We start from the raw sequence: 47,965 nt of genomic DNA, 5'->3' as shown, positions 1-47,965 counted from the left end.
GCCCGGCACATCCACAAGAACCGGACCCGCCACCAGGAGGGCTTCCGCGCGCATGCCGCGTTCGAGCCCGAGGCGGGACTGTTCACCGAGGTCGCTCTCACCGCCGGCAGCGGAGCCGACAACCACGAGGCCGCCGTCGCCCAAGACCTCCTCGCCGACGAGGACCAGGACCTGACCGTCCTCGGCGACACCGCCTACGGAACCGGTGAACTCCGCGAAGCCCTCGAAGCCGACGGCCACACCCTCGTGATCAAGCCCCCGCCCCTGCGGCAGGCCATCCCCGGCGGATTCACCACGGACGATTTCCAGGTGGATACCCAGGCCGGGACCGTCACCTGCCCGGCCGGCCACACCAAAGCCCTCGGCCGCCCCCTCGCGGGCGGCAACCGCCAGGCCCAGTTCAATAAACTCTGCCTCGACTGCCCTTTGCGCGAGCGCTGCACCAGGTCCAAGACCGGACGCGTCTTCAGCGTCCATCCCCAGTACGACCTCCTCAAAACCGCCCGGGACCAGGCCGCCACCAGCCAGGAATGGCAGGACGAATACCGTCGCTGGCGACCACCCGTCGAACGCGCCATCGCCTGGCTCGTCGCCAAAGGCAACCGCCGCGTCCCCTACCGAGGCGTCCTCAAGAACAACACCTGGCTCCACAACCGGGCAGCCGCCCTCAACCTCCGCCGCCTCATCAACCTCGGACTCACCCACACCGGCACCACCTGGACCCTCACCCCCACCACCACATAGACCAAAAGGCCGCCCGGCCTACGGCCGGACAGCCCCCCAACAAGATCTTCATCAGCCTTCTAGCGCCCAACTTCCGGACGGCTGCGATGGCCTCGGAGATGAGTGGGGCGGCGCCCCTGGCCGAGCCGGCCGATCCCTTGCGCAGCCGCGTGGCCACGACGATCGGAGCCGCCAGTGGAGTGGATGCGGTGACGATCTGGAAGTGCAGGCCGCGGACCTTGGTGTAGCCGTGCTCGGCGCCCTGCTTCGCAGCCCCGTAGACCTGCTTCACCTTGGAGTCGATGTCCAGGCAGACGATCTCGTCACTGCCGGGAAGGAGATTGCAGTGCGAGGCGAGGTTGGCGGTGAACACCCGGCCGGCGGACTCCAGTTGTCGTACATGGCCCCAGGTGAAGGCGCGCAGGAAGGTGCCCAGCGTGGACGACGCCCGCACTCCGCCGAACGCCGTGGCCATCGCACCGTGCCGCAGCACGTCCATGTCGTCGATGCTGTCCGCACCCGCGAGCATGCCCGCCACCAGCGACATCACCTTCGCGCCCGGAGCCGTCCCGGCCCCGTTCAACGCCCCGGTCAGGCGGACCTTCTCACTGACAAGCGCGGGTAGGCCGCACCGCTCGGCCAACCGCACCGCCGGAGCCAGTCCACCGTGGGCCAGGAGATTCCGGTCGTCGAACGCGGCGAACGCCGCCGCCGAGGTATGGGAGGATTTCACTTCTGAAGTGCCTTGCTGATCGTGCCTGATGTGAGCGTAGAGAACTCTCATCATCGCAGGTCACAAGGCACTTCTTCGTTCCCGGCCCTCACCCCGGACGACGACTGCACGGTGGATCCAGGCTCAGTGTCCACCGCCAGGATGGACGCACCAATATCGCCGCTGCCCTACGCGAAACCGCCCGCGACTGGGACCGGCCCCTGACGGCCCTCGAACTCACCGGATAAACACGGACAGAACCTGGTCACGCAACGGACCCTGCACCCCACCCCTTCAACCTCAGCGTCGGCCACTTCCATCCAAACGCGTGACGCTCCGCCGGACCAAATTCCGGCGGAGCGTCACACATAATTACGGAAGGGCACTCGAGAGGCAAGGGGTACCGAAATTCCGATGTCGAATATCAGTCCTTATATTCGCGAGCGGCCACCAGGGAGTCGGCCAGGCCGACCAAGGCGCGTTCCAAATCTCCCGAAATCCCCAGATAACCCATTGCACCCATTGCGCATTTTTGCCGAATCCCCTCAGAACCCGATGAGCTCTGCGCGGTCTTCCCTGCGCCCCCATTGCAAGATTCCAGGCAGCCCAGAAAAGAATTCTGAAATAGCCAGGGGGGATCCCGCAAGGGAGGCTCTGATTTCCTCTGGGAGACCCAGAAGTGAAGACGCCGCTGGCGAGATGACCAGGTGAATCAGGTTCCCTTCCCTCCGGGCGCGAAGAACTCCCCCGTAGTGAGATTTCCCGCCACTGACAAGGCAGTACGTGTCCATACCCATTGACACGTCTTGATCGTCCGGCTCGTATGTAGTTCGCTGCATCGACAACACGAATCCAGTCCCATCAAGGGATTCCGAGAGGGCCGCCTCGACGACCTCATCGTCGTCGTCCTCTTCATACCCGAAGTATCGGGCAGTAATTTCCAACATCATCTCCTCCTCCGGCCGCCGGTCGCGGTCCAATCTCCAGCACCGACTGGACTCGCCCAAGAGTAGACCACCGTGACGCCGAGTTCCTTCACCATTCGATTCATTGCCCCTTTACAGCGGGGGCATGGCGGAAGCTGCCCAAAGAGCCGAACCGTCTCACCCTTATCAACCGGCACAATTCCAGCGTACGGATCGCCTACTATGGGATTTCGGCCCGCAGAAGCGCCAGACATTCGGCCTACCCGATTCTCCGTGTGCGTGGCCGCCTCGGTGTTGTAGCCCCCACCCAGGGCCTTCTCCGGATCGGAGGCGTTGCCACTGCGCACCGAGTATGACAACCGAACGTTACCGTTCACATCCTCGATAGAAACATCAGCGGTATGCCCGGGAGGGCCGGGGGCGGCACCACCACAGTTATGGACGAGGACCGGCGTGGCACCCGCCAGCACATAGTACGTGTGCAGGTCTGCGACGGTGAGGTTATGGACGGCCGTTTGCTTGGTCGTCCACTTCTTGACCGATGCGACCTGGACGTACGTGCCACTACTCGTGCGGAGCCACTGGCCTGGCTGAAGCTCAGCGGCATCCGTCCACTCTTCGAGGTCGACAACCCAGAACGGGTGCTTGTCTGTGGCCGTGATCAGGTCTGGTGCAGTGTCAGGGTCACGGTCCGTGTCGACCTTGATCTCGACGAGGTCCTTGGAGCCGGTACCAAGAATGGTGGCCGTCACGTCTTTCGCGACTGTTTCACCCGTCTCGGGGTCGGTGGCCAGAACCTGTTCGCCGATTTCGAGCTCTTCGATCGGCTTGCTCGTGCCATCAGCCATGAGGACGAACGTTCCAGTGGCGAAGCTATTGGCAATCGGGCATGAGCCTCCACCGGGGCGGATCTTGCTTGCTGCAGCTCTCAAGGCGCCGCCCGCAGCTTTGAGGACGGGTGCTGCGGCTGCTCCTGCTGCGCCTCCCGCTGCGCCCCAGAGGGCGCCTTCGGCCATGTCGGAGAGGACGCCTAGGGTGCTGTGGTCGGCTTTGTCGTCCATCATGTTCGCCACGGCGGCGCCTGCGGCTCCGGCGAGGGCGCCGCAGCCGGCTGCGAGGGCGAATCCTGCTCCGCCGGTTGCGACGCCTGTGGCGGCTGCTGTGGCCACGCATGCGGTGCCGACTACGATTTCGGTGGTGATCGAGACGATCATCACCTTGTTCTCGTTCCAGAACTTGTTGACGCTCTTGACCGTCTTCTTCAAGTTGCACTTGGAGAAGATGCCGCAGTCTTTACCCTTGTTCTTGGGGCCTCCGCCGTTGCCCTTGGTGCTGCCGTATCCGCGGACGTACCTTTCCGCGGCTTGGACGACGTTCTGCGGGGAGGACTGGAAGCCCGGGTCGTTGTGGCCTGCGAAGTACTTGAGGCCGCTCGGGTCGGCGTTGGAGATCGGGTTGCCGTTGGAGTAGGTGTACCCGTTCATCTGGAGCGGGTCGGTGATGTCGATGACCGGGTCGACGGACATGAACCGACCCGTGGCCGGTTCGTACTCGCGGGCGCCTATGTGGGTCAGGGCCGTGGTGTTGTCGTCGTTTCCGGTTCCGAGGAAGGTTCGGCTGCCGGGCCAGTTGCCTGGCTGGGTGCCGCGGGGGTTTCCGTAGGGGTCGGACTTGCGGCGGGTGACCGTTTGGCCGGTTGCCTGTTCGACGCTGGTGGTCGCGGTGTTGTGGTGGTCGGTGAGTTGGGCGGAGAGGCTGTGGCCGGTGGTCTTGCCGTTGGTGCGGCGGACGGTGGTCGGGGCGCCGGGGCTGTTGTAGTAGCGGACGGCGTCGATGGCCTGGCCGGCCTTGTTGACGGTGATTTCGGCTTCGCCGAGGTAGAGGGTGCGGGAGCTGCCCGTTTCCTCGACGAGGCGGTTGCCGGATGCGTCGTAGAGGTACTGGGTGCCGGTGTTGGCGAAGGTCCACTGCTGGGCTACGGCACCGGCGACGCAGGTGTAGATATCGAGGTCGTTGCCCTCGGCGGGATTGTCGTTGGGGACGGTGACGCAGGCCTTGGCCTTGGTGCTGTAGAGGGTCTTGTCGGCCCGGTGGGTGAACTCCTGGGCGTCGTTGGTGGGGTCGCAGGGCTTCAGGACGGCTTCGCCGCCCTCGGCGGTGAGGCACTTTCCGAGGGCCTGGACGGTGCCGCCGGTCAGGCGCCACTGCTGGGCCTTGGATTCGTTGCAGGTCAGCAGCTGGACGGGGAGGGCGCCTGCCGCGTTGGGGGTGGCGGTGCTGTCGACGTCGAGGCACTTGCCGGCGAGGCCGGTGACGGCGACGGCTCCGATGCCCGGGCTGCTGGCTGAGGTGAGTTTGCTGCGGGTGTCCCAGGTCAGGTTCTGGGTGTCGCCGTCGATGCGGCGGGTCGTGGTGTTTCCGAGGGTGTCGTAGGCGTAGGTCGTGAGCGAGTTGACCGTCGAGCCTGGCTTGGTGGTGGTGGTCTTCGCGGCCTGCGCGAGCGCGTGGGGCTGCTTCTTGTTGCCGCCGCCGATGTCTATGCCGTAGGTGTAGGTCGTCTTCTCGCGGGTGGAGCCGTTGGAGGGGTCCTTGTCCAGGAGCTGGGTTCGGTTGCCGATCGCATCGAACTGGTATTCCTGCCAGTAACCGTCACCATCGGGGCCCGCGGTGGCGTGTGTCGGGTCCAGATCGGTGGGCTCGGTGCAGCTGTCCGTGTTGCCGGTCCAGGCCTTGACCAGCTGGCCCAGGGCGTCGTAGGTGAAGCACTGGCGGTCGGCGGTCGGCGGCATCTGCGCGTCCGCGCCAGGACGGGTGTCGGTGATGGAGGTGGGATTGCCGACGGCGTCGTAGGTGTACGTCGTCGCCGACAGGAGGTTCGGTGCGGTCTCGCGGTGGTTCTCGGTACTGCTGAGCCGGCCGGTGTTCGGGTTGAACGAGTTGGTCGTCCACACCCGGTGCGGGGCGCTACCCGATGCCGTGCGCAGGACCTCGCCGAAGGGGCTGTAGATGGTTTCGGCGGTGTACCAGGCCAGGCCCGACATGGTCTGGGGCATGCCGTCGGCGTTGTACCGGGTGATCAGTTTCTCGGCGGCGAGCCCGCCGGGCGTTGCCGGGAGGGTCGTCGACTGCACCTTGCCCGTGGGGGTGTAGGTGGTGCTGTAGGTGTAGGTGCCGGCAAGCCCCTTGGTTCCGGGGAAGTCTGAGGTGCCGGTGATTTCCGGGATGGTGATCTTCGAACCGGTGGGCCGGTACTCGCTGTCGTAGCCGGTGACCTCGCTGGTGAAGGCGGTGGCGCCTACCCAGCGGATGGAGGCGACCGGCTGACCCTTTGCGTTGGGCAGGGTGTCGTAGGTCCAGGTGGCGACCTTGGGTCCAGCGGCGGACTTGTCGCGCAGCTCGGTCTTGCGGCCGAGGACGTCATAGGTCGTGAACTGCGCCTGGCCGGCGGAGTTCGTGACGGAGGTCTGCTGGTCGAGGTCGTTGTAGGTGAAGGTCGTCCGGCCGGTGTCGGGGTCGTCGGACGCGGTCATGCGGCCGCGTGCGTCGTAGGTGTAGGACCAGGTGTTGGTGGCTGTGTCGGTGACCTTGGTCAGCTTGTTGCGCAGGTCGTAGGTGTAGCTGGTCCTGTTCGACGCGCCGCCGACATTGGTGGTCGTGTAGTGCTCGACCTGCGTGGTACGGCCGAGCGCGTCGGTGGTGGTCTTGACCGCCCGGCTGCCCTTGAGGGGGGTCGTGCCGTCAGCCGACATGCCAGTGCGGGATCTGGTCCATTCGCCGCCGTGCTCGACGGTGCTGGAGTCCTTCGCGTCGCCTGCGTGGAAGGTGGTGGTGCGCACCGTCCGGCCTACGCCGTCGTAGGAGATCTTCGTGGAGTTGGGGACGGCGGTGTCGGACTCCGGGATGAAGATCTTCTTCTCGGGCTTGTTGTCCGCGAGGTAGCTGTTGTTCGTCCGACGGACGGCACCGCTGGCGTTGTAGAGAGTGTCCGTGATCAGACGTCCGCCGCCGAGGGCATCGGTCTGTGTCTGCCGGGGGCGCAGCAGGCCGTCGTAGATCTGGATCGACTGCTTGTAGGTGCCGTCGTCCTGCAGCGTGGCGCTGGTGACGGTGGGCGGTGCGTGCTCCTTGATCTCGTAGGCGAAGGTGTGGGCGGCCTTGTCGGTGCCCGGCTTCTGTGACGGAGTCCAGACGTCCGTGGCCCGGCCGAGGGCGTCGTAGGCGGTCGTGACCTTCCGACCGTTGGCGTCGGTCTCCTCCACCGGCACGCCGCGGCCGGGATCGTTCTTCGTAGTGCTCGTGTGCCCCAGCGCGTTGGTGCTGGTCACGGTGAACGTGGGACCAGTGGGCGGGCTGTACACCGTCGTGATGGCATTGTTCGCCGCGTCGGTGGCCTTGGTGGGGCGGCCGAGCGGGTCGTACTCGGTGCGCGCGGTGGTGATCCAGCCGGGGCCGGCCGCGTCGTTGGTTTCAGCCTGGAAGACGAGTCCCTTGCTGGGGGCGGCACCGAACGCGTTGAGGGCGTCGTAGGAGTTCCGGGTGCTTGAGATCAGCGCCCCGGTGGCCTTCTGGGAGCAGTCACCCGCCGTGGTGCGGACGCCGGCGGCCAGGCCGATCAGGTGCGCGGCGGTGTTGTGAACGTAGTCGGTGCTGGCGCAGGTCTGGTCGCTGAGCTGCTCGCCGCCCGTGCCGTTGGGTGTCGCGACTTCGGACTGGACGGTCTGGACAAGTCCGTAGGACGCGTCGAAGGTGTTGGTCTTGCGGACGGTGCGGGTGGAGCCGTTGCTGAGCCACTGGATCTCGTCCGTGCGCGCGGTACCGGACCGGTACGCGTACAGGGTGGTGTTCTGGGGCCTGGCCCGTTCACCGCTCTTCGCGTGCCAGGGGTAGGTGACGGTGCGTGAGAGGGGGCTGCCGCCCGCCTTCGTGTACGTCGTGGTCTCGGCCGCGATCCCCTGGTACTGGGGTAGGTCCTCGGCGATGTCGGCGCCGTTGGAGTCTTTGACCGTGATCTTGTCGCGGCCGGCGTCGCCGGACATGCCGCGGAAGTACCGGGCACGGCTTTCCGACTGCTGGGTTGCTTCGTACCCCGTGGTGGTGACGCCTCGCGTGGTGACCACCGAGGCGTAGCCGCGCCACTGGCTGTAGGTCCGCATCGTGGGCTTGGAGAACTCGTCGGTGTCCTTGGCCCAGGCGCCGCCGCCTTGGTAGTCGTACTTGGTGGTGACGTCGGGCTGGAGGGCGACGCGGTCCTTTTCGGTGACCTCGGTGACGACGTACTTGTTGAACCAGGCCAGCGGCGGGTTCTCCAGGCTGCTGTCCGGTGACCAGCGGACGGGGAAGCAGCGGCTGGTGTTGGCCTCGGGCTGCGGGCGCGGCTCCGAAACCGAGCAGGGCTCGGAGTAGGAGACGTGGATGTCCCCGCCGGTCTCCGTGGCGATGTTCTCGATGCGCAGGCGGTCGAAGTCCGGCCGGGGGTCCTGTGCTCCGTCCTTGACCCGGTTGGGCATGTCCTTGCTGTTGGGGCGGAAGGAGACCAGAGGCAGCGACTCGCTCAGTTGCGCGCCTCTGTCGTCCAGCTTGGTGCTGAAGCCCGTTCGCCGGACGGAGTCCAGCCACAGCGGCGGGGAGGTGTCCGTGCGCTGCTCGGGAAAGTAGTGGGACAGGCTCCACCTGTCGACGAGGAGGAGGTCCGTGGAACCTTCGGTGCGCTGGGCCTTGGTGGTGACGGCGCTCAGGCGCTTGCGGGTCCAGAACGTCGGTGAGCCGACGTAGCAGGCGCTACCGGCCTTGCAGTGGAGTGTGGAGGGGGTGTCCCACCAGTACTGCTTGTCCCCGTAGTTCTTCGACTCGAACTTGTCCGGGGCGCAGAAGCCCTCCTTGAGGCACCTTTCGTCGACCGTGAACTCGATCTTTGCGGCGGGTGCGGCGGAGAGGTCGGTGTTGCGGAGGCCGTAGCTGATCTGGGTGGGGTAGCCCGCTCGGTGGTAGGTGACCGGTGTCTTGAACTTCTCGTTCTTGGCGTACCGGCCGTCTTCCCTCGCCCAGTCGATGATCATGGCGTTGCCGTGGACGTCCTCGACGTAGTCGAGGTTCCACCGCCAGGCCGTCTGCTTGCTGCAGGAGGAATCGGCGAACGCCTGCTTGTAGCAGGGCTCGCCGGGGTGGTTGCCGTAAACGGGGACGGTCAGGACCGAGTTGGTGCCCGGACGGCTGCCTCCGGATCCGTCGACATCGTGGCGTCCGAAGAAGTAGCGGGTGCCGTCGCGCGTGGTGACGACCCAGTGCTCGCCGCCTCTGGCTCCGTTGGTCTCGCCGGCGTCGGTCTTCAGTTCGACGCGGGAGCCGTCGTCGTTGGCCGGGACCCACTTGCCGGTCTCGGCATCGTGGACGAGCTCTGTGGTGGCGCCGCCGAGTGACATCACGACGTTGTCACCGGCCCAGCACAGGTCGCCCTTCTTCTTGTCCGTGGCGTTGTTGTTGTTCGCGCCGGTGGGGTTGGCCGCGACGTCGTCGGAGCAGGAGCGGTAGCGGCGCTCGACGTAGCCCGGTTCGTAGTCCCAACCGTCACCGATCCAGGAGGCCTGGCTGTTGGCCACGGACGTCTTGCCGTCAACCGCCTGGGACGAATACGAGAAAGCGATCTTGGGTGAGGGCCCGGCCGGGGGCGCCGGCACGGTCAGGGGGTACGTCCAGGAGAATCCGCCGCCGCTGTTCCCTGCAGTCCAGGAACCGGAGGGCGAGAGCGAGCTCGCCTTGTAGCTGCCCGCCATCCCGGAGCCGCCGTCGGAGGCCGCCAGCACCACAGGGCCGCCACCACCGGTGACGGCCATGGTGCGCAGCCCCTGGCCGAAGGAGCTTCCCGGATCCACGGTCGCCTTGACGGTTCCCGTGGAGGGGTCGTTGGTGCTCGGTACGTCCCTGGCGTCGGCGGGTGAACATCCTTCTTGCACCGGCTTTTGCAGGAAGCACGTCGGCAGCTGCCGGAACTTCAGGCGCGACGCCCAGCCCGTGCCGTAGATGTCCTTGAACTTGGCGTAGTCCAGCTGAACGTCGACCGGCGTGACAGCGGTGCCGTCGGCCGGCGGCGTGACCACGATGAGTGCACCGTCGATGTCAGCGGCCTCGCTGGCTTCACGCGAGTCGAGCGTCACCGTCCAGTTGCCCGACGGGTCAGATGATGCCCCGGCGCCCTTGCCGATCTTCACGGGCATGTTGGGGACCTGAACGAGCCCGCTTCCGCTGAGTGGTACGGCTTCGGAGGCTGGAGTGGGTAGCGTCACCGAGTTGGGCTCGTACTTGGGCGGGAGAGCGACCGGCGTTGGCGCCCAGTCGTCCATCTGCGCCGCGGCCACCTGATTGAGTTTGACCTTGAGGTCCTTCTGGAGGCCCGGCAAGGTGACCCCACTACGGTCGCCCGGTGGTGCCGCCCAGGCCTGAGATGGCAAAAGAGTCGCCACCAGCACCACGGACAGCGTGATGCCGGCGCGCCCGGCCAGGCGCGCGCGTGCTGCGCGCGCCTTTCTGTTTCCGGGCAGGCGGAAATTGTTCGCCGAGAACGGCGACATGTAGACCCCCCACGCTCTGCCGCCGCGGCAATGGCACACGACCGGCAGGAAACTGACAATTAGCCAGTTGATTCTCAGCTGCGCTGGTCGAAAAAGCCATGGTTCCGATATTCGGTGTGCCGTTTATCACTTTGCCACCCGTGCACCTATGGGCAATTGACATAAATCACCCTGAAGCCCAGGCCGGCCCCTAGACGGAGTGGTGACGATGTCGGACGGATGGTTCATGCTCGGCACGCGAGTCATCTGCCTGGAGGACAGCCGAGCGGCCGGCATAGGAGCCCCTTCGCTGTCGGCTCGGTGACCGGAGTCATGTGTGAGTACCGAGGGCCGCGTAAGTCTGCCCGAGGGGGGAGAAGGTACAGCTGTGTCTGTCAGTGAATCCGTGGACGAAAGACCGCCAACGGCGACTGAGAAAGCAGGCGCTGACGCGCCAGGCCGTCCGTGGTTCAGACGCCGTCGAGCCCTGGGCGGCCTCGCCGCCCTGTTGGCCGCAGCGGTCGCGATACCCGTCGGCGTCCACGTCACCGGGAATGGAGAGGCGTCTTCCCGACCCGACAAGGACACACCCGTCGCCGCGAACGAGGCCAGGCGGATGGCTCAGGAGACGGGCCAGGAGGTGGAAGCCACCGCGGAACGCAGTGCGAACACCACGACCTTCGCCCGGCCTGACGGCACGTTCCGCGCGCAGATATTCAGCTCTGCCGTGCGCGCCAAGGTCGATGGTGAGTGGAAGCCGATCGACACCACCTTGCAGCGTGTGAAAGACGGGTACGCGGCCAAGGCTGTCAACGGCCGCGTCGTCTTCAGCGCGGGTTCCCAGCAGGCAAACACCGGCGAACGTGCTTCACGCGCCGTGACCCGGGTTTCCCTGCGACAGGACACCCCTGCCGAAGTCTGGACGGACCTGGTCAGGTTGAACACCGATGGTCACGACCTGGTCGTCAGCTGGCCCGGCGCACTTCCCCAGCCCGTCATCGACGGGCCGCGCGCACTCTACGAGAACGTCCGCCCCGGCATCGACCTGCTGATGACCGCACAGGACGGCGGCTACTCGCACCTCCTCGTCGTCAAGGACAAGCAGGCGGCGGCCGATCCCCTCCTTGGGCAGCTGAAGTACCGGCTCGCCTCGCCCGACCTCACCTTCCATCTGGACGCCCAGTCCAGTGCGGTCAGCGCCCGGGACGGTGAGGGCGAGGAGATCGCCGGTTCGCCGACCCCGATGATGTGGGACTCCAGCGGCAAGGTCACCACTACCGACAACGAGCCGGCCTGGAAGCCGACCGACACCGCAAAGCAGCACCCGACCCTCGCGCTGCCCGGCCTCGCCGGCGCCGAAGGCGCACGGCTGAAGCCCGGCACAGCGGCTCTCACCGACAACACCCTGTCCGTCACCCCTGATGCGTCCCTGCTGAACGCCGCGGAGACGGTGTACCCGGTGTTCATCGACCCTTCGTTCAAGGGGCGCAAGCACGCCTGGAGCCTGCTCTACAAGACGGCGGGCAATTCGAGCTTCTACAACGGGCAGAACTACAACGCCAGCGGCACCAACGAAGCCCGCGTCGGCTACGAGTCCACCACCGGCGGCACCTCTCGCTCCATCTTCAACTTCGACTTCGGCAGCCGGCTGCACGGCGTCGGGATCGACTCGGCCGTCGTCCGGGCCCTGCAGACCTACTCGTGGTCCTGCAGCCAGAAGCAGATGGACATCTACTCCACTCCGTACGTCACCTCCTCCAGCACGTGGAACAACACCACGGGCTGGTGGACGTGGAAGGTCGCCACCGAGATGGCGGGCTACGGCTACAACAGCTCCTGCCCCGACAACTGGATCGCACCCGACATCAAGGGCCTCGTCACCCACGCCGCCAAGAGTGGCTGGGGTGCGCTGTCCCTCGGGTTCGCGGCCCCGAACGAGTCGGACTCGTACTACTGGAAGAAGTTCATCGCCAACGGCGAGACCGCCCCGTACATCGAAGTCTTCTACCACACGCCGCCGGACGTCCCGCTCGCGACGAACATGCAGACCTTCCCCGGCGGCCCGTGCCTGACCAGCGGCGCCGGCACCGGTATCGGCAAGACGGACGTGACCTTCCAGGTCAAGGGCGTCGACCGTGACGACCTGCCCCAGCAGCAGAACCTCGCCCAGGTCCAGATCGAGGTGTGGAACGCCGGCACCGGAGCACAGGTCTACAACAAGTGGCTGGACGTCAACAGCGAAGGCGTCGTCACCGCGACCGTCCCCATGGGCAAGTTCGATGACGGCCAGAAGTATTATTGGCTCGCCCGGGCCAAGGACGTTGACAACTGGTATTCGCCCGGCAGCGGACCTCTGGACTCCGGAGGCGGCGGCTGGTGCACTCTCACCGTCAGCCACACCATCCCGCCGAACCCCGCCGTCAGCTCCGCCGCGTTCCCTCCGCACGGTGACAACTACACCGAGTGGAGCGTCCACACGGCCGGCACTCCGGGGCAGAAGATCGCCTTCAAGGCCAACGGGGCGAAGCCCGAGGACATCCGCGAGTACCAGTGGAGCCTGAACCGGCCGCTCTTCGACAAGAAGGCCACCCCGAATGCGGCGGGGGATGCCGAAGCCTCCCTCCAGGTCGACACCGCCGGCCCGAACGTCCTCTACGTCCGCACCGTCAGCAAATTCGGCAACATCTCCAACGCCACCCAGTACAAGTTCCTCGTCCGGCCCCAGCCGGGCCAGGACAAGCCGGGCGACGTCACCGGCGACGGACACCCCGACATCCTCGCCATCAACGGGGACGGGGACCTGCTGATGTACGCCGGCGACCAGATGGGCGACACCGACCACTACATGCTCGGCGCCGTCCAGAACGGTCTGCCCGTCAACGGATACTGGAAGGCCCAGAACGGCGTGCCCGCACTCATCGGACACTCCACCGACTGGTTCCCCGGCGACGGACTGACCGACCTCATCGCCCGCATGCCCGACGGCAAGCTGTACGTCTACCCCGGCCTCGGCAACAGCGCCGGCCAGTTCGACGTCGACCGCCGCATGGAAATTCTGCTACCGGCGAGCGCGCCCAGCCCGGCCACCTTCCGACAGATCGTCGTCAGCGAAGACGTCGACGGCGACGGATTCGCAGACCTGTTCGCCATTGACACTGCGGGCGGATTCTGGATCTTCTCCGGATACACCGGCGGCAGCCTCACCTCATACAAGAAGCTGGCCGACAAGGTCTGGACGCCACGCGACCTCATCGGTGTCCGCGACGTCACCGGCGACAAGGTCCCCGACCTCCTCTTCCGGGACGACGCCAACGCCAGCCGCGGCCTCCTCCTCCGCAAGGGCAAGCCCGGTGCCAACGGCGGCGTCGACCTCGCGTCCATCGCCGCCTCCGCCAACGCCGTCGGTGGCCAGGACTACACCTACGCCACCACCGGCTGGGGACGGAACACCTTCCCCAAAATCCTCGGCACTGCCGACGCCACCGGCGACGGCATCCCCGACATCTGGGCCGTGGACGCGGGCGGTAAGCAGTGGCTCTACCAGGGGCGGGCAGGATCGATCGGCCCAGCCTCCGGTGTCGACGAGGACGGCTGGAACACCTTCCTCACCATCGGCTGACGATCACGTTCGCACAGCACGTGCTGACTCACCGGGCGTCCTGTCAGGGCATGCTCCTGACAGGACGTCGCCGTGTCCAAGCTCCGCCCCCGGGAAACTCACCGGCGCCCGGGTGACGTACGGGGGGCTGGTGCTCGGCGAGGGTGCCCGGGGCAGCCGGCACTACGCCTGGATCCGGGACAGCGCCGCACTCGTCGAGCGGGTACGGGCCTTCGTGGACGGTTCCTGAACCGCCCCTGCCCGGCCCGTCAGCCCAGGCGGGCCGGGGAAGTGGCCGCGGAGGTCAGCAGCCGGGGGGTGCCGGTGCCGTCCGCGGGCACGGTCCACAGGTCCGTGCGGTCGGCGGCGCCGTCGGAGGGCAGGGCGTAGGCCAGCGTGCGGTCGTCGAGCCAGGTGGCCTGATCGTCCACGCTGCGCTTCTCCGCGAGCGGGTGGTCCCGCAACGTCCTCAGGTCCATGACGTGCTCCCGCCACAGCGAGGCACCGGTGCGCACCCGCTTCTTGTACGCGATGCGCGTCTCGTCCGGGGACAGGGACGGACATTCGACGTTCTTGACGAGGGTGGTGACGGAGCGTCGCGAGATCGAGCCCTTGACCAGGTGGGTCTCGCCGGCGGTGGCCAGGGTGGCGTAGAAGGTGTCGTCGTCCTCCGCGAAGGTGACGCCCCAGAAGTTCACGTCCTGGGCACGGTGGTCCCGCCCGTCCATGGTGATCGCGAACTCCTCCAGGTTGGCTTCGAGTTTCCAGGTCCTGGTGTCCAGGATCGCGGTGCGCGTGGAGAAGAACGCGGCGCCGTAGGACTCCCCGGAGACGAACACCGTCCAGGCGGCGAACCGGCCGCTGGGCGAGACGCGGGCCCGGCTGGGCGTGCCGGCCAGGGGGAAGCTGCGTACCTGGCGCAGCTCCGCGTCGACGATGACCGCCTTGTTGTCCTGGGCGAGCGCGCCCGGGGTCGAGCGCAGGCAGACGCCGGTCCCCGCGGCGGCGTGGAAGCGCTGGCAGGTGAGGTCGGAGACGGTTCGGGTGCCGTCGGGCGCGTCGGCCGGCACGGAGGCCAGCGCCCCGCGCTGCGGGCCCTGCCCGCTGCCCAGGAAGGCCAGCGTGTCCTGTCCGGCCGTCAGCGTGACGGCGCCCGCGGTCGTCGCGGGGCCGCCCGTGCGCGGCTGGTCGGCGCGGGAGGCGGCGCGCACCACCAGGGTGGCGCCGACGCCCCCGAGCAGGAGCACCGCCACCGTGAGGACGAGCAGGCGGCGTGAGCGTGTCATCGGGTTCCTCACGGGCGTCGGGCCGGGTCGGGTGCGGAGGGCGCGGGCGGCGCAGGCGACGTGGGCGGCGCAGAGGGCGCGGGCGACGTGGGCGGCGCAGAGGGCGCGGGCGACGTGGGCGGCACGGGCGGCGCGGAGGGCGCGGGCGGCGCGGGCCGTAGGACGAAGCCGGCGACGGCCGCGCAGCAGAGCAGGCCGGCCGCGGCGGCGGCGAGCGCCGGGCCGGTGCCCCAGAGGGTCCACGCCCCGCCGAAGGCCAGCGAGCAGCCGAAGCGGGCCAGCGCCTGGCCGGTGCCGACCAGGGCCAGTCCGGTGCCGCGCAGCGACTCGGGAACGGTGGCGGCGACGGCGGCGGGCAGCACCCCGTCGGTGGCGGCGTAGAACATGCCGTGCAGGGCGAGGACGAGGTAGGGCAGCGCCGGCCAGTCGGGGGCCCGGAGCAGCAGCCCGTAGGCGGCGAGCAGGAGGGCGTGCCCGGCCAGGAAGACGGTGCGGCGCCCGATCCGGTCGGCGAGGGCGCCGACCGGGACCGCCAGCAGCAGGAACACGGCGGCGGTTCCCAGCGGCAGCAGCGGGAACCACTGGTCGTCCATGCCGGTCCGGCGCTGGAGCAGCAGGTAGACGAAGGCGTCGCTGACGGTGGTGAGGCCCAGCAGGACCGCGCAGAGGGCCAGGGCGCGCAGCCGGGGCAGGCGTAGCAGGCCCACCGCGTCGCGCAGCCGTACGGGGTTCGGGCGGGCGGCGGCGGGGCGTGCGCCGGGAGTGGCGGCCGGCCGGGGAGCGGTGTCGCCGACGCCGGAGCCGGAGCCGACGCCGGAGCCGGAGCCGGAGCCGACGCCGGAGCCGACGCCGACGCCGACGCCGGCGGGGACGAACAGCATGAGCACGACGACGCCGAGTGCGGCGACGCAGGCGCTGACCCCGAAGACGGCGTCGTAGCCGTCGACGGCCACGCCGAGGATGAGGAAGGCGGCGAGTGGGCCGAGCAGCGCGCCGGTGGTGTCCATGGCCCGGTGCACGCCGAAGGCCCGGCCCTGTAACTCGTCCGGTGTGGACAGGGAGATCAGCGCGTCGCGCGGGGCGGTGCGCAGTCCCTTGCCGGTGCGTTCCAGGGCGAGGATGACGCTGATCGGGCCCAGGCTGTGGGCGAGCAGCAACAGGGGCTTGCACAGGGCCGACAGGCCGTATCCGATGCCGGCGATCAGCTTGTGGTTGCGGACCCGGTCGGCGAGGTGGCCGCCGGTGAGCTGCACCAGGGCGCTGACCCCGTTGTAGAGGCCGTCGAGGGCCCCGAAGCCGAGCGGGCTGAGACCCAGCCCGGCGATCAGGTAGAGCGGCAGGACGGCGGTGACCATCTCGGAGGAGACGTCGGTGATCAGACTGACCGTGCCCAGGGCGAGGACGGTCGAGGCGACGGCCGGTGCCCTGCCGGATCCCCGGTCCGGCGCGGCCTTCGCGCCCGCGGGCGCGGAGCGGTCCGCGAGGTACATGCTCTGGAGCTCCCCCGTGCAGTCGAACTGAGTCACTCGAACGTGCGAGTCGAACCCGAACCCTAGTCCTTGTACGGGCCAACTGTGGTGCGTACGACGGGATTCGGCCGTACGCACCGTTTCACCCCTGTCGGCTGCTCTCGTCCCGCAGCCAGGTGGAGAAGTCCTGGTCCCGGATGGCCCTGCGGGCGCCCCGGCGGGCGGCGAGCGCGGCCGCCGCGAACACCGCCACCTCGGGTACCAGCGTCGGCCGGGCGCGGAGCAGGGCGCGTAGGTCGGCCGTACCGGTGCGTGCGGACGGCGCGGCCCCTGCCTCTGCCCCAGCCCCTGCCCCAGCCCCAGCCCCAGCCCCAGCCCCTGCCCCAGCCCCACGTTCCCGCGTGGCCTGGAAGCGCTCCAGCTCTACGGAGGAGGTCGCCGCGCGGACCTTGCGGCGGATCAGGTCGGCCCAGGTGCGCGGGGGGCGCACGACGACCCGGGCTGCTTCGACCACGCGCCGCTCCCCCGGCCCGAAGGCGAGGGACGCGGCCAGGTCGTCGGCCATCAGCGGCGGCAGCGCCGCGATCCGCTTGTGCCCCTCCTCGGTGACGGCGATGACGCCCCGGCCGAACAGGCCCTCGCGGACGGCCGGCAGCAGCTGCCACACCCGGTAGTGGGCGCGGACCGGCCAGGCGCAGCCGGTCAGCGGGATGTCCCTGCCGGGGGCGGCGGCGAGCAGGCCCGGGTCCTGGGCGAGCGCGCCCGTGAGGGCCCGTACGTCGGCGGACCCGACGACGACGTCGGCGTCCACGTACAGCCGGGGGAAGCCGCGGGCGTGCTCGTCCCCGACCCGAAGTGCCATGTGTTTGGAGGGGGTCGGGATCTCCACGACGCGTACGCGCTCGCCGCGGGCGCCCGCCACCCGGGCGGTGTCGTCCGTACAGCCGTTGCAGACCACGACGATGTCGGGCCCGGACGACGAGGTGTCGGCCAGGAGCGCGTCGAGGAGCCGGCCGATGACCCGGCCCTCGTTGTGGGCCGGTATCACGATGCTGGTCACCCGGGCAGTATGCACGCTCGAACACCAGCTCCCGGCGATTCCGCCAACTCTGCCCGGGGGTACGCCCGGTGGACTAGATTGAGCGGCGCCGACCGGATTCGGCGCGCTTCGGCACCGCCGGCGCCGATCCGGAACCGGCAAGGGTGGTACGGGTTCGGCGGCTTGTGGGGAACAGGCCGTCCGGCCGGGGGGCGGCATACGCGATTCACGCGGAACATCGGTTGTGGGGGGCCATCACCGTTGAGCAGGGCACGCACGGCACGCGCAGGCGTCCGGCGTGCCCCTCGGCGACGGCTTTCCCCTCCACCGCACGCGTCCCGGCCATTGGGTTGTCGACACGCCGGTCGGCGTGCGCGGAAGAAAGGGGAACGCTGTGAAGGACACCTCGAAGGACGGCGCGCAGAGCGCCGAGCGGACCGGCGGGCAGAGCGCCGAGCGGACCGTCGGGCAGAGTGCCCCCGTCGCCGGCCGGGGGTCCGCGGCGCCCTTAGGCATCGCGGTGGTCGGTGCGGGCTACTGGGGCCCCAATCTCGTCCGCAACTTCCAGTCCAGCTCGCAGTTCAGACTGCGGTGGCTGTGCGACCTGGACATCGAGCGGGCCCGGCAGGCGCTCGGCAGGTACTCCACGGTGCAGCCGACCGCGGACTACGCGGCCGTCCTGGCCGACCCGTCGGTCCACGCGGTCGCCGTGGCCACTCCGGCCGGAACGCACCTGGACGTCGCGCTCGCCGCCCTGCGGGCAGGGAAGCACGTCCTCGTGGAGAAGCCGCTCGCCGCCACGTACGAGGACGGCAAGCGGCTGGTGGCGGAGGCCGAGAAGCGCGGCCTGACCCTGATGTGCGACCACACCTACTGCTACACCCCGGCGGCGCGCCGGATCCGGAAGATGGTCCGCTCCGGTGAAATGGGCGAGATCCACTTCGTCGACTCGGTACGGATCAACCTGGGGCTCGTCCAGAAGGACGTCGACGTCCTGTGGGACCTGGCTCCCCACGACCTGTCCGTCCTCGACTTCATCCTCCCCGACCACGTGCAGCCGGTGGCCGTCGCCGCGACCGGCGCCGATCCGATCGGGGCCGGCCAGTCCTGCGTGGCCTATCTGACCCTCCAGCTGAGCACCGGTGCCATCGCGCACGTGCACGTCAACTGGCTTTCCCCGACGAAGGTGCGCACCACCATGGTCGGCGGGTCCAAGCGCACCCTGGTCTGGGACGACCTCAACCCGACGCAGCGCGTCTCGGTGTTCGACCGGGGCGTGGAGCTGAGCACCCCGCAGGAGATCGGCGCCGACGAGCGTCGCGACATGCTCGTCTCCTACCGGAGCGGCGACATGGTGGCGCCCGCGATCGGCGAGAGGGAAGCGCTGCGCAGCATGGTCGAGGAGTTCGGCGAGGCCATCCGGACGGGGCGGCGGCCGCTGACCGACGGCCGGGCAGGCCTGAAGGTGCTGGACATCCTCGAAGCGGCCTCCCGGAGTCTGGAGTTCCGGGGCGCGGTCGTCGGGCTGCGCACCGGGCTCTGACCGCTCACGGTCCTCATCCGGACCCTTGGCATTCCGTCACACGCAAGACCACGACCGATTCGCTGGGAGCAGGGCGTTGAGCAGCAGCGTACGAGGCAAGAGGATTCTGGTCACCGGAGGAGCGGGCACCATCGGCTCGCACGTGGTGGACCAGCTGGTGGACAACGGGGCACGCGAGATCGTGGTGCTCGACAACTTCGTGCGGGGGCGGACCGCCAACCTGGCCCGCGCCCTGCCGAGCGGCGTCGTCGAGGTCGTCGAAGGCGACATCCGCGACGTGGCGGCCGTGCGCAAGGTGACGGAGGGCGCCGACCTGGTCTTCCACCTGGCCGCCATCCGCATCACCCAGTGCGCGGAGGAACCGCGGCTGGCGAACGAGGTCATGGTGGACGGCACGTTCAACGTGCTGGAGGCGGCGGCCGCCGCCGGGGTGGGCAAGGTGATCGCCTCGTCCTCGGCCTCGGTCTACGGGCTGGCGGAGCGGTTCCCGACCACCGAGCGCCACCACCCGTACAACAACGACACCTTCTACGGTGCGGCGAAGGCCTTCAACGAGGGGATGCTGCGCAGCTTCCACTCGATGTACGGGCTGGACTACGTCGCGCTGCGCTACTTCAACGTGTACGGGCCCCGGATGGACATCCACGGGCTCTACACCGAGGTGCTGATCCGCTGGATGGAACGCATCGCCTCGGGCGAACCGCCGCTGATCCTCGGTGACGGCCTGCAGACCATGGACTTCGTCGACGTGCGCGACATCGCCCGCGCCAACCTGCTGGCCGCCGAATCGGACCTGACCGACGAGGTGTTCAACGTCGCGAGCGGGACGGAGACCAGCCTGCTGGAGCTGGCGAACGGCCTGCTGGAGGCGATGGGCGCGGACGGCCTGGTGCCGGAGCACGGTCCGGCCCGGGCCGTGAACGGCGTGACCCGGCGCCTCGCGGACACCGCGCGGGCCCGCGAGCGCCTCGGCTTCACGGCCGGGATCGACCTGCGCACCGGTCTGCGGGACCTGGTGGACTGGTGGCGGGCCGAACGCGCCGCCGACGCGGCGGCGGAGGCGGGCCGGTGAACGCCCAGGACCCGACCGCCCGGATCCCCGTGATGGTGCCCTGGCTGGGCGAGGAGGAGGCGAAGGCCGCGGCGGACGCGGTGCTCTCCGGCTGGGTCGCCCAGGGCCCCCGGGTCGCCGAGTTCGAACGGGCCTTCGCGGAGCGGGTGGGCGCCGGGCACGGCATCGCCGTGAGCTCGTGCACCACCGCCCTGCACCTGACCCTCGTCGCGCTGGACCTCGGGCCGGGCGACGAGGTGATCGTCCCCTCCCTGTCGTTCATCGCCACCGCCAACGCGGTGCGCTACGTGGGCGCGCGGCCGGTGTTCGCCGACGTCGAGGAGGCCACCGGCAACCTGACCCCGGTCACCGTGGACGCCGTCCGCACCCCCCGTACGAAGGCGGTCCTCGCCGTCCACCAGGGCGGGGTGCCCGCGGACGTGCACGCGCTGCGCGCGGCGTGCGCCGAGTGGGACGTCGCGCTCGTGGAGGACGCGGCCTGCGGCATCGGCGCGACGGTCGGCGGGAAATCCGTCGGGCAGGGTGCGCTGCTCGCCGCCTGGTCCTTCCACCCCCGCAAGGTGATCACCACCGGTGAGGGCGGCATGGTGACCACGGACGACGCGCAGTGGGCGGAGCGGCTGCGCCGGCTGCGCGAGCACGGCATGAACGTGTCCGCCGCGCAGCGTCACGCCAGCAGCAAGCCGATCGTCGAGAGTTACCTGGAGACCGGCTACAACTACCGGATGACCGACATTCAGGCCGCGGTCGGCCTGGTGCAGCTCGGCCGGCTGGACGAGATCGTGGCGCGGCGGCGCGCGCTCGCCGCCCGGTACGCGGAGCTGCTGCGCGAGGTCCCGGGGGTGCGCCCGGTGCGCGATCCCGCCCACGGGCAGGGCAACTTCCAGTCGTACTGGGTGCTGCTGGCCGAGGACTTCCCCGTGGGCCGGGACGAGCTGCTGGGCGTGCTCTCCGAGGCCGGGATCTCGGCCCGGCGCGGGATCATGGCCTCGCACCTGGAGCCCGCGTACGAGGGCCACGGCGCGGCCCCGCTGCCGGTGACCGAGCGGATCAGCCGCGACTCCCTGATCCTGCCGCTGTTCCACACCATGACCGCGGCCCAGCAGGACCGGGTGGTGGCGGTGCTGCGGGAACAGGCGGGCGGATGAGCGCTCCGGTGACCGAGGACCTGCTGATCGTCGGCGCGGGCGGGTTCGCGCGGGAGACCGCGCAGGCGGTACGGGACGTGGCCGCGGCCGACGTGGCGGGCGGCCGTCCGCCCCGGTGGCGGCTGGCCGGGCACCTCGACGACGATCCGGCCCTGCACAGCCGGGAGGTCGACGGGGTGCCGGTGCGGGGCGGCTGCGAGCTGGTCCACGAGCTGCCGGCCGCCCGGGTGGTGGTCTGCGTGGGCAGTCCGCGCGACTACGCCGTGCGGGCGCGCCTGGTGCGGCGCCTGGGGCTGCCGCCGGACCGGTACGCGACGGTGGTCCACCCCACGGCGGCGGTGTCGGGTTCCTCGGCCGTGGGGCCGGGCTCGGTGCTGCTCGCGCACTGCGTGCTGACGGCCGGCGTCCGGGTCGGGTCCCACGTGGCGGTAATGCCGCAGGTGGTGCTGACCCACGAGGACGAGGTCTCGGACTTCGCGACCCTCGCCTCGGGCGTCCGCCTGGGCGGCGGGGTGCGGGTGGGCCGCGGGGCGTACGTGGGGGCGGGGGCGCTGGTCCGGGAGTACGCCGCGGTCGGCGCCTGGTCGCTGACCGGCATGGGCAGCACCGTCCTCGCGGACGTCCCGGCCGGGGAGGTGTGGGCCGGCGGTCCGGCCCGCCTGCTGCGGCCGGCGGGGGCCACCGCCCTCGCCGAACTGGCCCGTGACGCGGGCGTCCCGGGCGGGGCCGGGTGCGGGCCCGCCGGGGGCGCGCCGGTGCCCGCCGGGGCGTCGGCGCACGGCACGGAAGACGGCACCGGCCCGGACGGCCGGCGGCCGCAGACACGGATGGGGAGTCCAGTCGCATGAACCAGATACCGCTCGTGGACCTGAAGGCGGCGCACGCCGAGGTCGCCGAGGAGTTACAGGCCGGATTCGACCGTGTGCTGGCCGGCACGGCCTTCATCGGGGGCGCCGAGGTCCAGGCCTTCGAGCGCGAGTACGCCGAGTTCGCCGGGGTCCGGCACTGCGTGGGTGTCGCCAACGGCACCGACGCCCTCGAACTGGCCCTGCGGGCGAGCGGGGTCGGTGTCGGGGACGAGGTGGTGCTGCCCGCGAACACCTTCATCGCCACCGCGGGCGCCGTCGCCCGGATCGGCGCCCGGCCGGTGCTCGTCGACTGCCTTCCCGACACCCTGCTGATGGACCCGCAGGCCGCGCTGGACGCGGTCGGGAAGGCCACCCGCGCGGTGGTGCCCGTCCACCTGTACGGGCAGTGCGCGGCCGCCGCGGAGCTGGCGGAGCGGCTACCGGCGCATGTGAAAGTCGTCGAGGACGCCGCGCAGAGCCAGGGCGCGAGCCGTGCGGGCCGCTCCCCGGGCAGCGGGACCATCGCGGCCACCAGTTTCTACCCGGGCAAGAACCTGGGCGCCTACGGGGACGCCGGCGCGGTGGTGACCGACGACCAGGAGCGCGCCGACCTGGTGCGGGCCATCGCCAACCACGGCGGCGTCGCCAAGTACCGGCACGACGTGGCCGGGTTCAACAGCAGGCTGGACGGTCTGCAGGCGGTGGTGCTGCGGGCGAAGCTGGCACGGCTGGCGGAGGGGAACGCGGCCCGCCGTGCCGCCGCCGCCCGCTACGACGAGCTGCTGGGCGGCCTGGCCGCCGCCGGCCGCGTCACGCTGCCGGTGACCGGCGAGGGCAACGTCCACGTCTGGCACCTGTACGTGGTGCGGATCTCCGGTGCGGACCGCGACACCGTCGTCGGCAAGCTCAACGCGGAGGGGATCGGCGCGGGCGTGCACTATCCGGCCCCGGTCCACCTCACCGGCGCCTTCGGCCACCTCGGTCACGGTCGCGGGGACTTCCCGCACGCGGAGCAGGCAGCGGACCGCATGCTCTCCCTCCCCCTCTTCCCGCAGATCACCGCCGCCCAGCAGCAGCGGGTCGTGGAAGCGTTCTCCGACGCCCTGCGCTGATGCGCGCGGGCGTGAAACCAATGAGGTCCACATGAAAAGACGGACGAGGTCGCTGCGCTACGGTCTGTTCACCGTGGCGGCGACCCTGATGGCCACGGTCCTTCCCCCGGCCGCGGTCGCCGGCGCGGCCGATCCCTGCGGCCCGACGACGAACGCGGTCGTCTGCGAGAACTCCAAGCCGGGCACCCCCACGGAGGAGTGGTTCGCGCCCAGCGCGTACGGCGACATCAAGGGCTTCCCGACCCAGGAGAGCGTCCAGGCCGGCGACACCCTGCAGTTCAAGGTCCAGTCGCCGACGCCGTACAAGGTCTCGGTGTACCGCCTCGGCCACTACGGGGGTGCCGGGGCCCGCCTGATGTCGACCGCGGCCCAGGCCGCCCAGACCTACCCGGCGAACTTCGCGCCGGGCGGGAACCCGGCCGCCTGCGCCACCAAGGCGTCGACCGGCCTGGTCGACTGCGGGAACTGGCCCACCACCGCGTCGTGGACCGTGCCGGCCGATGCCGTGTCGGGCCTCTACGTCGCCAACTTCGACCAGGCGGACGGCAACGGCGTGATGCCCTACCCGTTCGTGGTCCGCAAGGACTCCAGCCACTCCGACATCGTCGTGCAGACCAGCGACCAGACCTGGCAGGCGTACAACAACTACGGCGGCCAGGACCTCTACGACGGTGGCGGGCCCGCGCCCGACGGGCGGGCCTACGAGGTCAGCTACAACCGGCCCATGGACATCGGCGGGGACAACGGGATCTACGGTTCCGAGTTCCAGATGGTCGCGTGGCTGGAGCGCAACGGCTACGACGTGAGCTACATGTCCGGGATCGACATGTCGGTGCGCGGTGCGTCGCTGCTGCAGAACCACAAGGTGTTCATGTCCTCGGGGCACGACGAGTACTGGACCCAGGACCAGTTCACCAACGCCCTGAACGCGCGCCGCGCCGGGCAGCACCAGACGTACTTCGCCGGTAACGAGATCTTCTGGAAGACCCGGCTCGCCCCGAGCATCGACGGGACGAACACCGCCAACCGGACACTGGTCTCGTACAAGGAGACCAAGCTGTCCTTCCCGCAGCCGAACGGCATCCCCGACCCGAGCGGGATCTGGACGGGCACCTTCATGGACCCGGCCAGTGCCACGAACGGGCGGCCCTTCCAGCCGCAGAACCAGCTGACCGGTTCGATGTTCAGCGTCAACGGCTACCGCAGCGACGCGATCACCGTGCCGGGCACCTTCGCCAAGCAGCGCCTGTGGCGCAACACCTCCATCGCGAACCTGACCCCCTCGCAGACCGCCACGTTCCCGCAGGGCACGCTCGGCTACGAGTGGGACAGCGACGTGGAGAACGCCAGCCGCCCGGCCGGGCAGATCCAGATGTCGTCCACGACGGTCGACATCGAGGACGGCAAACTGCTGAAGGACTACGGCAACGTCTACGGCAACGGCACCGCGACGCACAGCCTGGTGGCCTTCCGCGACCAGACCTCCAACGCGCTGGTGTTCGGCGCGGGCACGGTGCAGTGGTCCTGGGGCCTGACCAACATGCCCACCTCCAACCCGGACGACACCGTGGTCACCGCCGACAAGCGGATGCAGCAGGCCACCGTGAACGTGTTCGCCGACATGGGCGTCCAGCCCAAGTCCCTGCAGAGCGACCTGATCGCCTCGGCCGCCTCCACGGACACCGTGGGCCCCGGCATCACCGTGACCAGCCCGGCGGCGGGCGCCACCGTGCCGGCCCTGCGGCCGGTGACCGTCACCGGTACGGCGACCGACACCGGCGGCGGCGTGGTGGCCCGCGTCGAGGTGTCCACCGACGGCGGGACCACCTGGAAGGCGACCACGGGCCTGGCCACCTGGAGCTACACGTGGACCCCGACCGCCCCCGGCCCCGTGCAGATCAAGGTGCGCGCGGTCGACGACAGCGTCAACATCGGCGCGACCACCACGGTCCCGCTGACCGTCGGACCCCAGCAGTGCCCGTGCACCGTGTGGCCCGCCGCGGCCGTCCCGACCAAGGTCAACGCCGGTGACGGCAGCGCCGTCGAACTCGGTGTGAAGATCCGTTCCTCGGTGGCCGGCTCCATCACCGGCGTCCGGTTCTACAAGTCGCCCGCCAACACCGGGACCCACACCGGCAGCCTGTGGAGCAGCACCGGCCAGCGCCTGGCCACGGGCACCTTCACCAACGAGACCGCATCCGGCTGGCAGCAGCTGAACTTCTCCAGCCCGATCCCGGTCAAGCCCAACACGACCTACATCGCCTCCTACTTCGCGCCGAACGGCGGCTACTCCTTCGACAGCACCTTCGCCGCCGGTGACGCGGGCCTGGCCCCGCTCACGGCCCTCAAGAGCGGCACCGACGGCGGCAACGGCGTCTACCGCTACAGCGGCACGGGCGGCTTCCCGAACAAGGCCTCGTCCGGCAGCAACTACTGGGTGGACGCGGTCCTGGACACCTCCGGCGCCAGTACGACCCCGCCCACCGTCACCGGGACCTCGCCGCAGTCCGCCGCGACCGGTACCCAGATCACGGCGGCGGTGACGGCCACCTTCAGCACGGCCGTCGACGCGGAGACGCTCACCTTCACCGTGAAGGACGCGGGCGGTGCCACCGTCCCGGGCGCCAAGGTCCTCGGTGCCTCGAACAGCGCCACTTTCACCCCGTCCTCCGAACTGGCCCTGAACACCACGTACACGGCGTCGGTGCAGGCGTCCGACCTGTGGGGCAACGCCATGACCGCCCCGGTCACGTGGAACTTCACGACCAGCGCGAGCCCTCCGGCGGTGAACTGCCCCTGCACCCTGTGGAACGGCGCCGCGACGCCGAGCACCGCCAACGTGGGGGACGACGTCAACTCGGTGGAGCTGGGCACCCGCTTCCAGTCGGCGGTGAACGGCTACGTCACCGGTGTCACCTTCTACAAGGGCCCCGGCAACACCGGCACCCACACGGGCAGCCTGTGGTCCGCCACCGGCACGCTCCTGGCCACCGGTACCTTCGGCAGTGAGACCCTGACCGGCTGGCAGGAGCTGCAGTTCGCGACGCCCGTTCCCATCACGGCCGGCGCCACCTACGTGGCCTCCTACCACGCACCGAACGGCAACTACTCGGTGGACGGCGCGTACTTCACCGGCGCCCACCGCTCCTACCCGCTGGTGGCCCCGGCCGACGCGCCCGGCAGCGGCAACGGGCTCTACAAGTACGGCTCCGCGACGGCCTTCCCGTCGAACACCTACGGTTCGGTGAACTACTGGGTCGGCCCGATCTTCACCACGACCCCGCCGGACGCGCTGGGGTCCTCCGACGGATCCACGGAGGTGGCCGGCCAGTGAGCACGGTCAGCGTGGTGATCCCCTGCTACAAGTACGGCCACTTCCTGGCCGACTGCGTCAAGAGCGTCCTGGACGAGCAGGAGGGCGTGGACGTCCGGGTCCTGATCATCGACGACGCCTCGCCCGACGACTCCGCGGACGTGGCGCGGGCGCTGGCGGCGGCCGACCCCCGGATCGAGGTCCGGGTCCACGAGCGCAACCAGGGGCACATCGCGACCTACAACGAGGGGCTGCTGGAGTGGGCCGACGGGGACTACGTCGCCCTGCTCTCGGCCGACGACCGGCTGGTGCCGGGCGCCCTGGTGCGTGCGGCGGCCCTGCTGGACGCCCACCCGGAGGCGGGTTTCGCGTACGGCAGGCCGCTGCGGTTCCAGCACGGCGGGCCCCTGCCCGAGGCCCGTACCCGGTCCACCGGGTCGGTGGTCTACCCCGGGCGGTGGTGGCTGGACCGGCGCTTCCGGGAGGGGACCGGCTGCATCACCTCGCCCGAGGTGGTCGTCCGTACCAGCCTGCAGCGCAAGGTCGGCGGCTACGATCCGGAGCTGCCGCACGCCGGTGACATCGAGATGTGGATGCGGCTCGCGGCGCACGCCGACGTGGGCTACGTCCAGGGGGCCGACCAGGCCTTCTACCGCGTCCACGGTGACAACATGTCCACCACGGACTTCGGCGGGCAGCTCGACGACCTGCGCCAGCGCCTCGTCGCCTTCGACTCGGTGCTCGTCAAGTGCGGCGACCTGCTCCCGGAGTCCGACCGGCTGGCCCGGGCGGCGCGCACCCGGCTCGCCCGGTACGCGCTGCGGCGCGCCTACCGGGCGTACGACCGGGGGCGGACCGCTGTGGTGCCGGTCGGCGAACTCGTGGAGTTCGCGGCCGAGTGCCTGCCCGACGGCTACACCTCGCTCGCCGAGTACCGGGCGCTGCGATGGCGCCGGCGGATCGGTCCGCGGCTGATGCCCTACCTTCAGCCGCTCGTGCTGTCGGCCGTCGCCGACCGGGGGCGCGAGTGGCTGTGGTGGCGGTCCTGGAAGCGCCGAGGGATCTGATGCCCCGTCTCCACCGGTTCCCCCGGCGGGTCCTCGGGACCGGCGTCGGCGCTCTCGCGCCGGCGCCGGTCCCGGCGTGTGAGGAGCCGGTCGGTCCACAGGGCCGCGGCCACTGCGGTGACCGCGGTCAGCAGGGCCACTCCGGCGAGGCCCCGCACCCGGTCACCGGTCCGCGCAACGGCGTGCGGCTGGACCAGCAGGTCCACGCTCATCCGCGCCGCGTCCGGGATGCCCTGCTGCGTCTGGAGGTCCGCGAGGTGCCGGGTGTAGACCTCGATGATCTTCCGGACGGATGCGTCGGCCACGTCGGGGTCGGCGTGCTCGACCTGGATCTGGAGCGAGGGGATCAGGTGCCGGGGGGTGACGCTGGTGCCGCTGTTGCGCGGTGTCATCCGGTACGTGCCCGCGACACCCTCCGCCCTGAGCTCGGCCGCCCCCGCGGTCGAGTCCAGCTGCTGCACCACCGAGTACGAGACGGCGGCGAGCGGCGGCTGCAGGTTCGCGAGCTGGTTCGGCTGCCGGCTGGTCACCGGTGGTTTGAGGACGACGATCGCGGAGCTGAGGTGCACCGGTTCGGGCCGCAGCACCGCCGCCGCTCCGGCGGCCGCGAGCAGCACCGCCACGACCAGGACGTACCAGCGGCGACGCAGCGCACGGACCAACTCACCAGGCGACACGGGGATCCTTTCCTTCATGTCCGATCTTTGCAGGACCCGGGTAGGTCCGCCATCAAATCCGTTACCCGGCAGGGGTGTTCGTGAGCATTCGTGAAATGGGCGCGGTGCTGTGCCGGCGCTGGTACGTGATCGTGCCGGCGATCCTGCTCAGCCTGCTGGCGGCACTGCACCTGTACCGGTCGGTGCCGGTGGCGTACCAGTCGCAGAGTTCGGTGGCCCTGCTGGACTCCTCGGCGGCCTCCAAGCTGCCGCCCGCCTTCGGCAATCCCCTCTCCAACGCGGGCGGCGCCCTCGTGGTGACCGCGGACGTGCTGATCAGGACGCTGTCGGGGGCCGACGCCGCCCGCGATCTGCACAGCCTGGGCGTGACCGACCCGTACACCGTCGGGTTCGCCGCGAACACCTCGGGCCCGCTGCTGACGCTCACGGTCACGGGCACCGACCGGGCGAAGGTGCTCAAGGAGACGAACACCCTGACGGCCTTCGCCGGGGAGCAGCTCAACGCGCTCCAGGCCGCCGCCAAGGTGCAGCCCGCGTACATGGTGCAGACCGCGCCGGTGGTGCTGCCGCAGACCCCGGTGCCTCAGCTCAAGAGCCGCTACCAGCAGGTGCTGGGGGTCCTCATCCTCGGCGCCGGCGGCGGGTTCGTCCTCTCCTTCGTGGTGGACGCGCTGCTGTCCGCCCGGCGGCGCAGGCGCGAGCGTTGCGCGGCGGACTCCGGTGGGCCGGGCGGGGCCGGCCGCCGCAGGTCCCGGGGCCGTCATGTGGACGCCACCGCACTGCTCACCGGGTATCTGGCGCTGGCCTTCTTCATCCCGTCGAACCTGACGCTGCCGGGGCTGGGCGGGGTGGGGACACCGGCCAACGTGTTCGCCCTGCTGGCCCTGTTCTGGTATCTGGCGACCTGGCTGACGGGCCGGATCCGTCCGGCGCCCGGGACGCGGCTGCCCCGGGTGGCGATGTGGCTGCTGGCGGTTTCGGTGCTGGCCTCCTACGTCGCGAACGCGGGCCGCGGGAGCGTGCGCAAGGAGCTGCTGGGTGCGGACCGCGGCCTGATCGCCCTGCTGGTGTGGGTGTCGCTGGTGGTGCTGGTCTCCGCCGGGATCCAGGACCGGGCGCGCCTGGATGTACTGCTGCGCCGGGCCGTGGTGATGGGGAGCGTCGTGGCGGCCGTCGGCTTCTACGACTTCTTCACCGCGACCAACATCGCCGACAGCATCAGCATCCCGGGGCTGTCCTCCAGCGTCCCCCAGATCACGACCCTGGACCGCGGGGCGTTCACCCGGCCCCGCTCGACGACGGCGCAGCCGCTGGAGTTCGGCGGGATGCTGGCCCTGCTGCTGCCCTTCGCCGTGCAGCAGGCCTTCGATCCGGTACGGCGGCGCCTGCCCGCCTGGCGCCGCTGGGGGCCGGTGGCGCTGATGGGCGGGGCGCTGCCGCTGACGGTGTCGCGCACCTCGATCATCGGGGCGCTGATCGTGATCCTGGTGATGGTGCCGCGCTGGAAGCCGCAGCGGCGGTGGACCGCGATCGGTGTGCTGGTGGGTGCGGTCGCCTGTTTCAAGGTCATCATCCCCGGGCTGATCGGCACCATCACCGCCCTGTTCGCGTCCTTCCTGTCGAACTCCGACAGCAGCACCCAGGCCCGTACGGTCAAGTACAGCGCGATCCTCCCCTACCTGGACGAGCGCCCCGTGGCCGGGCGCGGCCTGGGCACCTTCATTCCCGAGCTCTACTTCTTCACCGACAACCAGTACATGCTGACCCTCGCCGAGACGGGGCTCCTGGGGCTGGTCGCGCTCCTGTTCCTCTTCCTCACCGGGATCCACCAGGGCGGGGCGATCCGCCGGCTGGCGGGCGGCGAGTCCGACCGGGAGCTGGGGCAGGCGTTCTTCGCCTCCGCCCTCGTCGCCCTGGTCGTCAGCGCCACGTTCGACGCACTCAGCTTCCCGATGTTCGCCGGGATGTTCTTCCTGACGATCGCCGCGGGAGGCAGTTACCTCGGCTTCATCCGGCGCGCGGCGCCGAAGCCCCGATCCGTGGAGTTCCCATGTCTTCCCGCAGTTCAGCAACCCCCGAGTCCCTCCCCGCGCCCCTCGCCGGCTCCGGCTCCGGTCCGGTAGCGGTCCTCGTCGTCACCTGGAACAGCGCGCAGGTCCTGCCGGATTTCCTCGCCTCCCTGCCGGAGGGGATGGCCGGGCTCGACTGGCGTCTCGTCGTCGCCGACAACGACTCCGCGGACGACACGGTGGAGGTGGTCCGTTCCCTGGCCCCGGAGGCGACGGTCGTCCAGACCGGCCGCAACGCCGGTTATGCGGCCGGGGTGAACGCGGCGCTGGCGGCGGCCGCCGGGTGGGAAGGCGGCTTCCGGGCCGCTCTGGTGTGCAATCCGGACATCCGGATGCGGCGGGGCTGCGCCGCACGGCTGGTGGACGCGCTCGGCGCCCCGCAGCCCGGCGGCGGCCGGGTCGGGATCAGCGTCCCGCTGCTGTTCGAGGAGGACGGGCGGACGCTCCTGCACTCGCTGCGCCGCGAGTCCAGCGTCACCCGGGCGCTGGGCGAGGCGGTGATCGGCAACCGTCGGGCGGGGCGCTTCCCGCGCTGGAGCGAGCTGGTCACCGACCCGGCCGCGTACGAGCGGGACACGGTGGCGGACTGGGCGACGGGGGCGCTGATGGCCCTGTCCGGGGAGTGCCTGGCCGCGTGCGGGCCCTGGGACGAGTCGTTCTTCCTGTACTCGGAGGAGACCGAGTACTGTCTGCGGGCCCGGGACCTCGGCTTCGTGACGCGGCTGGAGCCCTCGGCCTCGGCCACGCATCTCGGTGGGGACTCCCAGGTGTCGCCGCGGCTGTGGACCCTGCTGACGCTCAACCGGGTCCGGCTGTACCGGCGTCGTCACGGTCTGGCGGCGACCACCGCCTTCCGGGCGGCCGTGCTGCTGCGGGAGTCCTCCCGCGCCGCCCTCGGCCGCCCGGCGAGCCTGGCGGCCGCCCGTGCCCTGGCGGGCCCGTCGGCGCCGCACGGTGCCCCGTAGAGCGCGGGAACGAGCGGACCGACCCGCGCGTGGTGTCACGGACGCGGATCGGCCGGTGTCCTGTGGCCGCACCCTGGAACCGGAGGGGGGACCCTGACCGAGGACGGTCCTGGTCGTCCTGCTGGGCGGGGAGTTCGACGGGGTGATGGCGGTCCGGGTCGAGGACTCCCGCATCAGCGGCCTCTCCTCCGTCCGCGACCCGGAGAAGCTGTCCCGCCTCGCGTCGCAGACCCCGCCGGCCGTGCGCCGACCCCCCGGCCCCTGTCCTGCCCCGGCCTATCCCTCCCACGCGGTGTAGAAGCTGCCGGGGTTGACCAGGTAGCGGACGGTGGGGCGGGGCAGGTGGCGCACCTCGTGGTGGCGGGCGTAGCGGCGGATGAGCTCCCAGTCCTCGCGGGGCAGTACCTCGGGGGTGCGGCGCAGCCGGCTGAAGTGCAGGGCCGGGCTGCGGCGGGCCACGAAGGCGTTGGTGTCCAGGAAGGCCTCGTGCGCGGAGCGGCGGCGGTCGAAGGGCACCGACAGGACGTCGCGTTCGGTGCCGTCGGGCAGCACCCTGCGCAGTGCCGTGTAGACGGCGTCGGGTCCTTCGGCGGCGTCGAGGGCCGCGAGGGCCTGTTGCAGGTGGTCGGGCTCCCACAGGTTGTCGTCGTCGAGGAAGGCCACGTACCGGGAGCGGGTGAGCCGTATGCCGACGTTGCGCACGACTCCGGCGGTTGCGGTGTTGCGGGCGAGGGAGACCGCGAACAGGCGTGGGTCCGAGGGCAGTTCGGGCAGTCCTGCCCCGTCGTCGACGACGATGACCACCTGGTCGGTGACGGTCTGCGCGAGGGCGGAGCGGACCGCCTCGCGCAGGGCGTCGGGGCGCCGGTGGGTGGCGATCACGGTGGCGACCCGGGCGGCCGGGGGCCGGCCCAGGAGGGTGGCGAGGCGGGTGGTCTCGGCGTCCTCGAAGCGTTTCAGCCGTACGGCCGAGGGCAGGAGCAGGAGCTTGTTGCGGGCTTCGAAGAGCACGAGCCAGCCGAAGGCCCGCTTGAGCAGTTCCCAGGGGGCCCGGGCGATACGGCGCATGTCGCTGCCTCCGTGGTGGGGCGGTTGTCAGGGGGCGGGTTCCACCGGTCGGCCGTCGGACATGCGGTTGTTCTTCCACACGTTCCCGGCGCCGCCCGCGTTCCAGGCGGTGACCGGGCCGTAGGCGCCACCGGCCGGGTGGTACTGGGTGGAGAAGACGTTGCCGGTGACCTGGATGCCGGTGGCGCCCGGGCCGCCGGCGTAGAGCGCGTACGCACCACCGGCGAGCCAGTTGTCCTCGACGACGACGGAGGAGACGACCCCGGTGTCGGCGAAGAGGCCCACGGCGGCGGTGGCGCCCTTGTCCACGGGGGTGGGGTTGAGCAGGGTGTTGTGCCGGACGGTCAGCCTGCCCTTGTTGCCGCCGCCGCTGATGACGGCGTCGGTGTGCTGCCATTCGCCGCCCTGGTTGCGGAAGGCGACCAGGTCGTGGACGTAGTTGTCGTGCAGGTCGCCCTGGCCCATGGACAGGGCGTTGCCGAACACCGAGATGTCGCACCAGCCGACCTCGATGGAGCTGCCGCCCATGTTGGAGACGGCGTAGTTGACCCCTCCGTTGTCGGGGCCCTTGCCCGGGACGGCGGTGATGGTGGTGTGCAGGACCCGCAGGCCGCTGTAGCCGGGGCGCAGGTTGATCCCCCACCAGTTGGTGGAGGTGATCCTGCTGTCGATGACCGTGACGTCGTTGGCGTAGATGTCGAGGGAGCCGCGGATGTCCCAGCCCTTGATGACCGTGCCGTCCTTCCTGACCGACATGTTGCCGGTGTCGTGCCGTTCGAGGGCGATCCGCGGGCCGGTGCTGTTCGCGTCGGGGTATCCGCAGGCCCCGGGCGAGGTGCAGGCGGTGGCGGTGGCGGTGGCGGTGGGGGACGGTTCGCCGGTGCCCGGCGGGGCCGGCGGGGAGGGGGTGGCCGACGGGCTCTGCGTGGCGGTGGAGGCGGGCGTCGCCGGGCCGGGCAGGGCGGCCGAAGGGGTCGCGGAGGGCGCGGCCTTCGGATCGCCGACCCCGGTGCGGTCGGCGTCGTACAGGACGAGGGCGACGACGAGCACCACTGCGGCGAGCAGCCACGCCCCCAGGCGCCTTCGGTTCCGTACCATGGCCGGTCGCCTATCCTCGGAGCGTTTTTCGGGCGGGCAGGAGGCACACGGCGTAGCACAGGGTGCCGGCGGTCGCGGTCGCCAGCAGCGCGGGCACGGAGTCGCCGAGGTGGCGCTCCAGTACGAGGAGCACCGCGGTCATCACGGCTCCGCCGAGCAGCGGCCAGGCGCAGGCCCTGGCGACCGTGCCCAGGGGGATGCCGCCGCGGTGCAGGGCGAGGAGGAAGACCGGGACCACGATCGCAGCGGCGACCACGACGTGTCCCTGGGCCACGCCGACGATCCCGCCGCCGCGGGCTCCGATGACGAGGGCGGGGATCAGCAGGACGAGCCACAGGGCCTGGACGCCGATGAGCGAGCGGCGCCGGCCGATGGCCACCAGGCAGTCGTAGGCGAGTTCGCAGCCGATGCGAACCAGGCCGAGGGCCATCAGCCAGGGCAGGGCGCCGGCCGCGGGCAGCCAGCGTTCGCCGTAGACGAGTCCGATGACGGGTGCGGCGAGGGCGGCCAGCAGGACGCAGAGCGGCACGGTGGCCGCCGTCACCACGCCGAGTGCGCGGGCGAATCCGGTGGCCAGTGCCTGCGGCGAGTCGGCCAGTCGGGAGAAGCCGGCGAAGGAGACGCGGCGCGCCGCTTCGGAGATGATGCGGACGGGCCAGCCGGAGATGTTGAAGGCGAGGACGTAGAAGCCGAGGGCGAGGGGGTCCAGGGTGGAGCCCACGACCATGGTGTCCACGTTGACCACGCCGAGGGCGAGCATGCTCGCTCCGGCGAGCGGGAGCCCGAACTTCAGCAGGGCGCGGGCCTGTTCGCGGTCCCAGCCGAACCTCAGGGTGCCGGGTGCGGCGAGGCAGCAGCCGATGAGGGCGGCGACGTTGCCGACGACGGATCCCCAGGCGAAGCTCATCGCACCCCAGCCCTGGACGGCCAGCAGCAGGGTGACGGCGGTGCTGAGGACGAAGTTGAGCGCGTCGACGGCCATCCGCCGGCCCTGGGCGAACTCCCGGGTGAGGAAGCCGGCGGGCACCTGGGACAGCCCGTCGAGGACCACGCACAGGCACATGACGCGCAGGACCCCGGAGGCCTCGGGCGAGCCGAGCACGTCGGCGACGGCCGGGGCGGTCGCGAACAGCACGGCGTACAGCAGGCAACTGGAGACCGCGCTCAGGGTGAGGACGGTGGGGGCGAAGCGGCGCGGGTCGCCCTCCCAGCGGACGATGGCGAGGGAGACGCCGAGTTCGTTCGCGGAGAGCAGGACGAGCAGGACGGTCTGGGCGATGCCGTACACGCCCCAGGCCTCGGGCCCGAGGAAGTAGCGGGCGAGGATGATGCCGGTCGCGAAGTTGCCGAGGCGCATGACGACCGTGTTGATCAGGCTCCATTTGGCCGCGGAGCCGACCTTGCGCCCGAGGGAGGGCGCCGCCGGGGTGGTCTGCGTGCTCGTACCGGTGTCGGTCACGGTGATCCCGCCCCGCTCGGGCCGACGGTGCGCAGGGCCATGGTCTCGTCGGTCGCGACGGGCGTCGCGGAGGCGGGTGCGGGGGTGTCCGCGGCGGGTGTCCCGGCGGGGGCCGGGCGGTTCTTCCCGCGCGGGGTGCGCCTGCGGGCCTCCACGAAGAAGACGGCGACCAGGCTGAGGACGAAGCCCAGCGCGCCCACCATCACGATGTACTGGATCCGGGTCTTGGTCTGGGCCTCCGGCTTCTGCGGGGGCACGATCGTCGCCATCCGGATCATGGCGGCGGGGGCCACGGACTGCTGGGTCTGGAACTCCTTGAGGCGCTTGTCGGCGTAGCCGGCGAGGAGTTCGGCGGAGGTGAGGACCGCGGCCGGGTCGGTGCCGGTGACCGTCAGCCACATGAAGGGGCCCTGGGCGTTGTCGGCGATCTTGACTTCGTGCTTGCCCGTGACGCCGAGGGCCTTGAGGTCGGCTTTGGCCCCGTCCGAGTTGAGGTTGCGGGCGAGGCCGTCGGCCATTCCGGTCAGCGAGGCCTGTGTGCTGAGGAAGGGGTTTCCGTCGAAGGCCTCGGTGGCCTTCGACGAGTTGAGCAGCGTCACGGTGCTCTGCGACTGGTACTCCACCGGGATCAGCAGGTGCACGGCGGTGGTGAGTGCCGCCGTCAGCAGCAGTCCGGGCAGCAGCACGTACCAGCGCCTGCGCATGACCCGCCATATCTCGGCGAGATCCATGGTCTTCCCCCTTGTTGCGGATGGTTCGGTTACTGCGGTCCGGGTCCGGCGGCCGGCACGAGGTCGGTGGGTCTGGGCCGGGTGCGGGCGGTCCCGCCGTCGAGGAGGACGGCGGCGATGCGCTCGCCGGCGCGGCCGTCCCACAGGGCGGGGCAGCGCGGCGCCGGCGGGGCGCCGAGGACCTGGTCGACGGTGGCGACGATCCGGTCCGGGTCGGTGCCGGCCAGGACGTTGGTGCCCTCCTCGACGGTGATGGGGCGCTCGGTGTTCTCCCGCAGGGTCACGCAGGGCACGCCCAGCGCGGTGGTCTCCTCCTGGACGCCTCCGGAGTCGGTGAGCACCAGGCGGGCGGAGTCCTGCAGGGCGATGAAGTCGAGGTACCCGGCGGCGGGTACGAGCCGGATGCCGTCGGGGACGCCGAGTTCGGCGAGCCGGTCGGCGGCCCGCGGGTGCACGGGCAGCAGCAGGGGGCAGCGGCCGGCGATCTCGCCGAGTGCCTTGAGCAGGCCGCGCAGCGCCCCGGGGTCGTCCACGTTGGCCGGCCGGTGCAGGGTGACCAGACCGTATCCGCCGCGGGTGAGTCCGTGGCGGTCCAGGACGTCGGACTGCCGGGCCCGGTCCAGGTTGGCGAGGAGGGTGTCGATCATGACGTTGCCGACGACGTGGATCTGGTCCTCGCGGTAGCCCTCCGCGCGGAGGTTCGCGGCGGCGTCGGGCGAGGGGGCCAGCAGGTAGTCGCTGACCCGGTCGGTGGCGACCCGGTTGACCTCCTCGGGCATGCTCCAGTCGCGGCTGCGCAGCCCGGCCTCGACGTGGGCCAGCAGGGGGCCGGCCTTCGCGGTGACCAGGGAGCAGGCGAGGGTGGAGTTGATGTCCCCGACGACCACCACGGCGTCCGGGGCCAGTTCGTCGAGCAGCGGCTCGAAGGCGGCCATCACCCGCCCGGTCTGCTGGGCGTGGCTGCCGGAGCCGGCGCCGAGGTAGCGGTCGGGTGTCCGGATGCCGAGGTCGCGGAAGAACACGTCGTTCATGGACTCGTCGTAGTGCTGTCCGGTGTGGACGAGGACCACTTCGCATCCGCGGCGCTCCAGTGCGTCCATCACCGGTTTGATCTTCATGTAGTTGGGGCGCGCGCCGGCGACGCAGACGATCCTGGTCATGGGTTCAGAGCACCTCCACCTTCGGTCCGGTCATGCGGTTGCGGGTGTCGAGCACGAAGGAGGCGTGCTCGGTGATCATCTGGTAGTCGAAGGAGTCGTGGTCGGTGAGCAGGACCACGACGTCGGCCGCGGCCAGCTCCTTGCGGGTGGCCTCGACCCGGGCGAGGCGTGCGTCGACCTTGACGCTCTCGACCACGTGGGGGTCGACGGCGCGGACCTTGGCCCCCATGTCGAGGAGCAGCTGGGCGATGCGTACGGCGGGCGACTCGCGTGCGTCGCCGGTGTTCTTCTTGTACGCGAGGCCGAGGAGCAGGACCCGGGAGCCGTTGACGGAGCGGCGCTTGGCGTTGAGGGCGTCGATCACCCGGCGCGTCACGTACTCGGGCATGTGGTTGTTGATGTCGTTGGCGAGTTCGACGAAGCGGAAGTTCTGGCCGAGTTCGCGCTGCACGCGCCAGTTCAGGTAGGAGGGGTCGATGGGCAGGCAGTGCCCTCCGACTCCCGGGCCGGGGGTGAACTTCATGAAGCCGAAGGGTTTGCTGGAGGCGGCTTCGATGGACTGCCAGACGTCGATGTCGAGGTGGCGGGCGAACATGGCGATCTCGTTGACGAGGGCGATGTTCACGTGCCGGAAGGTGTTCTCCAGCAGTTTCGCCAGCTCGGCCTCCTTGGGCGAGCGCACGGGCACGGTGGTGTCGACGAGTTGTCCGTAGAAGGCCTCGACGGCCTTCAGGGAGGCGGCGTCGACGCCGGATACGACCTTGGGTGTCTGCTGGAAGCCCCAGACGGTGTTGCCGGGGTCGATGCGCTCGGGGCTGTATCCCAGGTGGAAGTCGGCGCCGGCGGCGAGTCCGGAGCCGTCCTCCAGGATCGGGGCGAACAGTTCCTCGGTGGTGCCCGGGTAGGTGGTGGACTCCAGGATCACCGTGGCGCCCGGGCGTAGGAAGCGGGCCAGGGTGTGGGCCGATTCCTCGATGTAACGCAGGTCGGGTGCCCCGTCCTGTAAGGGGGTGGGGACGGTGACGACGGCGACGTCGAAACCGCCGCAGTCCCGGGCGAGTTCGCTGGCCCGGTAGGTGCCGCGCTCCAGGGCGCGGGCGAGGCGTTCGCAGGAGACGTCCTCCACGTACGACTCTCCGGCGGCGAGGCTCTTGACCCGCCGCACGTCGACGTCGTAACCGATCACCTGGTGGCCGACTTCGGCGGCCCTGATGGCCAGCGGAAGGCCGACGTAACCCTGTCCCACGACGACGACGCGCATCAGCGGTGACTCCTGTTCGCGGAACCGGCAGACGGTGTGCGGTGGATGAGCTCGCGGACCGTCATGGCGAGGAAGGCGGCATTGGTGGTGAGGTAGCGCTTGCCGAGGCGGCGCGGTTCCTGGAGGGTCCGGTAAAACCATTCGAGGCCCATCCGCTGCCAGACGAGCGGGGCCCGCTTGGTGATGCCGGCGAGGATGTCGAAGGAGCCTCCGACGCCGTGCACGACGTGGGCGCCGGTGCGCTTGCCGTAGCCGGCGGTGAAGATCTCCTTCTTGGGGGAGGTCATGCCGAGGAACAGCAGGCGGGCCCCGCTGTCGGCGACGGAGTCGGCGATCTCCTCCTGCTCGGAGTCGCCGAAGTAGCCGTTGCGGCTGCCGGCGACCCGCAGTTCCGGGAAGCGTTCGGAGATCTGCCCGAGCATCATCTCCAGCACCTCCTGCTGGGCGCCGAGGAGGTAGACGGGGATGTCCGCGACCTCGGCGGCGGCGAGGAGGCGCATGAACAGGTCGATGCCCGCGACGCGTTCGGGCAGCCGGACGCCGAGCACGCGGCCGGCCCAGACCACGGCCTGGCCGTCGGCGAGGACGAGGTCGCAGCCGGAGACGGCCTCGGCGAGCGCCGGGTCGCGCCGCATGTTGACCAGTTTGGCGGCGTTGACCATGCCGATCTCGATCTGTTCCCCGCGCCGTACGGCGTCGAGGCAGCGCTGCACGGTCTCGTCCATGGTGAGGGGGTCGAGCGCGACCCCGAAGAGGGTGTGACGGGTCATCTCTGCGGCCCCCCGAACCAGGCGAACAGCATCCAGCCGAACTCGTACGGGCGGCACTCCCGGTCCACCGCGCGCGGGCGGAAGAGCAGGTCCAGGGGTGCGAGCCGGGCGTTCGGGACGACGCGGGTGGTGAGCCCCCGGGCGGCCCGGACGGCCTTCTTCGGGTCGCCGCGGTAGACCTTGCGCCAGGTGACGCCGAGGTCCTCGCGGATCATCGGCTCGCGCGGGGTCCCGGCGGGCCCGGCGAGTTCGGGCACCTCGGTCATCCAGCGCAGTCCCCGGCGGACCGCCGTGCCGAAGTCCGTGCCGCCCGCCTCGGCGAGGTCGAGCAGGGCGGTCGGCGCCATCGCGTGCTGGTGCACGCTGTAGACGGGGAAGCCCTCGATCACGCCGCCTTCGCGGGCGTCGTAGTGCCACCACCACTGTCCGCCGTCGCCCTGCAGGGCCACGATGCGGGCGGCGCAGGCGTCGGCGGCCGCCAGGGCTTCCGGGTCGTCGCCGCTCGCGTGCAGCCGGGCCAGCGCCTGCAGCGGATAGGTCTGGTCGGCGAAACAGGCCACGTGCGCGCGGTAGCCGGGCACCAGTCCCGGGCCGGTGGCGTGCGGGAACAGCGGACCGTTCCCGATCCTGGCCGACAGCAGGCGGTCGCGGGCGCCCGCGAGGCGGTCCTCCACGTCCACCGCGGCGCGGGCGGCCGCGAGGGCGGAGAGCACCCACGCCGCCTCGACCGTGTACTGCGCCCGCCCGGGCGGGTCCAGGGCGGCGACCCGGTCCAGGGCGTCGGACAGTTTCGGATGGCCGGTCTCGGCGGCGGCCCAGGCGATGAGCGCCGCGTCGCCGAGGTTGACCACCCCGGGCAGCCGTTCCACGAGCACCCCGGTGAACTCCTCGGCGGAACGTCCGCCGAACAGGGCGCGCTGCCGGTCCTCGGGCAGGAACCGGGCGCCCAGCGCGGTGATGGCCGCGTACCGGGTGCTGGTTCCGCGCAGTTCCAGGCGGCGGGTGCCCTCGGGCGAGACCGCTGCGGCCCGGGTGAAGGCGAAGGTCTCCGCCTCGGGCAGGTACATGGCGGGCAGACCCGCCTCGGCCAGCCCGAGCAGCCGCTGCGCCAGCGCGTGCAGTTCCTGGTCCGCTTCGGCCAGTGCCGCTAATCGTGTGGTGGTCATCGGGTCCCCACCCCGACTCCCCGGGTGCCGCTCGCACCCCGCGTGTACGAGCTCTCCGGCTCCAACACACCTACCCCCTCTGTTCGCTCCTCGGACGGACCTGGCGGTCGGCATTCCGCGGAGGGGGACTGCGCGTGACGGTGCCCGTGCCCGTGGCGCCCGGCGCCGCGGGCACGAGCCGTCCGAAGGCTGCCGTCTGGATCCCCCCAGCGATGCCTCGGACCGAAACACGCGCGCACGGCGGTGTCGGCGGGCGCGGTGGACCCGCGCTCCGCCGGGCCCTGCCCGCGGTGCCTCGTCGTACACAACCCCCCACCGAGCAAGGCCTGTTGCCTGCTCAGATCCCGTGTGCAAGGACACGCTATGCCCACGGATGTTCATTGATTGTGGTTTTGAGGAAATGCTTGTGGCCTAAATTGCCGACATTCCGTCAGTTCCGCTCGACGAGCGTGCCGTCCTTCTCGTCGTGCAGCGTCCCGGTGCGCGGACACTCCCACGCGCCCGGCTCGCCCTCGACCTCCACCAGCCGGACACCGGCCCGGCCCACCCAGCCGATCCGGCGGGCCGGCACCCCCGCCACGAGCGCGAAGTCGGGAACGTCCTTGGAGACCACCGCGCCGGCCGCGACGAGGGCCCAGCGCCCGACCCGCACCCCGGCCACGCACACCGACCGGGCCCCCAGCGAGGCTCCCTCGGCCACGACGACCCCGGCGGCCTCCCAGTCCCCGTCGCGCTTGAGCCGGCCGTCGGGGTCGACCGCGCGCGGGTAGAAGTCGTTGGTGAGGACGGCGGCCGGGCCGACGAACACGCCGTCGCCGAGCTCTGCCGGCTCGTAGACGAGTGCGTAGTTCTGGAGCTTCACGTGGTCGCCGATCCGGACCCCCGGCCCGACGTACGCGCCCCGGCCGACGATGCACCCGCGCCCGAGGCTGGCCTCCTCGCGTATCTGCGCCAGATCCCAGATCGTGGTCCCCTCGCCCAGCTCGGCGCTCCGGTCGACCTGCGAGGAGGGTTGAATGCGGACACTCACGGCGCGGTCCCCTAACGGTTCGTGAGACGTACGACGCACGGGCGTGCGAATGCACGGATGTGCGGGTGTTCGGACGTGCCGATGGTCAGGCGTACGAAGGCACGTGCCGAGCATATGCGCCACAAGGCCGTTCCACCCCCCGGATCAACCGACTGTTCATACAACGCACTTGGGCGAGACGACCGGTGGTGTGCCCGTCCGTCCCCGCCCGCGCTCGGACGGTGGGGGCGCACGCCTCGGCGCGTGGGGGCGCACGCGGTGGTGAAACCCGATCGGCTGTGGGGCGTTAGGCAGGACGGGCCGCCGTTCGCCCGTGGTGCACGCGAGAGTACGAGGAGCACGATGACAGACCCGAGGCAGGCCGGACGCCCGAGTCAGGCCGGACGCGGTCGGATGAAACTGGCGGCCCGGTGTCGTGTGGCCACCGAGGCGCCCGCCTTCGGGGCGGTCGTCTTCTGGCTGATCCTGCTGAACGCCGCTCTGATGGGTGTCGAGACGTACAGCGGGCTGGCCACCGAGTACCAGCGGCTGCTGCGGACCGCCGAACAGTGCTGCCTGGCCCTGTTCAGCCTGGAGATGCTGCTGCGCGCCGGCGCCTTCGCGGACCGGCCGAAAGCATTCTTCCGCGATCCGTGGAACCTCTTCGACCTCGCGGTCGTCGCCTCCGCCTTCGTCCCGTTCGTCCGCGAGAACACCACTCTGCTGCGGCTGCTGCGGCTGGCCCGGGTACTGCGCACGGCCCGTTTCCTCCCGCACCTGCGCATCCTGCTGGTCGCGGTAGGCCGCAGCCTGCCGGGCACCGCCAGTTTCCTGTTCGTCGGCGGACTCGTGCTGTACGTGTACGCCATGATCGGCTGGGTCTGCTTCGCCGACTCCGACCCCGGGCACTACGGCTCCGTGGGCCGCGCCATGCTCACGCTCTTCCTGCTGACCACCCTGGACGGCCTCACCGACGCCGTCCGGGCGGGCCTGCAGATCTCCCGACTCAGCATCGTCTACTACGCCTCCTACGCGCTGCTCGCCTCGTTCGTCCTGGTCAATGTCCTGATCGGGGTGGTCCTCAACTCCCTCGACGAGGCTCGCGAGATCGAGGACGCGGCCAACCGCGAACGCAAGCAGCCGGGGCCGCCGCCGGCTCCGGCCGGCCCCGGCCCCGGCCCCGACACCGACGTCCGGGACCGCATCGCGACCGCCCGCCGCGCCCTGGACGAGATCGAGGCGAGCCTCCCCGCCCAGGACGGCCGCCCCCGCCGCCTGGAGGCCTCCCACAGCGGCTCCTGACCGGGCCGGCGCCGCCGGTCAGTGCCGTCGCCTTCCAGGCAGGGTGTCACCGCCCCGGGACGCCGGAACGTACGTCGCAGGTCGGCCGGTCGATGTCCCGGCCGGGCCGGTCGCCGGCCTCCGTCAGCGCCTCACCCAGGCCGGCGAGGTCGCCCGTCCACATCCACCCCTCCCCGTATCCACCCTCCCCGTCCGAGCCGATCGGTGACGCGGAGGCGCGGAGCACACCGGGCCCGAGCCGTACGGGGAGGCGGTCGGGCGGTGCCAGGAGGACCGTCGCACGGAATGCGCACGCCGGTACGATCGACTGCGGGGACGGACACGTCCCGACCTCGGAACCCGGCCGGGCAACCCCTATCGGACCGAGCGTCGGACGCGTACGCGGGGCGGAAGGGGCCACATGTCCAGCAGGGTTCAGGAACGGGAGCGGGAACGGGAACGGACCACGGCACGGGGCCGCGTGGGCGTCGGCCTCGTGTGCGCCCTGGTCCTCGCGGGAGCCGGGTACGTCGCCTGGGAGCTGCGCGGCATCGTCACCACCCGCGCCGACGGCGATCCGGAGCGGGGCGTCTACCAGCAGGACCCCGAGCGTGCCGACCGCACGGCCTCGGCCGTCCTCGACGGGATCGTCCGCGAGGACCCCGAACCGCCCACGGACGGCCAGGTCTTCGCCGGGAACGGTGCGGTGGACTGGCGCTCCGCCGGGTGGCAGCCCTCCGATCCGCTGGAGGCGAGGCCCGCCCCCGCCGAGCCGGCGATCGGCGCGCTCTTCTCCCCCGGCAACGACGGCGACCCCGACCACCACTGCTCGGGCGTCGTGGTCCACTCCCCCGCCGGTGACCTGATCGCCACCGCCGCCCACTGCGTGTACGGCGGTGGCTTCCGCACCAACCTCGCCTTCGCCCCCGGCTACCGGGACGGCACCGCACCCTACGGCGTCTGGGTCCCCACCCGGATCGACGTGGACCCCCGCTGGACCGCGCAGCAGGACCCCGACCACGACGTCGCCTTCCTCCGGCTGCGCCGGCCCGGGTACCCCGGCCAGCGGCTGGAGGACGTCACCGGCGCCAAGACGATCGCCTTCGGCACCGAACTGCCCGCGCCGGCACGGCTCGTGGGATATCCGAACGCCGCCGAGCAGCCCCTGGACTGCCGGACCACCGCCCGCCCGGCCGGCCCGACGCAGCTGCGGCTGGACTGCGCGGGCGTACCCAACGGGACGAGCGGCGGCCCGGTGCTGACGGACGGTCACACCCTGATCGGGGTGATCGGCGGCCGTGACGGGGGCGGCGACGAGGAGACCTCGTACAGCGTCCACTTCGGCGACGGCATCCGCGCCCTCTACGAGCGCGCCACACACCCCTGACCCCGGCCGGGCCCGCCCCACCCCGGCCCGGGCACCCGCGGCTGGGCGGTGTCGCAGGTGAGGGGGTGTGGGTGGTTGTCCGTAGCGTCGTCGTCCATGGCTCCGAGTCTGCTCGTGGGGGCGCGCACGGGGTAGGCACGGCGCGGGGCGGACGGGAGCGCCGCGGGGGCGGGCGGGGGTGCGGCGCGGGCCGGGTGGGCTCCGGTCACGACGGCGGTCCGGCCGCTCTGGGCGGGGGTGTTCACGGCCTTCCGGCCGGGCATGGCGGCTCCCTCGATCCGGTGGGTCACCGAGGGTGGACCCCGGGGGTGTCTCGGGAGTCACACGGGTGGGCGCGGATACCGCAGCCGCAGGCCAGTAGGCTGCGGGTCCGCCCTCTTTCCCCTTCCCGCCCCGAGGTACAGCGCAGTGAGCCCCGCACCGCCCCCCATACCCGTGACGGTCGTCGGCCTCGGCGCCGACGGGTGGGCCGGGCTCACCGCCGCCGCGCGGTCGTCGCTGTCCTCCGCCGAGGTGCTGATCGGCGGGCCGCGCCAGCTGGACCTGCTGCCGGCCGCCGAGTGCCCCGGGGAGCGGGTGGCGTGGCCGAGCCCGCTGCGGCCGGCCGTGCCGAAGCTCATGGCCGAGCACGCCGGGCGCCGGATCGCGGTCCTGGCGAGCGGCGACCCGATGTTCTACGGGATCGGCCGCGCCCTCGCCGAGGAGCTCGGGCCGCGGTCCCTGCTGGTCCACCCGCACCCCTCGTCCGTCTCCTACGCCTGCGCCCGCCTCGGCTGGCCGGTGGAGGACACCGAGGTGGTCACCGTGGTGGGCCGCCCGGTGGCCCGGCTCACGGCCGCGCTGCACGACGGACGCCGGGTGCTCGTACTCAGCGCCGGAGCCTCCTCCCCCGGCGAGATCGCCGCTCTGCTCCGCGAGCGCGGCTTCGGCCCGAGCCGGCTGCGGGTGCTGGAGCAGCTCGGCTCCGAGCACGAGGACGCGTACGAGGGCACGGCCGACGGCTGGGACCACGCGCCGGGCGACCCCCTGAACGTGGTGGCCGTCGACTGCCGCCGGGACCCGGCCCACACCGGGCCGCGCCTCGGCGCCACCCCTGGCCTGCCCGACGCCGCCTACGAGCACGACGGTCAGCTCACCAAGCGCCACGTCCGCGCCGCGACCCTGTGCGCGCTCGCCCCGGCCCCCGGCGAGCTGCTGTGGGACATCGGCGGCGGCTCCGGCTCCATCGGCATCGAGTGGATGCGTACGCACCCCTCGTGCCGGGCGGTGACCGTGGAGCGCGTCCCGGAACGGGCCGCGCGGATCACCCGTAACGCGGCGGCGCTCGGCGTGCCCGGCCTGCGCGTGGTCGTCGGGGCGGCGCCGGAGGCGCTCGCCGGGCTGCCGGCCCCCGACGCGGTGTTCATCGGTGGCGGGCTGACCGCGCCCGGCCTGCTCGACGCGGTGTGGGCCGCACTGGCCCCCGGCGGCCGGCTGGTGGTCAACACGGTCACGCTGGAGTCGGAGGCGGTCCTCGCCGAGCGCCACCGCAGCCACGGCGGCGACCTGGTGAAACTGGCCGTCGCACACGCCGTGCCGGTGGGCGGCTTCACGGGCTGGCGGCAGGCGATGGCGGTCACCCAGTGGTCGGTGACGAAGCCGGCGACCGCGCCGCGGACGCAGCCCCAGCCCCGAACACAGGCCCGGACACAGACCCGGACGCAGACCGGGACGGCAACGAAGGAGAAGGATCGGACATGACCGTGTACTTCATCGGTGCGGGCCCCGGCGCCGCCGATCTGATCACGGTGCGCGGTGCCCGCACCCTCGCCGCCGCCCCCGTCTGCCTGTACGCGGGCAGCCTGGTGCCGCGCGAGCTGCTCGCGGAGTGTCCGGCGGACGCCCGCCTCGTCGACACCTCGCAGCTGAACCTGGACGAGATCGTCGCCGAGTGCGTACGGGCCCACGAGGCGGGTCAGGACGTGGCGCGGCTGCACTCCGGCGACCCGTCGATCTTCAGCGCGGTCGCCGAGCAGATGCGGCGGCTGGACGCGGCCGGCATCCCCTACGAGGTCGTCCCGGGCGTGCCGGCCTTCGCCGCCGCGGCCGCCGCCCTCAAGCGGGAGCTGACGGTGCCCACCGTCGGCCAGACCGTGATCCTCACCCGGATCGCCCAGCAGGCCACGCCCATGCCGCCCGGCGAGGACCTGGCCACGCTGGGCCGCAGCGGGGCGCTGCTCGTCCTGCACCTGGCCACGCGCTATGTGGACCGCGTCGTCGACGAGTTGCTGCCGCACTACGGGGCCGAGTGCCCGGTGGCGGTCGTGGCGATGGCCAGCCGGCCCGACGAGCTGATCCTGCGCGGCACCCTGGCGGACATCGCCGCCCGGGTGAAGGGGGCGGGCCTGGTCCGCACCGCCGTCATCGTGGTGGGCCGCACGCTCGGCGCGGAGCAGTTCCGCGACAGCCACCTGTACTCCCCCGAGCGCGACCGGCATGTCTGCTGAACCGGCTCCCGCGGGCCCGGCGGGCGGCGGCGAGCACGTCCTGATCCTGGGCGGCACCACGGAGGCCCGCCGCCTCGCTGAGGCGCTGGCGCGGGAGTCCTCGTACCGGGTGACGACCTCGCTGGCGGGGCGGGTCGCCGCTCCCGTGCTGCCGCCGGGCGGGACCCGGATCGGGGGCTTCGGCGGGCCCGCCGGGCTGGCGGCCTGGATCGCCGCGCACGGGGTCACCCGCGTGGTCGACGCCACCCACCCCTTCGCGGAACGCATGAGCTTCAACGCGGCGGAGGCGTCCCGGCTCTCGGGCGTGCCGCTGCTCGCCCTGCGCCGTCCCGGCTGGGAGCCCGGCCCCGGCGACGCCTGGACCTTCGCGGACTCCCTGGCCGGGGCCGCCGGCCTGCTTCCGGGCCTCGGTGGCCGGGTGTTCCTGACCACGGGCCGGATGGGCCTGCACACCTTCGCGGGCCTCGACGGCCTGTGGTTCCTGGTGCGTTCGGTGGACCCGCCGACGGGTCCGGTCCCCGCCCGCCTCGAAGTCCTCCTGGACCGCGGCCCGTTCACCCTCGACGACGAGCGGGAGCTGCTGTCCCGCCACCGGATCGACGTCCTGGTGACGAAGGACAGCGGCGGCTCGGCCACCGCCCCCAAGCTGACGGCCGCCCGCGAGGCGGGCATCCCGGTCCTCGTCGTACGCCGCCCGCCGGTGCCGCGGGGCGTGGCGGAGGCGGATTCGGTGGCCGCGGTTCTGGACCGGCTGCGGCAGCGGGCGTGAAGAGGCCGGGCCCGGGGTGGGGTGAGCACCCCGGGTCCGGCTTCCGGTCGGGCCACCCGGTCACGGGTAGCGGCGCGGCGTCCACGTGATCCGCGACCCGTCGGGCCGCTCGGTGATCTGCGTCTGCGAGGAGCCGATCAGCAGGATCGTGCGCATGTCGACCTCGGACGGCTCCAGTTCGCCGAGCGTGACGATCCGCACCGACTGCTCGGGGCCGCCCACATCGCGGGCGACGACCACCGGGGTCTGCGGGGAGCGCAGCTCCAGCAGCAGTTCGCGGGCCTGGGCGACCTGCCAGGTCCGGCTGCGTGAACCGGGGTTGTAGAGGGCGAGCACCAGGTCGGCCGCGGCGGCCGCGCGCAGCCGCTCCGCGATGACCTCCCAGGGCTTGAGCCGGTCGGACAGCGAGATCGTGGCGTAGTCGTGGCCGAGCGGGGCGCCGGCCGCGGCGGCCGCCGCGTTGGCCGCGGTCACCCCGGGCAGGACCCGTACGGGCACGTCCTTGTACTCCGGCTGCCCGGCGACCTCCAGGACCGCCGTGGCCATGGCGAAGACTCCCGGGTCGCCGCCGGAGACCACGGCCACCCGCTTGCCCCGGCGGGCGAGGTCGAGGGCGAACTCGGCGCGCTCCGACTCCACCTTGTTGTCGGATCCGTGCCGGACCTGGCCCGGCTTGACGGGCACCCGGTCCAGGTACGTCGTGTATCCGACCAGCACCTCGGCGTCCGCGAGGGCGCGCCGGGTCTGCGGGGTGAGCCACAGCGGGCCGGCCGGGCCGGTGCCGACGACGACGACCTCGCCGGGGCCGGACGGCACGCTGCCCGGGTTGCCGATCCGGCTGGGCACCACGGCGACGGCGAAGTACGGCACGCTGTCGGGGTCGGTGTCGGCGAGGTGTCCGGTGCGCTCGCCGGCCATCGTGGCGCGCTCGACGTAGCGGGCCTCGGCGAGCCGGCCGCTGGTCTCCATCGCGCCGCGCACGGCGGGGAAGGTCCGGCCGAGCTTCATCACGACCGCCGAGTCGGTCGCGGCGAGGCGGGCGGTCAGTTCCTCCTCGGGCAGCGTGCCGGGGAGGATGGTCAGGACCTCCTCGCCCTCCACGAGGGGGGTGCCCAGGCGGGCGGCGGCGGCGCTGACCGAGGTGACGCCGGGGACGACCTCGGTGGCGTACCGGTCGGCCAGCCGCTTGTGCATGTGCATGTACGAGCT

33 protein-coding genes (1 of these 33 cut by a window edge) are annotated in these 47,965 nt (G+C 71.3%); 16 read left to right on the top strand and 17 right to left on the bottom strand.

Annotation, left to right across the window (positions count from 1 at the left end; all coding sequences use genetic code 11):
• A partial coding sequence (locus ACIPXC_RS23785; protein WP_401621630.1) for a transposase occupies window positions 1–744 on the top strand: 744 nt, incomplete at its 5' end.
• Here ACIPXC_RS23785 and ACIPXC_RS23780 read toward each other — a convergent pair.
• The 3 genes from ACIPXC_RS23780 to ACIPXC_RS23770 form a co-directional block, all read right to left on the bottom strand.
• The gene (locus ACIPXC_RS23780) at window positions 725–1,456 is read right to left on the bottom strand and encodes a hypothetical protein (RefSeq protein WP_401621628.1); all 732 of its coding nucleotides are present in this window, start codon (window positions 1,454–1,456) and stop codon (window positions 725–727) included. The genes ACIPXC_RS23785 and ACIPXC_RS23780 overlap by 20 nt on opposite strands.
• Before the next feature lie 524 nt (window positions 1,457–1,980).
• Window positions 1,981–2,415 (bottom strand): Imm10 family immunity protein, encoded by a 435-nt coding sequence (locus tag ACIPXC_RS23775; protein ID WP_401621625.1) that lies wholly within the window; start codon window positions 2,413–2,415, stop codon window positions 1,981–1,983.
• A complete protein-coding gene (locus ACIPXC_RS23770; RefSeq protein ID WP_401621622.1) occupies window positions 2,382–9,572 on the bottom strand; it encodes a polymorphic toxin-type HINT domain-containing protein in 7,191 nt (2,396 codons plus the stop codon). The genes ACIPXC_RS23775 and ACIPXC_RS23770 overlap by 34 nt, the downstream gene beginning before the upstream one ends.
• 949 nt (window positions 9,573–10,521) lie before the next feature.
• Between ACIPXC_RS23770 and ACIPXC_RS23765 the strand changes: the two genes are divergently transcribed.
• Window positions 10,522–13,524: a DNRLRE domain-containing protein gene (locus ACIPXC_RS23765; protein WP_401621619.1), complete on the top strand. Its 3,003-nt coding sequence runs from the start codon at window positions 10,522–10,524 to the stop codon at window positions 13,522–13,524.
• Window positions 13,525–13,772: 248 nt separating this feature from the next.
• Here ACIPXC_RS23765 and ACIPXC_RS23760 read toward each other — a convergent pair whose 3' ends face one another.
• The 3 genes from ACIPXC_RS23760 to ACIPXC_RS23750 form a co-directional block, all read right to left on the bottom strand.
• Complete coding sequence (locus ACIPXC_RS23760; protein WP_401621616.1) at window positions 13,773–14,789, bottom strand: TolB family protein; 1,017 nt, start codon at window positions 14,787–14,789, stop codon at window positions 13,773–13,775.
• An 8-nt stretch (window positions 14,790–14,797) separates the two neighbouring features.
• Window positions 14,798–16,279, bottom strand: coding sequence for an MFS transporter (locus ACIPXC_RS23755; protein ID WP_401621645.1), 1,482 nt, complete (start codon window positions 16,277–16,279; stop codon window positions 14,798–14,800).
• A 121-nt stretch (window positions 16,280–16,400) separates the two neighbouring features.
• Window positions 16,401–17,318: a glycosyltransferase gene (locus ACIPXC_RS23750; RefSeq protein ID WP_401621613.1), complete on the bottom strand. Its 918-nt coding sequence runs from the start codon at window positions 17,316–17,318 to the stop codon at window positions 16,401–16,403.
• Between the two features lie 373 nt (window positions 17,319–17,691).
• Between ACIPXC_RS23750 and ACIPXC_RS23745 the strand changes: the two genes are divergently transcribed.
• From ACIPXC_RS23745 to ACIPXC_RS23715, 7 genes are all read left to right on the top strand, one after another.
• Complete coding sequence (locus tag ACIPXC_RS23745) at window positions 17,692–18,840, top strand: Gfo/Idh/MocA family protein (RefSeq protein WP_401621610.1); 1,149 nt, start codon at window positions 17,692–17,694, stop codon at window positions 18,838–18,840.
• Window positions 18,841–18,916: 76 nt separating this feature from the next.
• Complete coding sequence (locus ACIPXC_RS23740) at window positions 18,917–19,912, top strand: NAD-dependent epimerase/dehydratase family protein (protein WP_401621607.1); 996 nt, start codon at window positions 18,917–18,919, stop codon at window positions 19,910–19,912.
• Window positions 19,909–21,060, top strand: coding sequence for a DegT/DnrJ/EryC1/StrS family aminotransferase (locus ACIPXC_RS23735; protein ID WP_401621604.1), 1,152 nt, complete (start codon window positions 19,909–19,911; stop codon window positions 21,058–21,060). Before ACIPXC_RS23740 ends, ACIPXC_RS23735 begins: the two co-directional genes overlap by 4 nt.
• Entirely contained in the window at window positions 21,057–21,908 is an 852-nt protein-coding gene (locus ACIPXC_RS23730) for a NeuD/PglB/VioB family sugar acetyltransferase (protein ID WP_401621601.1), read from the top strand. Before ACIPXC_RS23735 ends, ACIPXC_RS23730 begins: the two co-directional genes overlap by 4 nt.
• Window positions 21,905–23,020, top strand: a complete 1,116-nt coding sequence (locus ACIPXC_RS23725) for a DegT/DnrJ/EryC1/StrS family aminotransferase (RefSeq protein ID WP_401621598.1) — start codon at window positions 21,905–21,907, stop codon at window positions 23,018–23,020. The genes ACIPXC_RS23730 and ACIPXC_RS23725 overlap by 4 nt, the downstream gene beginning before the upstream one ends.
• Before the next feature lie 31 nt (window positions 23,021–23,051).
• Entirely contained in the window at window positions 23,052–26,354 is a 3,303-nt protein-coding gene (locus ACIPXC_RS23720; protein WP_401621595.1) for a DUF4082 domain-containing protein, read from the top strand.
• Entirely contained in the window at window positions 26,351–27,400 is a 1,050-nt protein-coding gene (locus ACIPXC_RS23715; RefSeq protein WP_401621593.1) for a glycosyltransferase, read from the top strand. Before ACIPXC_RS23720 ends, ACIPXC_RS23715 begins: the two co-directional genes overlap by 4 nt.
• On the opposite strand, the gene ACIPXC_RS23710 is transcribed toward ACIPXC_RS23715, so the two are convergent.
• The gene (locus ACIPXC_RS23710; RefSeq protein ID WP_401621590.1) at window positions 27,319–28,095 is read right to left on the bottom strand and encodes a hypothetical protein; all 777 of its coding nucleotides are present in this window, start codon (window positions 28,093–28,095) and stop codon (window positions 27,319–27,321) included. The two genes, ACIPXC_RS23715 and ACIPXC_RS23710, sit on opposite strands and share 82 nt — an antisense overlap.
• A gap of 62 nt (window positions 28,096–28,157) precedes the next feature.
• Here ACIPXC_RS23710 and ACIPXC_RS23705 point away from each other — a divergent pair, with 62 nt between their 5' ends.
• Both ACIPXC_RS23705 and ACIPXC_RS23700 read left to right on the top strand, forming a co-directional pair.
• On the top strand, window positions 28,158–30,200 hold the full coding sequence (locus ACIPXC_RS23705; RefSeq protein ID WP_401621587.1) for an O-antigen ligase family protein: 2,043 nt from the start codon (window positions 28,158–28,160) through the stop codon (window positions 30,198–30,200).
• On the top strand, window positions 30,128–31,111 hold the full coding sequence (locus ACIPXC_RS23700; protein ID WP_401621584.1) for a glycosyltransferase: 984 nt from the start codon (window positions 30,128–30,130) through the stop codon (window positions 31,109–31,111). Before ACIPXC_RS23705 ends, ACIPXC_RS23700 begins: the two co-directional genes overlap by 73 nt.
• A gap of 276 nt (window positions 31,112–31,387) precedes the next feature.
• On the opposite strand, the gene ACIPXC_RS23695 is transcribed toward ACIPXC_RS23700, so the two are convergent.
• The 9 genes from ACIPXC_RS23695 to ACIPXC_RS23655 form a co-directional block, all read right to left on the bottom strand.
• Window positions 31,388–32,179, bottom strand: coding sequence for a glycosyltransferase family 2 protein (locus ACIPXC_RS23695; protein ID WP_401621581.1), 792 nt, complete (start codon window positions 32,177–32,179; stop codon window positions 31,388–31,390).
• A 27-nt stretch (window positions 32,180–32,206) separates the two neighbouring features.
• Entirely contained in the window at window positions 32,207–33,277 is a 1,071-nt protein-coding gene (locus ACIPXC_RS23690; RefSeq protein ID WP_401621578.1) for a hypothetical protein, read from the bottom strand.
• Between the two features lie 10 nt (window positions 33,278–33,287).
• On the bottom strand, window positions 33,288–34,736 hold the full coding sequence (locus tag ACIPXC_RS23685; RefSeq protein WP_401621575.1) for an oligosaccharide flippase family protein: 1,449 nt from the start codon (window positions 34,734–34,736) through the stop codon (window positions 33,288–33,290).
• Window positions 34,733–35,467 (bottom strand): chain length determinant protein, encoded by a 735-nt coding sequence (locus ACIPXC_RS23680; protein ID WP_401621572.1) that lies wholly within the window; start codon window positions 35,465–35,467, stop codon window positions 34,733–34,735. The genes ACIPXC_RS23685 and ACIPXC_RS23680 overlap by 4 nt, the downstream gene beginning before the upstream one ends.
• Window positions 35,468–35,496: 29 nt before the next feature.
• Window positions 35,497–36,627, bottom strand: coding sequence for a non-hydrolyzing UDP-N-acetylglucosamine 2-epimerase (gene wecB, locus ACIPXC_RS23675; RefSeq protein ID WP_401621569.1), 1,131 nt, complete (start codon window positions 36,625–36,627; stop codon window positions 35,497–35,499).
• 4 nt (window positions 36,628–36,631) lie between these two features.
• Window positions 36,632–37,888, bottom strand: coding sequence for a nucleotide sugar dehydrogenase (locus ACIPXC_RS23670; RefSeq protein WP_401621566.1), 1,257 nt, complete (start codon window positions 37,886–37,888; stop codon window positions 36,632–36,634).
• Complete coding sequence (locus tag ACIPXC_RS23665; RefSeq protein ID WP_401621563.1) at window positions 37,888–38,658, bottom strand: WecB/TagA/CpsF family glycosyltransferase; 771 nt, start codon at window positions 38,656–38,658, stop codon at window positions 37,888–37,890. The genes ACIPXC_RS23670 and ACIPXC_RS23665 overlap by 1 nt, the downstream gene beginning before the upstream one ends.
• Entirely contained in the window at window positions 38,655–39,824 is a 1,170-nt protein-coding gene (locus ACIPXC_RS23660) for a hypothetical protein (RefSeq protein ID WP_401621560.1), read from the bottom strand. The genes ACIPXC_RS23665 and ACIPXC_RS23660 overlap by 4 nt, the downstream gene beginning before the upstream one ends.
• Before the next feature lie 430 nt (window positions 39,825–40,254).
• On the bottom strand, window positions 40,255–40,854 hold the full coding sequence (locus tag ACIPXC_RS23655; RefSeq protein ID WP_401621558.1) for an acyltransferase: 600 nt from the start codon (window positions 40,852–40,854) through the stop codon (window positions 40,255–40,257).
• Window positions 40,855–41,196: 342 nt separating this feature from the next.
• Between ACIPXC_RS23655 and ACIPXC_RS23650 the strand changes: the two genes are divergently transcribed.
• The 5 genes from ACIPXC_RS23650 to ACIPXC_RS23630 all read left to right on the top strand — a co-directional run bounded on the left by ACIPXC_RS23650 (window position 41,197) and on the right by ACIPXC_RS23630 (window position 46,756).
• Window positions 41,197–42,135: an ion transporter gene (locus ACIPXC_RS23650; RefSeq protein WP_401621555.1), complete on the top strand. Its 939-nt coding sequence runs from the start codon at window positions 41,197–41,199 to the stop codon at window positions 42,133–42,135.
• Window positions 42,136–42,535: 400 nt separating this feature from the next.
• The gene (locus ACIPXC_RS23645) at window positions 42,536–43,501 is read left to right on the top strand and encodes a trypsin-like serine peptidase (RefSeq protein ID WP_401621552.1); all 966 of its coding nucleotides are present in this window, start codon (window positions 42,536–42,538) and stop codon (window positions 43,499–43,501) included.
• A 408-nt stretch (window positions 43,502–43,909) separates the two neighbouring features.
• A complete protein-coding gene (cbiE, locus tag ACIPXC_RS23640; protein WP_401621549.1) occupies window positions 43,910–45,241 on the top strand; it encodes a precorrin-6y C5,15-methyltransferase (decarboxylating) subunit CbiE in 1,332 nt (443 codons plus the stop codon).
• Window positions 45,238–45,987: a precorrin-4 C(11)-methyltransferase gene (gene cobM / locus ACIPXC_RS23635; protein WP_401621546.1), complete on the top strand. Its 750-nt coding sequence runs from the start codon at window positions 45,238–45,240 to the stop codon at window positions 45,985–45,987. The genes cbiE and cobM overlap by 4 nt, the downstream gene beginning before the upstream one ends.
• Window positions 45,977–46,756 (top strand): cobalt-precorrin-6A reductase, encoded by a 780-nt coding sequence (locus ACIPXC_RS23630; RefSeq protein ID WP_401621543.1) that lies wholly within the window; start codon window positions 45,977–45,979, stop codon window positions 46,754–46,756. The genes cobM and ACIPXC_RS23630 overlap by 11 nt, the downstream gene beginning before the upstream one ends.
• Before the next feature lie 60 nt (window positions 46,757–46,816).
• Here ACIPXC_RS23630 and ACIPXC_RS23625 read toward each other — a convergent pair whose 3' ends face one another.
• On the bottom strand, window positions 46,817–47,965 hold the 3' portion of the coding sequence (locus ACIPXC_RS23625) for a precorrin-2 C(20)-methyltransferase (protein ID WP_401621540.1). It continues 351 nt past the right edge of the window; only the last 1,149 of its 1,500 coding nucleotides appear in the window; its start codon lies beyond the right edge, outside the window — the gene reads right to left on this strand; its stop codon occupies window positions 46,817–46,819.

It is taken from the genome of Streptomyces sp. NPDC090021, assembly GCF_044748225.1.
GTDB lineage: Bacteria > Actinomycetota > Actinomycetes > Streptomycetales > Streptomycetaceae > Streptomyces.
Note: the sequence above shows the minus strand (reverse complement) of the source record. Positions and strands in the feature narration are given on the sequence as shown.

What these genes read in the sequence shown, in the direction of transcription:
- ACIPXC_RS23665 (WP_401621563.1), bottom strand. Translation starts at nt 38,658, where the DNA reads ATGACCCGTCACACCCTCTTCGGGGTCGCGCTCGACCCCCTCACCATG.
- ACIPXC_RS23700 (WP_401621584.1), top strand. Translation starts at nt 30,128, where the DNA reads ATGTCTTCCCGCAGTTCAGCAACCCCCGAGTCCCTCCCCGCGCCCCTC.
- ACIPXC_RS23680 (WP_401621572.1), bottom strand. Translation starts at nt 35,467, where the DNA reads ATGGATCTCGCCGAGATATGGCGGGTCATGCGCAGGCGCTGGTACGTG.
- ACIPXC_RS23765 (WP_401621619.1), top strand. Translation starts at nt 10,522, where the DNA reads ATGGCTCAGGAGACGGGCCAGGAGGTGGAAGCCACCGCGGAACGCAGT.
- ACIPXC_RS23690 (WP_401621578.1), bottom strand. Translation starts at nt 33,277, where the DNA reads ATGGTACGGAACCGAAGGCGCCTGGGGGCGTGGCTGCTCGCCGCAGTG.
- ACIPXC_RS23710 (WP_401621590.1), bottom strand. Translation starts at nt 28,095, where the DNA reads ATGAAGGAAAGGATCCCCGTGTCGCCTGGTGAGTTGGTCCGTGCGCTG.
- ACIPXC_RS23720 (WP_401621595.1), top strand. Translation starts at nt 23,052, where the DNA reads ATGAAAAGACGGACGAGGTCGCTGCGCTACGGTCTGTTCACCGTGGCG.
- ACIPXC_RS23760 (WP_401621616.1), bottom strand. Translation starts at nt 14,789, where the DNA reads ATGACACGCTCACGCCGCCTGCTCGTCCTCACGGTGGCGGTGCTCCTG.
- ACIPXC_RS23770 (WP_401621622.1), bottom strand. Translation starts at nt 9,572, where the DNA reads ATGCCCGTGAAGATCGGCAAGGGCGCCGGGGCATCATCTGACCCGTCG.
- cobM (WP_401621546.1), top strand. Translation starts at nt 45,238, where the DNA reads ATGACCGTGTACTTCATCGGTGCGGGCCCCGGCGCCGCCGATCTGATC.
- ACIPXC_RS23630 (WP_401621543.1), top strand. Translation starts at nt 45,977, where the DNA reads ATGTCTGCTGAACCGGCTCCCGCGGGCCCGGCGGGCGGCGGCGAGCAC.
- wecB (WP_401621569.1), bottom strand. Translation starts at nt 36,627, where the DNA reads ATGACCAGGATCGTCTGCGTCGCCGGCGCGCGCCCCAACTACATGAAG.
- ACIPXC_RS23670 (WP_401621566.1), bottom strand. Translation starts at nt 37,888, where the DNA reads ATGCGCGTCGTCGTCGTGGGACAGGGTTACGTCGGCCTTCCGCTGGCC.
- ACIPXC_RS23695 (WP_401621581.1), bottom strand. Translation starts at nt 32,179, where the DNA reads ATGCGCCGTATCGCCCGGGCCCCCTGGGAACTGCTCAAGCGGGCCTTC.
- ACIPXC_RS23645 (WP_401621552.1), top strand. Translation starts at nt 42,536, where the DNA reads ATGTCCAGCAGGGTTCAGGAACGGGAGCGGGAACGGGAACGGACCACG.
- ACIPXC_RS23650 (WP_401621555.1), top strand. Translation starts at nt 41,197, where the DNA reads ATGACAGACCCGAGGCAGGCCGGACGCCCGAGTCAGGCCGGACGCGGT.
- ACIPXC_RS23725 (WP_401621598.1), top strand. Translation starts at nt 21,905, where the DNA reads ATGAACCAGATACCGCTCGTGGACCTGAAGGCGGCGCACGCCGAGGTC.
- ACIPXC_RS23660 (WP_401621560.1), bottom strand. Translation starts at nt 39,824, where the DNA reads ATGACCACCACACGATTAGCGGCACTGGCCGAAGCGGACCAGGAACTG.
- ACIPXC_RS23755 (WP_401621645.1), bottom strand. Translation starts at nt 16,279, where the DNA reads ATGTACCTCGCGGACCGCTCCGCGCCCGCGGGCGCGAAGGCCGCGCCG.
- ACIPXC_RS23730 (WP_401621601.1), top strand. Translation starts at nt 21,057, where the DNA reads ATGAGCGCTCCGGTGACCGAGGACCTGCTGATCGTCGGCGCGGGCGGG.